Source organism: Kluyvera sp. EC_51 (assembly GCF_019584505.1).
Taxonomy (GTDB): Bacteria; Pseudomonadota; Gammaproteobacteria; order Enterobacterales; family Enterobacteriaceae; genus Kluyvera; species Kluyvera sichuanensis.
Genome location: NZ_VDAG01000016.1, coordinates 375 through 55690, shown reverse-complemented (window position 1 = coordinate 55690; position 55316 = coordinate 375). Strand labels below are relative to the sequence as shown.

Here is a 55316-nt window from a genome sequence, read left to right as displayed (position 1 = left end):
CGCAAAGACGGTCATCCGTGGTTTAAAACCCTGCGTGGCCGCGGCTATCTGATGGTCTCCGCTTCATGATAGGAAGTTTAACCGCCCGCATCTTCGCCATTTTCTGGCTAACGCTAGCGCTGGTGCTGATGCTGGTTTTGATGCTGCCAAAGCTCGACTCCCGTCAAATGACCGAGCTGCTCGATAGCGAGCAGCGTCAGGGCCTGATGATTGAGCAGCATGTTGAAGAAGAACTGGCTAACGATCCACCCAACGATTTGATGTGGTGGCGTCGGCTGTTCCGCGCAATTGATAAGTGGGCACCGCCGGGCCAGCGTTTGTTACTGGTGACTAGCGAAGGCCGCGTGATCGGCGCAGAACGCAACGAAATGCAGATCATTCGTAACTTTATCGGCCAGTCTGATAACTCCGATCATCCGCAAAAAAAGAAGTATGGCCGCGTTGAGTTAGTCGGGCCGTTCTCCATTCGTGACGGGGAAGATAACTACCAGTTATACCTGATCCGTCCGGCAAGCAGTTCGCAGTCCGACTTTATCAACCTGCTGTTCGACCGACCTTTACTGCTGCTTATCGTCACCATGCTGGTCAGCGCCCCGCTACTCTTGTGGCTGGCGTGGAGCCTGGCCAAACCGGCGCGTAAGCTGAAAAATGCTGCGGATGAAGTGGCTCAGGGCAACCTGCGTCAGCATCCTGAGCTGGAGGCCGGGCCGCAGGAGTTTCTCGCCGCCGGTGCCAGTTTTAACCAGATGGTGATGGCGCTTGAGCGGATGATGACGTCGCAACAGCGGCTGCTCTCCGACATCTCTCACGAACTGCGTACGCCGTTAACGCGTCTGCAGCTTGGCACGGCGCTGCTGCGCCGTCGCAGCGGCGAGAGTAAAGAGCTGGAACGCATTGAAACCGAGGCACAGCGTCTGGACAGCATGATCAACGACATGCTGGTGATGTCGCGCAATCAGCAGAAAAGCGCACTGGTCAGCGAAACCCTGAAGGCCAATCAACTGTGGGGCGACGTGCTGGACAACGCCGCGTTTGAAGCAGAACAGATGGGCAAGTCGTTCAGCGTCGATTATCCGCCGGGACCGTGGCCGCTTTACGGTAACCCGAACGCGCTGGAAAGCGCGCTGGAGAACATCGTGCGCAACGCCCTGCGCTACTCGCACACCAAAATCGCCGTGAGCTTCTCAGTGGACAAAGATGGCGTCACCGTTCACGTGGACGACGACGGTCCAGGCGTTAGCCCGGAAGACCGCGAGCAGATTTTCCGTCCATTCTATCGTACCGATGAAGCACGAGACCGTGAATCAGGCGGGACGGGGCTGGGGCTGGCGATTGTAGAAAGCGCCATGCAGCAGCACCGCGGTTGGGTGAAAGCCGACGACAGCCCACTCGGCGGGTTGCGGCTCACGCTGTGGCTACCGCTTTATAAGCGAACCTAAAAACCACCGGCCTGCGAATGCAGGCCGATTTTTTGTATCGTCTAACCCCACAGTCTTCTGCTGTTATCTTCAATCTTGCCGCTCAGGCGACGCTTCTGCATGGTTCTGCTCCAGCTCACCGACAGCCCCGCCGCGCTCAGCAGGCGGTGATACTGGTCGTCATCAAACGGCATATGCCAGGCAATCGCGGCGGCGTCATGCACCGAAACATCGCTTAGACGTGACACCAGCTCCAGCGGAGCATCAGTAGAGACCTTACCCGGCGCAATCACCCGATATAGCCAGCCGACCTTGCCGCTGTTTTGCAACAACGATGCCATATCACTGATGGCAAAGTGGAAATTGAGCTTAAAGCACGGGGAACGCGGCTGGGTAACCTGGATCAACGTCTCACCCCAGCGGTAAATATCACCGATAAAAACGTTATGCTCGGTCATGCCTTCCGTCGACAGGTTTTCACCAAACGCCGGGGCGCAAAACAGGGATGCCTGCTCGGGGAAATCACGAATCAGGTCGGCGTAATGTTCACGGGGAAACTGACACAGCGCGCGGTCGGGGCCGCCGTGGATTTTTTTCTCGGCCTGTTCGTCACCTAACAGTCCCAGCTCGGTGAGTTCCAGTTCGCCATCCATCTGGACCTTCGCGATGGCGCTCGGGCGACTGCCGTCATAGTCGCGGATTTTGCCAATAAACACATCAACCGGAAAATGCATCTGCTGCTCCTTAGGCGGATACAAAAAAAGCGAGTCATCAGACTCGCTTCTACAGACCGGCAATGCAAATTATTTTTTAGCGGCGAAACGCGCTGCTGCTTCGTCCCAGTTCACCACGTTCCAGAACTCTTTGATGTAGTCCGGGCGGCGGTTCTGGAATTTCAGGTAGTAAGCGTGTTCCCAAACGTCCAGGCCCACAATTGGGAAACCGGAAGCGCCGGAAACGGCTTCACCCATCAGCGGGGAGTCCTGGTTTGCGGTAGAAACCACAGCCAGTTTGTCGCCTTTCAGCACCAGCCACGCCCAGCCGGAGCCGAAACGCGTTGCTGCTGCTTTTTCAAATTCAGCTTTGAAGTTATCAACGGAACCGAAATCACGCTCGATAGCCGCTTTCAGGTCACCCTGCAGGGTGGTGCCTTTTTTCAGGCCTTTCCAGAAGAAGCTGTGGTTAGCGTGGCCGCCCGCGTTGTTACGCAGAACGGTTTTCTTGTCAGCCGGCAGCTGGTCCAGTTTCGCGATCAGCTCTTCAGCGGACAGCGCAGCGAATTCCGGCAGGCTTTCCAGCGCTGCGTTAGCGTTGTTGACGTAGGCCTGGTGGTGTTTGCTGTGATGGATTTCCATCGTCTGTTTGTCGAAGTGCGGTTCCAGGGCATCGTACGCATAAGGCAGTGATGGCAGGGTATAGCTCATAATCATCTCCATTATTGTCGGGCGGCAAACCTGTAAACGCCGCGTAATCAGTTGGTTCATTATAGTTAATTAAATGATATTGAAAATGATTATCAATGCCGTAGTTTTTATAAGGTTATAACATTTTGTTATGTTCCTGATAACACGCGGCATTCAGGTTAATTGACGGGAATTCGGCTTTTATGCCGCCACTGCCCTGGCGTCATCCCAATTTCGCGGTTAAAGACCACCGAAAAGTAGTTACTGTCCTCGAAGCCGCAGCGCATCGCCACTTCGCCAATCAGCAGTTCGGTGTGCTGAAGCAGATATTGCGCGTGGCAAATCCGCAGTTGGCGCAGGTAGTGGTTAACGGTCATGCCAGTCTGGCTGCGGAACTGCTGGCGCAGGGTGCGCTCGCTGCAGCCCTGCTGCTCGCAGAAGGTATCAAGGACGAAAGGACGGTTCAGGCTGCCTGCGAGCACGGTCAGCAGTTTGTCGAGCAGCGCTTCGCTTTGCGTGGCCGCCTGGTTATCGGTGGCATAGCGATAGCGCTTGAGGCAGACCACCAGCTGGGCAAACAGCAGTTCAGACATCTCGTTGGCTAACGCGTCGTCTTTGCGGCTCTCCTGCTCCAGTTGAGTCATTATCTGCCGCGCCTGCGTCATGCCGGTGCTACCTATCCGCCAGTGCGGCGCCCAGTGGGAACCGTGCAGCCCGGGAATATGGGCCACCCAATCAAGGTTGAGCTTTAAGCGTTCAGGGCAGTAGATAATATTCTGTAAAACCAGATCGTTAACCGAAGCATAGGAGTGTTTGTCTTCCGCGCGGATATAAAACAGATCGCCGCGGGTGATGCGGTAAGGACGGTCGTTGAGGATGTGTAAGCCGTTGCCGCGCCAGACCAGCACCAGCTCGTTAAACTCGTGGGTATGCTCAGCAAAGACGTTTTGCGGGTAGCGGTCAGCCACCGCCACGGCTTGCGTCGGATTGGCAAAAAAATCCGCTTTTCGAAGAACTAACTGGCCTGGCACGCTGGCACCTCACGACTAACAACTCTCTATTATTAGCCGTTTTGAGGCAAAAAACGGTGATTCCCTTCGCGTTACTGAAGCAGGGTGTCCCGCCCCTGGCGAATATCGCGCGGCGACCAGTTAAATTCACGGCGGAACAGGGTCGAAAAGTGGTTACTGTCGCCAAAACCGCAGCGATAGGCGATATCGGTAACGCTCTCATCGCTGTGGCGCAGCAGATGGCGGGCTTTAATCAGGCGCAGGCGGTTAAGATAGCGCTGCGGCGTCAGGCCGGTACAGTGCTTCAGCTGGCGGTGCAGCGTGCGCAGAGACAACGAGAATCGGTCCGCCACCCCTTCCCAGCACACCTCTTCCGCAAAGTGCTCTTCCAGCCACGCCATCAGCTGATTCAGACGAGCGTCGTTATCCATCGCCCCCTGTTCCTGGCTGCCTTTACGCAGCAGCACCAGCAGCTGCATAAACAGAATTTCACGGTTCGCCAGCGACATCATATCGGTGCTGTCATTCGCCTCTTCCATCTGCCCGACAATCGTTCTCACCTGCTGCAAGGTGTTCTGGTTTACGCGCCAATGGGAAGGATAGTGACCATCCTGCTCCTGGGGCAGCAGCTTATTAAGACCTGACAAGAACTGGAAAGCATCCGGCGCGCGGTACAGCACGTTGGTCAGACACAGGTTTTCCGTGTGCTCATAGAGGTGTCGGTCGAAGTCACGGACGAAGCAAACCGTGCCGCCGCAAATGGTATGCGGCTGACCATTGAACACGTGAATACCAGTGCCATGCTCAACGATAACAATCTCATTAAAATCATGATGATGTTCAGGAAATGCCGCCTGAGGAAGTCGAGGTTCAATCGCCACGGGCAGCTTACCTGAAGAGAAGAAATCCACGCTGTGTAGTACGGTCATCGCGACCCCCGACAAATGAGAAATGTTATCAGGATAGTAATATCGGATGAGGGATCTGACCTTGACGTTTTGACAGCAAACCGCGCAAAGCCGGTCGTTTTTTCAAGAAACAGCCGGAAAGATCGGGAAATGCGGTCAGCATCACACCCCCTCATCGGCGGAATTTGTGAACTCTCTCACGTTCACCTTTGCTTTCTTGCCAGCGCCGAATTTCGCCTGTCAGTAACGAGAAGGTTGTGGCATTGCGCTTTTTCTAGACTGTTTCGCAATGACTCATAGAAGGACTCTTGCCATGACTTTTCGCCATTGTGTGGCCGTCGATTTAGGCGCCTCCAGCGGACGCGTAATGCTGGCGCGCTTTGATGCCAAACAGCGTTCGCTTTCACTGCGCGAAATCCACCGTTTCGTGAACAGCCTGCATAAGCAGGAAGGTTTTGATACCTGGGATATCGACGCGCTGGAAGCCGAAATCCGCATCGGCCTCAACAAGGTGTGCGATGAAGGCATTTTGATAGACAGCATCGGCATCGACACCTGGGGCGTGGACTACGTCCTGCTGGATAAACACGGGCAGCGCGTTGGCCTGCCGGTGGCCTATCGCGATAGTCGAACCGACGGCGTCATGGCCATGGCAATGGAACAGTTGGGTAAAAGTGAGATCTATCGTCGCAGCGGCATTCAGTTCCTGCCGTTCAACACGCTTTATCAGCTGCGCGCGCTGGTTGAACAGCAGCCAGAACTGGTGAGCCAGGCCGCTCACGCCCTGCTGATCCCGGATTACCTCAGCTTCCGCCTGACCGGCAAGATGAACTGGGAATACACCAACGCCACCACCACGCAGTTGGTCAATATCAATAGCGATAACTGGGATGAAGACCTGCTGAACTGGACCGGTGCACCGTCGTCCTGGTTTGGTACGCCGACGCATCCCGGCAACGTGATCGGCCACTGGGTCTGCCCGCAGGGTAATGATATTCCGGTGGTTGCCGTTGCCAGCCACGACACCGCCAGCGCCGTCATCGCTTCACCGCTGGCTGACCGCGATGCCGCTTATCTCTCTTCCGGTACCTGGTCGCTGATGGGCTTTGAGAGCAAAACGCCGTACACCAGCGAGCAGGCGCAGCGCGCCAACATCACCAACGAAGGCGGCGCGGAAGGGCGCTACCGGGTGCTGAAAAATATCATGGGCCTGTGGCTGCTGCAGCGGGTGCTGAAAGAGCAGAACATCGGCAGCCTGCCAGATCTCATTGCCGGAGCGGAGAAGCTACCGGCTTGCCGCTACCTGATTAACCCGAACGATGACCGCTTCATCAACCCGGAAAACATGAGCGCCGAGATTCAGGCTGCCTGCCGCGAAGCCGCGCAGCCCGTTCCCCATGCCCCAGCCGAGCTGGCGCGCTGCATCTTCGACAGCCTGGCGCTGCTGTACGCCGACGTGCTCAACGAGCTGGCGCAGCTGCGCGGTAAACCATTCAGCCAGCTGCACATCGTTGGTGGCGGTTGCCAGAACCAGATGCTGAACCAGCTGTGCGCCGATGCTTGCGGCATCACCGTGGTCGCCGGGCCGATTGAAGCTTCAACCCTCGGCAACATCGGCATCCAATTAATGACGCTGGACGAACTCACCAACGTCGACGATTTCCGCAAGGTGGTGACCGGCAACTACGGCCTCACCACGTTTACCCCGAATTCAGACCATGAAATTGCCCGCTACGTTGCGCAGTTTCAGCAACAACGACAGACAAAGGAGCTTTGCGCATGACCACTCAACTTGAACAAGCCTGGGAACTCGCGAAACAGCGCTATTCCGCTGTGGGTATCGATGTCGAAGAGGCGTTACGCCAGCTGGACCGCTTACCCGTATCCATGCACTGCTGGCAGGGCGATGACGTCGCGGGTTTTGAAAATCCAGAAGGCAGCTTGACGGGTGGCATTCAGGCAACCGGTAACTATCCGGGCAAAGCGCGTAACGCCACCGAGCTGCGCGCCGACCTGGAGCAGGCACTGAGCCTGATCCCTGGGCCAAAACGTCTGAACCTGCACGCTATCTATCTGGAGTCTGACACCCCGGTGGCGCGCGACGAGATCAAACCTGAGCACTTCAAAAACTGGGTTGAGTGGGCGAAAAAACACAAGCTGGGCCTCGATTTTAACCCGTCCTGCTTCTCACATCCGCTGAGCGCCGACGGCTTTACGCTGTCTCACGCCGACCCGAAAATTCGCCAGTTCTGGATTGATCACTGCAAGGCCAGCCGCCGCGTTTCCGCCTACTTTGGCGAACAGCTGGGTACGCCTTCGGTGATGAACATCTGGATCCCAGACGGCATGAAAGACGTGACCGTTGACCGTTTGGCGCCGCGCCAGCGTCTGGCGGCCGCGCTGGATGAAGTCATCAGTGAAAAACTGGATCCGGCGCATCACATTGATGCCGTCGAAAGCAAGCTGTTCGGCATCGGCGCTGAGAGCTACACCGTCGGCTCTAACGAGTTCTATATGGGCTACGCCACCAGCCGCCAGACCGCACTGTGCCTGGATGCCGGTCACTTCCACCCAACCGAAGTTATCTCCGACAAAATCTCCGCCGCCATGCTGTACGTGCCGCGCCTGCTGCTGCACGTGAGCCGCCCGGTACGTTGGGACAGCGACCACGTGGTGCTGCTGGACGACGAAACCCAGGCCATCGCGAGCGAAATCATCCGCCACGACCTGTTTGACCGCGTGCACATCGGCCTCGATTTCTTCGATGCCTCCATCAACCGCATCGCAGCATGGGTTATCGGTACTCGCAACATGAAGAAAGCCCTGCTGCGCGCGCTGCTGGAACCAACCGAACAGCTGCGTCAGCTGGAAGTTGACGGTGACTACACCGCGCGTCTGGCGCTGCTAGAAGAGCAGAAGTGCCTGCCGTGGCAGGCGGTATGGGAAATGTACTGCCAGCGCAACGATACCCCGGCGGGCAGCCAGTGGCTGGAGAGCGTGCGCAGCTACGAGAAAGAGATTCTGAACCAACGTGGGTGATTGACCCTCACCCCGTCCCTCTCCCTGAAAGGGAGAGGGAGAGAACCGAACCGTTCCCTCGCCCCTTCGGGGAGAGGGCTAGGGTGAGGGGAAACACCTCACCGAGACAACAGGACAATAAGACTATGCAGACCATTACCGATTCCTGGTTCGTCCAGGGCATGATTAAAGCCACCTCTGATGCCTGGTTAAAAGGCTGGGACGAACGCAACGGCGGCAACCTGACGCTGCGTCTGGACGATGCGGATATCGCGCCTTTCACCGCCGATTTCCACGCCAAACCGCGCTATATCGCCCTGAGCCAGCCGATGCCAATGCTGGCGAACACGCCGTTTATCGTCACCGGTTCCGGTAAATTCTTCCGCAACGTCCAGCTCGACCCCGCCGCCAACCTCGGCGTAGTGAAGGTCGATAGCGACGGTGCGGGCTACCATATTTTGTGGGGGCTGACTCACGAAGCCGTACCAACCTCCGAACTGCCAGCGCATTTCCTGTCACACTGCGAACGTATCAAACTGACCGGTGGTAAAGACCGCGTCATCATGCACTGCCACGCGACTAACCTGATCGCGCTGACCTACGTACTGGAAAACGACACCGCGCTGATTACCCGCAAACTGTGGGAGGGCAGCACCGAGTGTCTGGTGGTCTTCCCGGACGGCGTCGGCATTCTGCCGTGGATGGTGCCGGGTACCGATGAAATCGGCCAGGCGACCGCCATCGAAATGCAGAAGCACTCTCTGGTGCTGTGGCCGTTCCACGGCGTCTTCGGCAGCGGCCCAACGCTCGATGAAGCCTTTGGTCTGATCGATACCGCCGAAAAATCCGCAGAAGTGCTGGTGAAGGTCTACTCGATGGGCGGCATGAAGCAGACCATCACCCAGCAAGAACTGATTGCCCTCGGCCAGCGCTTTGGCGTGACACCGATGGCCAGCGCATTAAATCTGTACAAGTAAGAGCATCGCATAACCCCTGCGGGCAACGATCCGCAGGGGAAACTCTGTTACCTGCAAACCAACTAACTCAAAACCGTGGAGTACAAGCAATGAAAATAAAAGCAAGCTTCATCCTCACCGTTGCCGCCCTGGCGTTGTCCGGTTCCGCTTTAGCTGAAGTGAAAATTGCCCTTGTGGCGAAGTCATTAGGCAATGGCTTCTTCGAAGCCGCGAACGTTGGCGCACAGGAGGCGGCCAAAGAGTTAGGCGATGTTAAAGTCATTTATACCGGCCCTACCACTACCACCGCTGAAGCGCAGATCGAAGTGCTCAACGGGTTGATCGCTCAAGGTGTCGATGCGATCGCTATTTCCGCCAACGATCCCGATGCGGTGGTGCCGGTGCTGAAAAAAGCCATGCAGCGCGGCATTAAGGTCGTGTCATGGGATTCCGGCGTTGCCGCCGGTGGCCGTCAGATTCACCTGAACCCTTCTAACAACCAACTGATTGGCGAAACCAACGTCAAGCTCGCCGCCGATGCGCTGAAAGCGCTGAACGTCGAGAAAGGCGACGTCGCCATTCTGAGCGCGACCCCCACCTCCACCAACCAGAATATCTGGATTGGCGAGATGAAAAAGGTGCTGCCGAACTATCCGTCCATCAACCTGGTGACCGTGGCCTACGGCGACGACCTGTCGGATAAGAGCTACCGCGAAGCGGTTGGGCTGCTGAAGTCTTACCCAGACCTGAAAGTGATCGTCTCCCCTTCCTCCGTCGGTATCGTCGCGGCGGCGCAGGCGGTGAAGGATCAGGGCAAAATTGGCAAGGTTTACGTCACCGGGCTGGGGTTGCCGTCTGAAATGGCCGGCGCCATTAAGTCCGGCGCGAGCAAAAGCTTCGCCATCTGGAACCCAATCGACCTGGGCTATGCCGCCACCTACCTCGCCGATGACCTGGTAAAAGGTACGGCAACCAAAACCGAAGCCAGCATGGGTAAACTGGGCAAAGTGAAGCTCGATGCTGACGGTAATGGCGCGATGTCCGAGCCGTTCGTCTACGATGCCAGCAATATTGATAAGTTCTCGAAGATTTTCTAATCCTTTGACCCTCACCCCGCCCCTCTCCCTAAATGGGAGAGGGAGAAAAGCAGGCGGCAGTGAGGGGAATGCTCCGGAGAACTATCATGACCGCATCGACTCCGCTATTGCAGCTTAAGGGGATCACCAAGGTCTTCCCCGGTGTGCGCGCGCTTGAAAACGTGCAGCTCGATCTCTGGCCCGGCAAGGTCACCGCGTTAATCGGTGAAAACGGCGCGGGCAAGTCCACACTGGTCAAAGTAATGACCGGCATCTATCAGCCCGAAGAGGGCGAGATTCTCTACAAAGCCATTCCAATAACCCTGCCCACGCCGGACTCTGCGCACCGGGTGGGGATCACCGCGATTCATCAGGAAACCGTTCTGTTCGATGAGCTCTCGGTCAGCGAAAATATTTTTGTCGGCCAATACCTCTATAAAGGCTGGCTGAAAAAGCTCGACTGGCCCGCCATGCACCAGAAAGCGCGGGAAATACTCACCCGCCTCGATGTGCAGATTGACCCACGCGCCACTTTAAAAACCCTCAGCATCGCCCAGCGCCACATGGTGGCCATTGCGCGTGCACTGTCGTTTGAGGCGCAGGTGGTGATCCTCGATGAACCCACCGCCGCCCTCTCCCAGCACGAGATTCTGGAGTTTTATCAAATCGTTGAACGCTTGAAGCTGGAAGGCAAAGCCATTCTGTTTATCTCGCACAAGTTTGATGAGATTTTTGAGCTGGCGGATCACTACACCATTTTGCGCGACGGCGTGTACGTGGGCTCCGGCGCAATCAATGAGATAACCGAAGAGCGAATGGTCGCCATGATGGTGGGCCGTGCGATCACGCAAACCTATCCGAAAGTGGCGTGCGAAAAAGGCAATGTGGTGCTGGAGGTAAAAGACCTCTGCCATCCGACCGAATTTGCCCATATCGACTTCACCCTGCGCAAAGGCGAGATCCTCGGCTTCTATGGCCTGGTCGGCGCCGGGCGAACCGAGCTAATGCAGGCGCTTTCCGGCGTATCGCATCCCTCCTCCGGCGAGATTATCCTGAACGGCAAGACGGTGCATTTTCGCCAGCCAGCCGATGCCATCAACGCCGGGATCGTCTGCGTGCCGGAAGAGCGGCAGAAACAGGGGGCAATTATTGAACTGCCGATTGCCCAGAACATCAGCCTGCCGCAGCTTAGCAAACTCAACCCACGTGGCGTGCTCAACGACGCCCGCGAATGGCAGCTGGCCGACGAGTACGCCCGTCGTCTGCAGGTGAAAGCCTTTAGCTGGCGACAGCCGGTAGAGACGCTCTCCGGCGGTAACCAGCAGAAGGTGGTGATCGGCAAATGGCTGGCGACCCACCCGGACGTGATCATTCTTGATGAGCCCACCAAAGGTATCGATATCGGCTCAAAAGCCGCGGTGCACCAGTTTATGTCCGAGCTGGTTGCTCAGGGGCTGGCGGTGATTATGGTCTCGTCAGAGCTACCGGAAGTGATGGGCATGGCTGACCGTATCATCGTGATGCATGAAGGGCTGATGGTCGCGGAATATCAGGCCGGTGAAGCCACCGCAGAGACCATCGTCAGCGCCGCCAGCGGCGCGGGGAAGGAGGCAGCATAAATGTGGCAATCCTTATTTAAACACCGCGAAGCGCTGCTCGCGGCGGTGATTATTTTGATGATCGGTGCCATCGGCAGCCGCGTGCCGTCGTTCGTTTCGCCGGGCAACCTGGTGGAGATGTTCAACGATACCGCCATCTTAATCATCCTCGCGCTGGGGCAGATGATGGTGCTGCTGACCAAAGGCATCGACCTGTCGATGGCTGCCAATCTGGCGCTCACCGGGATGATCGTGGCGCTGCTTAACTTCCACTATCCGGCCGTGCCGGTCTGGGCGCTGCTGCTGCTGGCGACGGTGCTGGGGCTGGTAATGGGGATGATTAACGGCCTGCTGGTCTGGAAGCTGGGGATCCCGGCGATTGTGGTGACGCTTGGCACCATGAGTATCTACCGCGGCATTATCTTCCTGCTCTCTGACGGCGGCTGGGTTAACTCACACCAGATGAGCCCCGATTTCCTCGGCCTGCCGCGCGCCTCGCTGCTGGGCCTGCCGGTATTGAGCTGGTTTGCCGTCGCCGCGCTGCTGCTGGTCGGCTACTTCCTGCGCTTTAGCCGCACCGGGCGCGCGCTGTACACCGCCGGAGGTAACGCCACCGCCGCCTACTACACCGGGATCAACGCCGGAAAAATGCAGTTCGTCAGCTTCTGCCTCTCTGGCGCGCTGGCCGGATTCTGCGGCTATTTGTGGATCTCGCGCTTTGCCGTGGCCTACGTCGACGTGGCGAACGGCTTTGAGCTACAGGTTGTCGCAGCCTGCGTCATCGGTGGTATCAGCACCATGGGCGGCACCGGACGCGTCGTCGGCTGCCTGTGCGGCGCACTGTTCCTCGGCATCATCAACAACGCCCTGCCGGTAATCGGCATTTCGCCGTTCTGGCAGATGGCCATTTCCGGCGCGGTCATTGTGATTGCCGTCCTGCTGAACGAACGCGGCAATAAACGCAAAGGACGGCTGATCCTGCGCGATGCCGCGCTGGCCCGACAGAAACAGGCGGTGCGCTCATGAGCAAAATAATGATGCCGGACGAGATTAAAACCGAAGTCGCCGCACCGTCGCTCTTCCAGCGGCTGCTGTGCTGGGAAGGCTTTTTGCTGGCGGTAACGCTGCTGGTGTTTGTCGGCAACGCGCTGGCTTCGCCCTACTTCCTCAACATCTGGAACCTGTCGGACGCCACCTTCAACTTCACCGAGAAGGCGATCATCGTGCTGCCGATGGCGATGCTGATTATCGCCCGGGAGATTGATCTGTCGGTGGCATCGACCATTGCCCTGAGCTCGACGCTGATGGGTTTCTGCGCCGCCGCAGGAATGGATACGCCGCTGCTGGTCTGCGTTGGGTTAGGGGTCGGTCTGCTGTGCGGGCTGTTTAACGGCCTGCTGGTGACGCGCTTTAACCTCTCGTCGATTGTTATCACCATCGGCACGATGAGCCTGTATCGCGGCATTACCTACATTCTGCTCGGTGACCAGGCACTGAATAAATACCCGGAGAGCTTCGCCTGGTTCGGCCAGGGCTACGTATGGGGCGCGCTGTCGTTTGAGTTCGCGCTGTTTATCGTGCTCGCGGCAGCATTTGCCTTCCTGCTGCACAAAACCAACTTCGGTCGCCGTACCTATGCCATCGGTAATAACCCCACCGGCGCATGGTATTCGGGGATTAACGTCAAGCGTCACAACCTGCTGCTGTTCGCACTGGTAGGGTTGATGTCTGGCCTGGCGGCGGTACTACTGACCTCGCGCCTCGGCAGTACTCGCCCAACGATTGCGATGGGCTGGGAGCTGGCGGTAGTCACCATGGCGGTGCTCGGCGGCGTCAACATTCTTGGCGGCTCCGGCAGCATGGTCGGCGTGATTATTGCGGCCTTCCTGATGGGGCTGGTCACCTTCGGGCTCAGCCTGCTTAACGTCCCCGGCATCGTGATGTCCATCATCATCGGCGCGATGCTGATTGTGGTGATTTCACTGCCGATTATCGCCCGCCGGGTGATGCAGCGACGACGCATTTAAATTTTCCCCTCACCCCACTGGATGAGGGGAACCCAGGATTTCATAAGTTAGGTATTTAAGGAGAAACACCATGAGCTTTATGTTAGCACTGCCAAAAATCAGCCTGCACGGTGCAGGCGCCATTGGGGATATGGTCAACCTGGTTGCCGGTAAGCAATGGGGCAAAGCGCTGATCGTCACCGACGGCCAACTGGTGAAAATGGGCCTGCTGGATAGCCTGTTCGCCGCGTTGGACGCACATAAAATGTCTTATCACCTGTTCGACGAGGTTTTCCCGAACCCAACGGAAGAACTGGTGCAACAAGGCTACGCGGCCTATCAGGCTAATCAGTGTGACTACATTATTGCCTTCGGCGGCGGCAGCCCGATTGATACCGCGAAAGCGATTAAAATCCTGACCGCTAACCCGGCCCCATCCACCGCATACTCCGGCGTGGGCAAAGTACTGAACGCTGGCGTGCATCTGGTGGCGATCAACACCACCGCCGGTACCGCAGCGGAGATGACCAGCAACGCGGTCATTATCGACACCGCGCGTCAGGTCAAAGAGGTGATTATCGACTCGAACATCATCCCGGATATCGCCGTGGACGACGCCAGCGTGATGCTCGATATTCCCGCTTCCGTAACCGCCGCCACCGGTATGGATGCGCTGACCCATGCGGTAGAAGCCTATGTATCCGTCGGCGCACACCCATTAACCGATGCCAACGCGCTCGAAGCCATTCGTCTTATCACCCTGTGGCTGCCGAAAGCCGTGGACGATGGTCATAACCTGGAAGCCCGCGAGCAGATGGCGTTTGGTCAGTATCTGGCAGGCATGGCGTTTAACAGCGCCGGTCTGGGACTGGTACACGCGCTGGCGCACCAACCGGGGGCCACGCACAACCTGCCGCACGGCGTGTGCAACGCCATCCTGCTGCCGATCATCGAAAACTTTAACCGCCCGAACGCCGTGGCACGCTTTGCCCGCGTGGCGCAGGCGATGGGCGTGGACACCCGCAGCATGAGCGACGAAGTGGCGAGCATGGAGGCAATCAACGCCATCCGTAAGCTGAGTGCGCGCGTGGGCATTCCTGAAGGGTTCAGCAAGCTCGGCGTGACCAAAGCCGATATCGAAGGCTGGCTGGATAAAGCGCTGGCCGACCCGTGCGCGCCATGCAACCCGCGTACCGCCAGCCGCGATGAAGTGCGTGAGCTGTACCTGGAGGCATTATGATCCGCAAAGCCTTTGTGATGCAGGTGAACGCCAACGCACACGAAGAGTACCAACGCCGCCACAGCCCAATCTGGCCGGAGCTGGAAGCGGTGCTAAAAGCACATGGCGCGCACCATTACGCGATTTATCTCGATAAAGAACGTAACCTGCTGTTCGCCACCGTGGAAATTGAGTCCGAAGAGCGCTGGAACGCGGTGGCAAACACCGACGTTTGCCAGCGTTGGTGGAAGCACATGACCGACGTGATGCCGTCCAATCCGGATAACAGCCCGGTTAGCGCCGAGTTGAAAGAAGTGTTTTACCTGGCGTAAAGTCCTACAAAATCCACATAGTAGCCCGGCCGAGCGTAGCGACGCCGGGGTTTCACACCGAGCCTCCCCGGGTTACAGAAAAAGGCCTCCGTTTACGGAGGCCTTCATTTTTTTAGAAGAAGTATTTAAAGCGAACGCGCGCACCGTAGCGATCGTCAGAACCATCGCCGTTGTAACCGTCGCCATCGCTGTTCAGGATGGAGTAGTAAGCGCCAAGATAGATATTAAAGTTCTGCATATCCATCACGTTAGCAAACTGGTAGGACGCATGAATGGTGTGGATATCGTAGGTGCCTTCATCGTTGATCCAGCAGTCTTTGTCGCAGACCACACCGGAAAAATCGTCAATCTTGTTATGCGCGTAGATATAGCCCAGCTCGAAACGCTTCCACAGCACGTTCGCCGCTGCGGTAAAGTCTTGTTCGTTGTTCGCATCCAGATAAGCCGTATTGAGGTTAACCACCACGCCATTATCCGGATCGCTCTTCAGGCCGTTCCACGTCATGGTCATACCGTAACCGGTGCGGTCAGACTGGTCGACAAACTCGCCTTTCTTATTGGTATAGCCGTACGCATTGTTGACGACGTTGCTTTCCATCGCCGCCGACACCGTAAACTCATCCGTTGGCGACCAGGCGATAATCGGGCGCAGATAGGCCACGTTCTTCTGCTGTTCCAGGCTACGACCATGGTAATCGCCATCGTTGTAGAGCGAGGTACCGTCTTCCAGCAGGGTGTTTAATTCGAAATACCAGTTATCTATCTGCTTGCTCATCAGGAAGCTGCCGCCGGAATCAGAACGACCGCGACCTTCTTTCATCATATAGATATAGCCGCTGCCGTCATCGTAGAGGTCGTTAGCGGTATTACCCGAGTGCTCAACAAACGTATCCTGATTTAATGGGAACATATCGTAGGCTTCAAAACGACCCACTTTAATTTTCCAGTCATCCTCTTTACCAAAGAAGAACGCCGCATCATCAATATTCACCGTCCCGGAAAGATCGCCCAGCGGCTGCGCGGAGAAACCGGCAAAGTAGCCGTTATTCAGCTTACGCATACCGTCAAATCCCAGCAGAATGCGTCCGTTGACGTCCCATTTCTCATTGCTCGGATCGCCGTCGTAGTTGGGGTTGGTCATGGCGAGTAAGCCGTGCTTACTTTCCGCATCCATATTAAATTCTACGTCGCCGTAAATTTTCAGATCGCCGTAGCCGGAAAGAATAAGATTAGGTTTATTGGCATTGATGTGAGTCTCTTCGGCCGAAGCCTGACCGTTCACCGGCGTATTGCCCTGTGCAGCCTTAATCTCGTTGATTTCAGCAGCCTGCTGAACGCGCAGCGTTTCAACCTGCTGTTCTGCTTTTGCTGCGCGATTCTCTGCTGCTTCCAGACGTGATTCTAACTGCGCCAGCCTTTGCTCTAACGTCATGTTCGTTGTTTTCGCAAAACCGGTATTGGCCACCAGCAATAATCCTATTGCCAGCGAGAGCGTCGATTTCTTCATTATTTGCTTTCCTTGAAATAAAGAATATCCCGAAAAATCAAAATACGATTTTTGGTGTTTTATAACGACCATGAATGTATTTTTATTATTCATTTGTCGGTAGAAATCGCCAGTTACGTACGGACACATTTCATAACAAGCACCAAAGACACTAGCTAATATATTTTAGCCGGTAAACATCTCTAATTTTAATATCGTGAGCGAGGTAACACGGTAGAGAAAGAAAAGAGAAGGGTGAGCAATATATATAATTAGGAATTATTACGGTAAATAAACAATAAAATTATAATATTAGTTTTGGGATATAAATATAAAAATACGCGCAGTAATTAATATATCACTGCGCGCCTCTACGATCAGTTCTGCTCGGCGACCAGAATCGCCAGCGTATCTGGCTCTAGCGCTTTAAAAAGATGCGGTTCGTCGGCGGGATAGCAGATGTAATCACCGGCATTCAACTCTTCCGGCGCGGCGGTCAGGCCAACCAGCGCTCGCCCCTGCGTCACAATAATATGTTCGATAGAACCCGGTGGATGCGGATGTGAAATACGGTCTGCGCCCGGCTGCGTGGTCAGCAGATAAATATCGCGACGCGCCCCCGGCGGGCAGGTAGCAAGCAGCGTAGCCTGATAGTTGGCCTGCTCGGCAATAACCTTCGTTCCCTCTCCCCGGCGGATCACCTGGGTTTTATTGGGCTGTGGCTCAAGCAGGCGCGCAAAAGGGATGTCCAGCGCGACGCAGAGCGCCCATAGGGTTTCCAGGCTAGGATTACCGTTCCCGGCCTCAAGCTGGGAAAGCGTCGATTTGGCAATACCGGCACGACGTGCGATTTCGGCCAGAGACAATCCGGTCCTCGCTCGCTCACGCACCAGGCTTTTGGCAATCACGCTGATTGGCTGTGTCATACACAACTCCATCGTTTTATATATCGAACGAAATGTTCATCTTGAACTACCACACTGATTCGTTCATTATAATGGATATATCGTTCGATATGGTAAATTTAGATGTCATTAAAAATGTTCTCCTGCCTGAAAGGCAGCACGATTAAGGCGATTTTCCTCGTCTGTCTGGCGGTCGGCGTGGTCGGCGTCTCTTATGGTTCACTGGCAATGGCGTACGGCTTTCCGCTGTGGGTGCCGCTGCTGCTCTCGGTTTCGGTCCTCGCGGGCGCGTCAGAGTTTATGTTTATCGGCATCGTCGCCAGCGGCGGTAACCCGTTAGCAGCGGCAGCGGCCGGTCTGTTAGTCAATGCCCGCCATATTCCTTTCGGCGTGACGGTGCGTGACCTGGTCGGCAAGAGCGCCGCCAGCTTTATTGGCTGCCATATCATGAATGACGAGAGCGTGGTCTTTGGCCTCTCGCAGCCTACACCCGAGCAGCGTAAGGCTGCCTTCTGGCTCTGCGGGGCTGGCGTCGCCATTTTCTGGCCGCTCGGCGCGCTGTTTGGCGCAGCAGTAGGGCGATTACTCCCAGCCCCGGAAACCATCGGGCTGGATGCTGTTTTCCCGGCCATTCTGTTGGCGCTGGTGATCCCGGCCTTTAAAAACCGTACCACGCTGATTCGTGCCTGCAGCGGCGCGGCGCTGTCGCTTGCCGCCGTACCGTTCGCGCCGGTTGGATTACCGGTTCTGCTTTCCCTGTTTGGCCTGCTGGCGAGGAAAAAATAATGGGTAACATGACGCTGTTTATCGCCGGGATCGTCATTCTTTCGCTGGGAACCTATCTGATGCGTCTCGGCGGCGCAAAGCTCGGCAATCGTCTGGCCTTTTCGGAACGCTCTCAGGCACTGCTTTCCGATGCCGCCACGGTACTGCTCTTTTCCGTCGCGCTGGCGACCACGTTCTATGAGGGTGAGCATTTCTCCGGTGCGGCGCGCGTGCTGGGGGTAGGTTTTGCCGTGTTTCTGGCCTGGCGCAAAGCGCCGCTTATCATAGTGATTATTGCCGCTGCGGTGGCGACCGCGCTGCTGCGTCTGGCGGGTATTAACTGAAACGAAAAAAGCGCCCCAGGGGCGCTCTTTCGACAGTAACTTACGCTTATTTATTCAGCTGTGCAGTCATGTGCACACGGTTACCAGTAAACGCTTCGGTAATTTTATAAGACGATGCGCCTGCAGCCTGTGCCTGAGCGGCGATTTTAGCTTCTGCACCGTCCATTGTGGAGGCCGTTGCGGTCACGGTCTGAGCAGCGAAGGTACCGAAAGAAGCGGCGAGTGCGATAACTGCAACAAAAGTTTTGATGCTTTTCATGATGTAAACCCTTTCACTTAGTTGTTTTGATAAGGCGTGTTGCCTTGATGTGATAAATAATAGCCCTCACATCGTTCAACGAAAAGCGGAAGGATTTGTTTTCATCATTCAAATTAATTGATTAATTTTTCAACTGCATATCGACCCAGTCGCAGACCTCTCCAATATCGGGCTGCACCTGCTGATCGACGCAATACACAGCCCCCAGACGCATCGGTTCGGCCCGCTCGGCCAGCAGCGCCAGTTCGGGTAGATACTCTTCTCCGGGATGACCCGGCAAGCGCTGCGCTAACCGCTGAGCATAGCGCGCCACCGCGACCTCAGGAGAGATCTGGTTCCAGACTTCGATAATCCGCTCAACCCCGGCGTCCTGCACTAATCGCTGCAGCATCTCTTTAGGCTGGAAACCAAACCAGGCATCAATCACCCAGACACAGCCCGCCGGAGACTGTCCCACAATCGACCAGATAGCCTCGTAGGCAGCACAGCCGAGCTGGCGGTTGAAGGGGCGGTCGATATCGGTAAAGCGCGCCATAAAGGGCTCTTTGATTCCGTCGATTGTCAGCAGCGGCAAGCCAAAAGTCTGCGAAAGCTGGCGGGCAATGGTGCTTTTTCCAGAGGCAGGTATGCCGTTCACCAGAATGACGGTTTTACAGTTTGGCGTAAGGTCTCTTTTCATAGCAGCGCCACAACCTCCTCTTTCGAGTTTGCTGCCCGCAGTTTGGCCATGCGCTCATCGTTATCCAGCAGCGAGATAATGGCGCGGATCCCCTCTTCAATATGCGCATTACTGTCCTGCGCGCCGAACATAATGACGATATCCGCGGCCTCGCTTTCGGCAAACCGAATCGGTTTCTCTAACAGCACCAGGCTAAAACAGTTCCGCTTCACGCCGCACTCAGGACGCGCATGCGGAATGGCAACCCCTTCGTCAAACACGTAATACGCGCCGTGGTTCAGGGTGTTTTCAATAACGGCCTGGCCGTAATCAGCCGAGATATAGCCGTTTTCAATCAGCGGCGTGGCGGCCAGCTGGATCACCTTCTGCCAGTCCGACTCAGTGACACCAACCTGAATAGCATCGGCTTCTATGAGTAGCTCTTTAATCGTCATACCCACTCCCTAAATGTTACGGCGAATAATGTTGCGTAATTCATCGATACGGATAAACAGAGCGTCAATTTCCTGTCGGTGCGTTTTGCTTTTGGCATATACCGACAATGCCCGGTTATAAATCAGCATTAATGCTTTCTGTATCTCGCCATCACTCGGGTTACCCTGTAATTCACCTTCTAATCGGGATATTTCCACCGCCAGCAGAAGCGACTGTTCATCATAATCTTCCGACGGACTATCTTGCTTTTTCCACAACGTTTTCAATGATTCAAACATAGCGAATCCCCTCCCTGATGAACAACAGGGTAACGAAATATCGAGTAATAAAGAGACGTTTATTTAAATAAAGCGATCTTTTCCATTAATACATGAGTGACGGCATTATTTGCTGGAATTAAAAACTTCCGCACGCTGTCATTCACTTTGCCTTTTTCAAAGGCGGTTTTACATTGATCAACCCACTGCACATTCATTTCTGTGCCGACGTTGACCTTGTTAATTCCCTCAGTCACCGCCAGGCGCATATCCTCATCGCTCACGCCGGTGCCGCCGTGCAACACCAGAGGCACGCCGGTTGCCGCACTAATATCCTTAAGCCGCTGGTGCTGGATTTTTGCCTTGCCGGTATACAGCCCGTGCACCGTCCCCACAGAGACCGCCAGCATATCGACTTGGGTTTCATCGACGAAGCGTTTGGCGTCCTCTACCGTGGTGAAGCAGATATCCTCTACGGCGACGGCTTTGCCGTCTTCAGAGCCACCAATGGCGCCCAGCTCCCCCTCAACCGTAATATTACGCGGGCGCGCCATTTCAACCACGATGCGCGTGTTGCCAATATTCTCCTCCAGGTTGAGATGGGAACCGTCATACATCACCGACGAGAACCCAGCGTTCATTGCCGTTTCAATGGCGCTGATATCCGAGCAGTGATCCAGATGCAGGCAGGTTGGCACATTTTCACTTTCGGCCAGCGAGCTAACGGCATCCACGAGTAAACGATAGCCTAAATATTCCGCCGTCCCGGTGGAAATTTGGATCATTAGCGGGCTGTTACTCTGCTGCGCGGCTTTGAAAAACGCGGGCAGCATTTCAATACAGTGCAAATTAAACGACCCGATGGCTTTAAAATTTCTCTGCTGGGCAATATTAAGAATATCGTTGAAGTTATACAGACTCATGAACGTTTTCCCCTTTCGGCTTAGCTGATTTACCGTTTACAAACCATGCCAGTGCGGCGACAAAGACAATAAACAACGCGACAAATAACCAGTTATTCTGGAAGGCGTGGCCTAATACCAGCCCAGAACTAATCACATCCGAATCGCTGAACGTCACGCCGGTAAAGCCGTAACTTTCAAGCATCGGCACCAGAATGGCGGGCAGGAAGGTGATAAACAGCCCGTGCACCACACCGCCAATCATCGCCCCGCGACGACCGCCCAACGCATTGCCAAATACACCCGCCGTGCCGCCCGCAAAGAAGTTAGTGAGCAGGCCGGGCAGAATCATCGCCAGACCGAACATCGGGAAGACCAGCATGCCGATGATCGAACCGACCGTTGTTGCCAGGAAGCCAACAATCACGGCATTTGGCGCATAAGGGAACAGTACCGGGCAGTCCAGCGCTGGTTTGGCATCAGGGACGATGCGCATTGCAATCCCGCGAAACGCTGGCACCAGTTCATTGAGCAGCAGGCGCACGCCGCTATAGAGAACGAAGACCCCGGCTACAAACTGGATGGACTGCATAAAGGCGTACATCAGGTAGTTAATGCCGTTAGAGAACTGGCCGATATATGCCGGGCCTGCTGCCAATGCCGGAATGAGGTACATCGGCACCATGACCACTGCCATAGCGAGATAGGTGTCCTGCAGAAACTTGAAGTTATCCGGTAATTCAAGATCTTCCGTGGAGCGAGAGCCTTTGCCGACCACTTTAGCGACCGCCGCCTGCACCAGGTAACCAATGGTGCAGAAGTGCCCCAGCGCGACGTCATCTGAGCCGGTGATCCGCCGCACCACCGGTTGCGCCAGCGCGGGCATCAGTACCGCCATTACGCCGCCGAAGATCCCGCCGGTCAAAATCAGCGGCAGCCCCGTCAGCCCGGCTTTATAGCCGATAACGGCACCAATAGTCGCCATCCACAGCAGCGCCTGGCCAGTCAGGAAGATATATTTCAGTGGCGTCAGGCGAGCGATGATGATGTTGACGGCAAAAATCACCAGCAGGGTCAGCGCCACCTCGGAACCCAGCTCGCGGTTGGCTAAACCGGCAATCGCCGCGACATCGGTAATGTAACCCTTCATGCCAAAGCCCTGAGTGAAGATGTCATTCAGGAACGTCAGCGTGGCCACAATGATGTTGATACCGGCCATCATGATTAAAAAACCGAGCAGGGTTTTAAATGTGCCCTCAGCCGTCTTGCCCGGTGATTTTTTCTGTAGGATAAGCCCCAGCATCGCAATAAAGGCGATGAGTATTGAAGCCTGGCCGAGCAAATCTTTGACGATAAACTCAACGACACTATTCATAGTCGGCTACCTGTAAATTACGTTCATTTAAAAACGCGACAATCTTTTGTTCGATCTCATCTTTGTCCGTCAGCTTATTTAAAATCACCACGCGTTTTATCTCTTCTTCGCTGGCATCGGCTGTCAGAATATCGGCAAAGGTTTTTTGCGTCAGAATCATGTCAGATTTAAATGCCCCGGCCTCCGATACCGTGGTGTGTTCAATATGCGCCGGAATTTCCAGTTTTTTTAAAACGGCCTTGGCGGTCATTTCAATAGCAAAGCTTGAGCCGAGGCCGCAGCCACATACGCAGAGAATTTTCAGCATGTAGGGTCTCCTCAAATTATATTGAGTTGTTTGGCAAGTTTATAATAATGTCCGTCGGTATCAACCAGACGTTTTTTCATACTGACTAAATCAATCGGAATAGGTTTATTGCTTGAATTAATAATAACGGCTTTATTTCTCATACCAGATTGAATACAGCGAACCACTTCATTCGCCATAATGGTACCCTGATAAATCTCCTCACAGGTCGGGTCGCCACTGCGTAAACCGTAACCAATGATGGTTTTGCGGATACGCACGCCAATACGCGGTTCGAGTTGTTTTATCATGGTATCTATTGCGCCCTGAAAGCCCGGAGAGTACTCGCGGGTGTAGCCTTCAGAGCACAGAATAACGACGCTATTCTGGCTAGCCAGTTTTTGCTTAATACGCTCTGCCAGAGCGTCCAGAGGGATCTGCGCTTCTGGAATCAGCGCAATATCGGCGTTCGATTTTATCGCCGATTGCAGCGTTAACTCGCCGCAATAACCGCCCAGAATCTCCGCCATAAAAACGCGCCCGGGAAGGGCCCTGCCGGTATTTCTTAAGCGCGATACTTCTTTGATAATTTGCTCGCAGGCGGTAGAAAAGCCAATGGTGTAGTCGCTGCCATAAACATCATTGTCGATCGTCATACCGACGCCAAAACAGTTAATATCAAATTCGCTGAGCGTATTCAGGAATTGCAGACTGCCATCACCGCCAGCCATAATCAGCACATCAATCCGTAACGACTTTATTTTCTTCGCAATGGTTTCGTACTCACTGCGCTGTAAATTTCGCGCTGTACGGCCAGACGTAATAAGTGGAATAGAGGAAATAGAAAAATCTACTAAATCGGACCAGGAGACCTCCCGATGATTTTTATCTAATAAACCCGGTATGCCACCGTTAAATAGCGTGATCTGTGCACAGGCAAGTCTCGCGACCTGGAAAATAAAATTATTTATTCCAGAGACATCTCCACCGCTAATGACAATACCGATTTTCATCTTCTGCCCTCACCTGTTTCCGTGAAAGCATTTTTCCCTGACTTCAAGACCTCTATTTGCAACGAAGATCACATAATAGCGATAATTTAAGTCAGGCCTAATATTGACACATAATAAAAAACGGTGTTTTTTGTGATTTAAATCTCATTTTTAAAATGAGATCACAACGACACTTACTAATTAAAAACTTTAATTATCAGGAAGTTATTTTATGGGCAAATACCCGTAAATAAACAAATGGTTTTCAGGGTTAGTGACGTTTTTATGAGAGAGCAAAAATGTGAACATCGACACATAATTTTGTCTTAAGAAGGGAGTGATGCGTGGGGATCTTTAGCAGAAACAAAAAAAGCGCCCCTGGGGCGCTCTTTCTACAGGTGCTTTTCGCTTATTTATTCAGCTGTGCGGTCATGTGCACACGGTTACCGGTAAACGCTTCGGTAATTTTATAAGACGATGCCCCTGCAGCCTGTGCCTGAGCGGCGATTTTAGCTTCTGCACCATCCATTGTGGAGGCTGTTGCGGTCACGGTCTGAGCAGCGAAGGTACCGAAAGAAGCGGAGAGTGCGATAACTGCGACAAAAGTTTTGATGCTTTTCATGATATAAACCCTTTCACTTGGTTGTTTAGATAAGGCGTGTTGCCTTGATGTGATAAATAGTAGGCCACATTCTCATCAACTAATAGCGGAATGATTTGCATTTATCTTTCAATTTTTTTGAGATAAAAAATGTTATTAAGTCAGGATCTAAAAGGTTTACTGGAGAGTCGAAGAAAACCGCTGTCGGCGGGCGACTGGCTCCTCCATCAGGGGGAGATGCAAAGCTATTTTTACTATTTGCATCATGGTGTTGTTCGCGCGGTTTATCACTCAGACCAGGGCGTGGAGCGGGTAAAAGAGTTCTATTTTTCGGGGGAGTGCTGCTTTTTATATCTCAACTGGTTAACGGCTACCCCTGCTGATTACAGCCTGCAGGCGCTCGCGGCGGGAGAGGTCAGTGAAGTTCCCCTCTCTTTTCTGGATGCCGCCGAAAATCAGGACTGCAAAATGCAGTTTCTCATTCAGCAACTTATCTACAAAGAAAAAAAGGAGCAGATGCTGCTGCTCAATACCCCTGAGCAACGCTATCGGTATATTCAGAGCCAGTTCCCGGGCTGGGAGTCACAGCTTACGCAACGGGATCTCGCCAGCTATATCGGGATTACGCCAGTCAGTCTTTCGCGCATTCGCCAACGTCTTAACAAAGGTTAACGCCATCGCCGATGGCGTCACTTATTGTTCCGCCATTCATTTGTGCAATGGCGTCCGTTATGACCACATTTCTTGTTTCCCAGATCCTTGCTGGCATCAGTTTTGGGCTGGATATTTCTGCCTTTCACTTTCGTCATCGAACCATGACGCTCACCCTTCTTGCTGGCTCAACCAGCCTGCTGGCGCTCCATTTTTATCTGCTGGAGCAACCTGTGGCATCCGGGTTGATGACGATTGCGGCTTGCCGCTTTACGGCAGCGATCCTGACGCAGCGCCTATGGGCAATGTGGGTATTTATGGCGGCGTCGTTAATCTGTAGCGCCTGTTTCTGGCAGGGAATGACAAACCTGTTGCCGTTGGCCGGCAGCCTGCTGATGACCTTCGCCTCTTTTCAGGATAAAACCAATAAACTGCGAGGATACACGCTAGGAGGTAGTTTATGCTGGGTGCTAAACAATGTGATTGTCGGTTCGCCGATGGCTATCATCATGGAGATGGCGTTTTCAGGCAGCATTTTGCTGGCTGCCTGGCGTCATTACTCCGTCAATAAGCGCTCTGGGTGGGTATAAATCGTCGCTCTGCCCGGCTTGCAAAAACCCACCAGCGTCAGGTTGCAACGCTCGGCAACTTCCACCGCCAACGTAGTAGCTGCAGAGACCGCAAACAAAATCTCAACGCCACACATGGCTGACTTCTGCACCATTTCATAGCTGGCGCGACTGGAAACCAGCGCAGCGCCTCGCTGCCAGCGCATGCCTTCTTGCGCACGATGGCCCAGCAGTTTATCCAGCGCCACGTGGCGGCCCACGTCTTCATGCCCGCCCGCCAGTTCACCCGATGGCATCACCCAGGCCGCCGCATGGGTGCAGCCCGTTTCACGACCAACCGGTTGCACATCGTTTAAGTGTCTGAGCGCATGGTCAAGGTGGGCCAGGTCGAAGGTCTGGCTGAAAGGTAGCGGCTGAATAGGCTTACCGATATCGTTAAGCTGTTCAACGCCGCAGACGCCGCACCCGGTACGCCCGGCAAGCGCGCGACGGCGCTCTTTGAGCCCCATAAAGCGACGGCTGGAGAGTTCGATTCTGACTTCCACGCCGTTACAGGCCGGCACCACGTCCATGCCGAAAATTTCACGCGGGTGTTCGATAATGCCCTCAGACAGAGAAAAGCCAATCGCAAAGGCTTCGAGGTCTTTCGGCGTCGCCATCATCACGACGTGGGAAATGCCGTTGTAGACCAGCGCAACGGGAACTTCTTCAGCAAGAATATCCTGTGTCGGTTGCATAATTTTTGGCCTTCTGAAGACGGAACGCTCGACCGCGCCAATTAGCTGCAACGAGGGTTCGACTTCATCTTTAACATTAAACACGGCAAGTACTCTGAACGACTTCAACAATAAGGGGCGTCTATTCCATCACAACAGGAGGGAATTGAGGCTTATTATGGATCAACTTTGTGGTGCAATAACGCACAGTGCGCATTTTTTAGCGACATTCTGCTACAAAAAGTCTGTGTAAACTATAGGTACTACCTTGTGGTTATCTTCGTTAATCACCCGCCAAAGTAACGCGATAAACTGAGTTAAATGTGATAAATCTCACGATTCAATGTTAATCCGCGCAAAATCCATTCACCTATCATTAACCGCATTGGAACAAGCCTACCGATATTGTGGTATTCTGAACCAAAGCCCTCCTGGAACTGAGGGCATCTTAGTATTCAGAATCTTCGTCTGACTACGACGGAGAACAACTACAAGCAATGACAATGTCGAAACAAGGAGCGATCCATGCAGGTCAGCAGAAGGCAGTTCTTTAAGATCTGCGCTGGCGGTATGGCAGGAACCACGGCAGCCGCACTGGGCTTTGCCCCAGGCATCGCACTCGCGGAAACACGGCAGTATAAATTGCTGCGCACCCGTGAGACCCGTAACACCTGCACTTACTGCTCTGTCGGTTGTGGGCTTTTAATGTATAGCCTCGGCGACGGCGCAAAAAACGCAAAAGCCTCAATTTTCCACATCGAAGGGGATCCGGATCACCCGGTAAACCGCGGCGCGCTGTGCCCGAAAGGCGCAGGCCTGGTGGACTTTATCCACTCTGAAAGCCGTCTGAAATACCCTGAATACCGCGCTCCTGGCTCCAATAAATGGCAACAAATCAGCTGGGATGAAGCGTTCGACCGCATCGCCAAGCTGATGAAGGCCGACCGCGACGCCAACTTTATCGAGAAAAACGAAGCAGGCACCACCGTTAACCGTTGGTTGACGACCGGTATGCTGTGCGCCTCTGCTTCCAGTAACGAAACCGGCTTCTTAACACAGAAATTCACCCGCGCGCTCGGTATGCTCGCGGTCGACAACCAAGCGCGTGTCTGACACGGACCAACGGTAGCAAGTCTTGCTCCAACATTTGGTCGCGGTGCGATGACCAACCACTGGGTTGACATGAAGAACGCCAACCTCATCGTCGTGATGGGTGGGAACGCGGCAGAAGCGCATCCGGTGGGATTCCGCTGGGCGATGGAAGCCAAGATCCATAATGGCGCGAAGCTGATTGTTATCGACCCCCGCTTTACGCGAACCGCGTCAGTGGCGGATTTCTACGCCCCAATTCGCTCCGGTACCGACATTACCTTCCTGTCGGGCGTGATGCTGTACCTGTTGAATAACGAAAAATTCAACCGCGAGTACACCGAAGCCTATACCAACGCCAGCCTTATCGTGCGTGAAGACTTTAGCTTCAACGACGGCCTGTTCAGCGGCTACGACGCCGAAGCGCGTAAGTACGATAAGACCTCCTGGAACTACGAACTGGATGAGAACGGCCACGCGAAACGCGATACCACTCTCACCCATCCGCGCTGCGTCTGGAATCTGCTGAAACAGCATATTTCCCGCTACACGCCGGAGATGGTAGAGAAGATTTGCGGTACGCCAAAAGCCGACTTCCTGAAAGTCTGCGAGTACATCGCAGAGACCAGCGCGCACGATAAAACCGCCTCGTTCCTGTATGCACTGGGCTGGACGCAGCACTCCATCGGTTCGCAGAACATCCGTACCATGGCGATGATTCAGCTGCTGCTCGGCAACATGGGTATGGCAGGCGGCGGCGTGAACGCCCTGCGCGGCCACTCCAACATCCAGGGTCTGACCGACCTCGGCCTGCTGTCGACGAGCCTGCCGGGCTACATGACGCTGCCAAACGAGAAGCAGACTGACCTGCAAACCTACCTCACCGCCAACACGCCTAAACCGCTGCTGGATGGTCAGGTGAACTACTGGGGCAACTACCCGAAATTCTTCGTCTCGATGATGAAGACCTTCTACGGCGATAAAGCGACGGCGGAAAATAGCTGGGGCTTTGACTGGCTGCCGAAGTGGGACAAAGGGTACGACGTCCTGCAGTACTTCGAGATGATGAACGAGGGTAAGGTCAACGGCTATCTGTGCCAGGGCTTTAACCCGGTGGCGTCATTCCCGAACAAAAACAAAACGGTCGCGGCGCTTTCTAAACTGAAGTTCCTCGTCACCATTGACCCACTCAACACCGAAACGGCGACCTTCTGGCAAAACCACGGCGAGTCGAACGATGTTGATCCGTCGAAAATCCAGACTGAAGTGTTCCGCCTGCCGTCCACCTGCTTCGCCGAAGAGAACGGTTCTATCGTTAACTCCGGCCGCTGGCTGCAGTGGCACTGGAAAGGCGCGGACGCCCCGGGGGATGCCGTCACCGACGGTGAGATCCTGGCCGGCATCTTCTTACGCCTGCGTAAGATGTACGCCGAAGAGGGCGGCCCAGTACCTGAACAGGTACTGAACATGAGCTGGAACTACTCAACGCCGGATGAGCCTGCGTCTGAGGAAGTGGCGATGGAGAACAACGGTAAGGCGCTGGCCGATATTATCGACCCGGCCACCGGCGCGGTTATCGTGAAGAAAGGCCAACAGCTGAGCTCGTTCGCCCAACTGCGCGATGACGGTACCACCGCCAGCGGTTGCTGGATCTTCGCCGGTAGCTGGACGCCGGACGGCAACCAGATGGCGCGTCGTGATAACGCCGACCCATCCGGCCTTGGCAACACGCTGGGCTGGGCCTGGGCATGGCCGCTGAACCGTCGCATCCTGTATAACCGTGCCTCCGCAGACCCGCAGGGTAACCCGTGGGATCCGAAGCGCCAACTCCTCAAATGGGACGGCGCGAAATGGGGCGGCGTGGATATTCCGGACTACAGCGCCGCGGCACCGGGCAGCAACGTTGGGCCGTTTATCATGCAGCCGGAAGGGATGGGTCGCCTATTTGCCCTCGATAAGATGGCTGAAGGTCCGTTCCCGGAACACTACGAGCCGTTTGAAACGCCGCTGGGCACCAACCCGCTGCACCCGAACGTCATCTCTAACCCTGCCGCTCGTATCTTTAAAGGTGATAGGGAAGCGTTGGGTAAAGCGGATAAGTTCCCGTACGTCGGTACCACCTACCGTCTGACCGAGCACTTCCACTACTGGACCAAGCATGCGCTGCTTAACGCCATCGCACAGCCGGAACAGTTCGTGGAGATTGGTGAGAAGCTCGCCGATAAGCTCGGCATCGGCCATGGCGATACCGTGAAGGTCTCCTCTAACCGCGGCTATATCAAAGCCAAGGCGGTGGTGACCAAGCGTATCCGCACGCTGAAAGTTGACGGTAAGGATATCGATACCATCGGTATTCCAATCCACTGGGGCTATGAAGGCGTGGCGAAGAAAGGGTTTATTGCGAATACCCTGACTCCGTCCGTCGGCGATGCGAACTCGCAGACGCCGGAATTCAAGTCCTTCCTGGTGAACGTGGAAAAGGTGTAACGGAGACGACCTATGGCTTATCAATCGCAGGACATCATCCGTCGTTCCGCCACTAACGGTTTCACTCCCGCGCCTCGCGCGCGGGATCACCAGGAAGAGGTGGCGAAGCTTATCGACGTGACCACCTGTATCGGCTGTAAAGCCTGTCAGGTGGCCTGTTCAGAGTGGAACGACATCCGTGACGAGATTGGCAGCAACGTCGGGGTGTATGACAACCCGGCGGATTTAACCGCCAAATCCTGGACGGTAATGCGTTTCTCGGAAGTGGAACAGAACGACAAACTAGAGTGGCTCATCCGTAAGGATGGCTGTATGCACTGCGCCGACCCGGGCTGCCTGAAGGCATGCCCGTCGGAAGGGGCTATCATTCAGTATGCCAACGGCATCGTCGACTTCCAGTCAGAGCAGTGCATTGGCTGCGGCTACTGTATTGCTGGCTGCCCGTTCAACGTGCCGCGACTCAACCCGGAAGACAACCGCGTCTACAAATGTACGCTGTGCGTTGACCGCGTGAACGTCGGGCAAGAACCGGCATGCGTGAAAACCTGCCCAACCGGCGCTATCCACTTTGGTTCCAAAGAGGATATGAAAGTGCTGGCGGGCGAGCGCGTGGCCGAACTGAAAACCCGTGGTTACGACAATGCGGGCCTGTACGATCCGGCTGGCGTTGGCGGTACGCACGTGATGTACGTGCTGCACCATGCCGATAAACCGAATCTGTACCACGGTCTGCCGGAGAACCCGGAAATCAGCGCCACCGTGAAGTTCTGGAAAGGCGTCTGGAAACCGCTGGCCGCTATCGGCTTTGCCGCTACGTTCGCCGCGAGCATCTTCCACTACGTCGGGGTCGGTCCGAACCGTGCAGAAGAGGAAGAAGACAATCTGGATGAGAAAGACGATGAGGTGCGCAAATGAAAAAACGTGACACCATCGTGCGCTACACGGCGCCGGAACGCATCAACCACTGGGTCACCGCCTTCTGCTTCATGCTGGCGGCGATAAGCGGGCTGGGATTTTTCTTCCCCTCCTTCAACTGGCTGATGCAAATCATGGGGACTCCGCAGCTGGCGCGAATTCTGCACCCGTTTGTCGGGGTCATCATGTTTGCCTCGTTTATCATCATGTTTTTCCGTTACTGGCACCACAATCTAATCAATCGGGATGATATCTTTTGGGCGAAGAATATTCGTAAGATCGTCGTCAACGAGGAAGTAGGTGACACCGGGCGTTATAACTTCGGTCAGAAATGCGTATTCTGGGCGGCGATTATCTTCCTGGTGCTGCTGCTGGTGAGCGGTGTGATTATCTGGCGTCCGTACTTTGCGCCTGCTTTCTCAATCCCGGTGATCCGATTTGCGCTAATGCTGCATTCATTTGCCGCAGTGGCGTTAATTGTGGTTATCATGGTGCATATCTACGCCGCCCTTTGGGTGAAAGGCACCATTACCGCGATGGTGGAGGGATGGGTTACCAAAACGTGGGCGAAGAAACACCACCCGCGCTGGTACCGTGAAGTCCGCCAGAAACAGGAAAAGTCATCTGAATGAGTATTCGCATAATCCCGCAAGATGAGCTGGGTTCGAGCGAGAAACGTACGGCGGAAGTCATTCCGCCGTTGTTGTTCCCCAGACTCAAGAACCTCTACAACCGCCGCGCCGAACGTCTGCGCGAGCTGGCAGAGAATAATCCGCTGGGTGATTACCTGCGCTTTGCTGCGCTCATCGCCCACGCACAGGAAGTGGTGCTGTACGACCACCCGCTGAAAATGGATCTCACTGCGCGCATCAAAGAAGCGAATGACCAAGGCAAGCCGCCGCTGGATATTCACGTTCTGCCGCGCGACAAGCACTGGCACACGCTGCTGCAATCGATGATTGCCGAGCTGAAGCCAGAGATGAGTGGCCCAGCGCTGGCGGTCATCGAGAATCTGGAGAAAGCCTCCGAGCAGGAGCTGGAGCAGATGGCGAGCGCGCTGTTTGCCTCTGACTTTGCTTCCGTGAGCAGCGATAAAGCGCCGTTTATCTGGGCTGCTCTGTCGCTTTACTGGGCGCAAATGGCCAGTCTGATTCCGGGAAAAGCCCGTGCCGAATACGGCGAACAGCGCCAGTTCTGCCCGGTTTGCGGCTCAATGCCGGTCTCCAGCATGGTGCAAATTGGTACTACTCAGGGGCTGCGCTATCTGCACTGCAACCTGTGTGAAACCGAATGGCACGTGGTGCGCGTGAAGTGCAGCAACTGCGAACAGAGCCGCGACCTGCATTACTGGTCACTGGACAACGAGCAGGCTGCCATCAAAGCCGAAAGCTGCGGTGACTGCGGCACTTACCTAAAGATTCTCTATCAGGAAAAAGACCCGAAAGTCGAAGCGGTTGCCGACGACCTTGCCTCACTGGTACTGGACGCGCGAATGGAGCAGGAAGGGTTCGCCCGCAGCTCGATTAACCCGTTCTTGTTCCCGGGGGAAGGGGAGTAAATTCCCGCGCTAAACCGGGCTGCATTTTCGGCCCGGTTTACAGCGCATAGGGTAAAATCACGCCCGGAAGTCCCGCAAAATCCTTTGTATTGCGCGTCACCAGTTCCCGACGATGAACATGTGCAGTCGCCAGAATAATGGCATCGGGCAGTTTCATACCATACTCCTGACGTAGATTCACACTCTGCTCCGCAATCTCTTCTGTCACACCAATAATTTCAAATGCGCCCAAGGCAATTCGCGTTCGCTGCTCCTGATGAAAACGCTTTGCCCCGATCATGACCTCCATCCAGGTTATCAGGCTTATCGCATGTTGCGGAGGATAGGAGTCCATCGTCCGCTTCGCCTCCATCCGTCCGCTGAAGAGATCGATTAAAATATTGGTATCAAAAAGAACGGGTCTTTTCATCGCTACCACTCTTCACGGAGCTTACGTTCATACTCAACGCCATCTTCTTCACACTCTTGCCAGATCCCAAGCGCGCCCGAGATCATAAGCTCAGCCTGGCTTTGCTTTTCCAGATATTGCTCAACGGCTTCACGCAACAGTTCCGCACGGGGAAGATTTCGCTGCTGTTTAAGGATGTCGAGGCGCTTAATCACCTCATCCGACAAATCGAGAAGTATTCTGCCCATATCCCTTTCAACCATCACGCTCATATATACCTCCAGTATATCACCAGTGCTCAACAAGTGAACAAAATACACGTGATTTAAATGAGGTTATAGGCTGCAATGGAGAAATCGTGCATTTTTGCGAGCCGCTATCCACAATCACCACCCTACCCAATTTCCCCGTTTTCATTCGCGATAAACCAGGCTATAAAGCTGTATGTTTATACAGCAAAAAGGACATCATCATGGCATTGGAAAACGGCATTGCGCAGTTAGTTGCTGAGTTTATTGCAGCGGGTCGCCCCTCTTCACGCAAGCAGAATATTGATGACCGGAGAAAGGGGTATATTGCCAGCACAGCGCTGGCAGGCGAAAAAGAGATTCGCGTCAAATCAGAAGATATTGTGCTCGAAGAGATGACATTTCGCGTCATTTCGCCGCTAAATCCAGCATCGTCACTCCCCTGCATTGTTTACTTTCATGGCGGCTGTTTTGTCAGCGGTGGGTTTATCACCCATGATAATCAGCTGCGACAATTAGCCTGGCATAGCGAGTGTCGGGTCATTGCGGTGCAGTACCGGCTGGCACCAGAGCACACTTTCCCCGCCGCCCACGATGACGCCGAGCGCGGTGCCAACCTGATCCACAAATACGCGCAGCAGTTGGGTATTGACCGCCAGCGGGTAACACTGATGGGGGACAGCGCGGGCGCGCATCTGGCGCTGGTAACCGCGCTGCGCCTGAAAGCTTCCGCCGTGTGGGCTCCCGCGAAACTCGTGCTGATTTACCCTATGCTTGACGCAACATCCAGCTTTGCAAGCTATGTCAGCAATGGCCAGGACTACATCATTACCCGCGACACGCTGCTCTCCGGCTTTGAAATGTATCTTCAGGAACACGACCCACAGCACCCGGAAGCCAGCCCGCTTTGGCGCGATGATTTTAACGGCCTGCCGCCGGTGCATATCATCACCGCCGAGTACGATCCGCTGCGGGATGAAGGAGAAGCACTTTTTGAACGGCTCACCCGGCAAGGTGTGTCATGCACCAGCCAACGCTATCTCGGCGTTATTCACGGCTTTTTCCAGCTAGGTGGCATAAGTCAAACGGCGCGGGAGGCAATGCAGGACGTGGCCCGAAGGGTGGCGGGCCACTGAATATGTTGGGCGAAAAGAGATACCCTACTCCTCTTCGTTCCCGCCCTCGACATACGAACCGAATGGTTTTGCAGGCAGCACGATATAGGTTCCCTCAAACACCACGCCAGGGGTGTCATCGCCGAACAGTTCAACCTGCATCTGCACGCGCGCTTTACGCCCTCGGGCCAGTCGGTCCAGGTCGCCGCTTAGCGAGCCGAGGTCGGCGATGGCTGTCGGTTTACCGGTGATAGGTTTTCGATAGCGGATATGGGCATCGGCCAGAATAATAGTGCCGCCCAGGTGGCGTTCACGCAGCATCAGCCAGATAAGCCCCCAGCCGGTAAGCGTCGCCAGCGAAAAGAGGCTACCGGCAAACAGCGTATGGTGTGGGTTCTGGTTGCCGGTTTCCGGCATGGTGGTAATAAATTTCTGCCCGGTATACTGCTGGATGCGCACGCCCATTTTCTCGCTGAGCGGAATATGATCGTACCAGGCCTGCTGCAGCTGCGCACACCAGTCGCCGCGGTGCAGAATATCGTCCAGCGAGGCAACAGGTTTAATCATCAGGAAGTGGCGAACGGGGGTTGTCTGCGGGGTCGTTATCTCCCCTTCGTTCTTGAATCCTAGTTTGGAAAAGAACGGCACGGCGTCTTCACGCGCGCTACAGGTGACGCGTTTCACCCCTTCCTGGCGCGCGACGGACTCCAGCGTCATCGCGATAAGCGTCCCCAGCCCTTTATCCTGAACCTCAGGATGAACCGCCATAAAGCGGATAGAAGCTTCATTATCCGCATTGATATACAGCCGCCCTACGGCGACCAGCTTTCCCAGCTCATCAACCACCATCTGATGGTGCGCCATGGCATCCCAGGCATCACGTTCGGAACCTTTGGGCTGATGCAGGGGTTTACGCAGCATTTCCCAGCGGAACTGGTAATACTGCTCTAACTCTTCTTCAGTCTGCGGTACTCTGAGATGGTACATAATGGCACTCTCTTTTGTCGCCCACGTCCTAACGGGAAGCGTGGTCATACTTGTAACCAGAACGTCACGGGGCCGTCATTGACCAGCGACACCTGCATATCCGCTGCGAATCGTCCTGTTTGCGTGTTCATGTCCTGTTGGCGACAGCGTTGTACAAAATAGTCATAGAGCGCTTCGGCACGATCCGGCGCGGCGCCTTTTGAGAAGCCCGGGCGCATACCGCGTTCGGTATCGGCCGCTAGCGTAAACTGCGACACCACCAGCACGCTACCGCCGGCCTGCTGCACGTTCAGGTTCATCTTACCGTCCGCATCGCTGAAGATACGGTAACCCAGCACGCGCTCGCACAGGCGGTTTGCCTTCTGCTCGTCATCATCCTTCTCTACGCCCAGCAGCACCAACAGCCCCAGGCCAATCTCTCCCGTCACTTCATCCGCCACGCTGACGCTAGTGCGAGTGACTCGCTGAATTAATGCAATCATGATTCTTCGGCTTCTTGTTGTTCTGTTTTCAATTTTCGGTATTCACCGAGAGTGACAGTTATTTCGGCACCTAGCAAGACGATACACCAGGTCCAGTAGACCCAGACAAACAAAATGGGGATCACCGCCAACACGCCGTAAATCAGCTGATAGGATGGAAACGCGGTGATATAGAGCGAGAACACCTTCTTACCCAGTTCATGCAGTAACGCCGCTACCAGCGCCCCAATAATCGCATCACGATTCGGCACCTGGGTGGTCGGCACCACACTATAGAGCAGCCAGAACGACAGCCAGGAAAGCAGCAACGGGAAAACCCGCAGCAGGTTATCAATCACGCCGTTCAGTTCGCTGGCCCAGCGTAGCGACAGCAAATAGGAACTAATTGCCAGACTCACCCCGGCCAACAACGGCCCCAGTGTCAGGATCATCCAGTAAACGGCAAATGAGTAAACCTTTGGGCGCGTGCGCTTGCTCCGCCAGATAGTGTTCAAGGCGCTATCGATGGAGTACATCAACAGCAGCGCGGTAATAATCAGGCCGCAGGCACCAAACGCGGTCATCCTGTTGGAGTTGGCGACAAACTGCTCGATATAGCGCTGAATAACGTCGCCGGTTGCGGGCAGGAAGTTAGCGAACACAAAATGGCGAATCTGCAGGCTAACTTCCGAAAACATGGGAAATGCTGCGAACAGGGCAAAAATCACCGCCACCAGCGGCACAATGGAAAGCAACGACACGTAGGCCAGGTTGCCCGCCAGTGTCGTCATATTATCTTCTTCGATGCGCCGCCAGAGGAATTTACTCCACGCCACCAGCGGCCGGGTATGATGAATCAGTTTTTGATGAACGGTTTTTAGCATAACGACTTCATAAAATAGTTGGGTAGGGTTTCTCTCCCGGTCACCAGCACGCTGGTGATCCCCAACTGGTTAGCGCCCTCTATATTATCGGCGTTATCGTCAAAAAAGACCGCATCGGCAGCGGAAAAACCTTCCGACTCGAGTACGCGCTGGTAAATCCGTGCTTCTGGTTTACGCATTCCCATCTCCTGGGAGAGATAAACGTGGTCGGCAGCAGCATAGATTTCCGGGTATTCATCCGGCCAGAAAGTGGTGTGCAGTGCGTTGGTATTAGACAGGACGACGACACGATGCCCCTGCTCGCGCAGCGTTTTCATTATGTCGATAACTTCAGGGCGCAGCGCCACAAAAACCGCCTGCCAGCCATGGGCAAACTGCTCGTAGCTGAGCGGTAGCTCCATATCGTGGCACATGGCTTTTGCAAACGCTTCATCCGATATTTCACCGCGCTCATGCTGATGAAATACCTCTCCCATAGTGAAACTCTGCTTTAGCCGAGCCAGCGGAACGCGGGCGAGATCGCTCCACGTACCCAGAACACGGTTGAAATCAATGTCGACAATCACATTACCTAAATCAAAGATATAGAGCATTTTTGCCTCCGTTCACGCCGTGGAAATTTCACTCTAGCGGGAAAGGAGAACTTTGACCATGAACAAACGCGCTCTATTTCAAAAAGAAAAACCCCGCCATATAGGCGGGGTTTTAGGTCACGACAAAAGAGAGAAATTAATCTTCTTTTGGACCGCGCATCGCGCGTTTACGGTCATTTTCAGTCAGGTGACGTTTACGGATACGGATAGACGTTGGGGTAACTTCTACCAGTTCGTCGTCATCGATGAACTCCAGAGCTTGTTCCAGAGTCATTTTCTGAGCTGGGACCAGCGTGGTGGCTTCATCAGTACCAGAAGCACGCATGTTGGTCAGTTTTTTACCGGTCAGGCAGTTTACAGTCAGGTCGTTAGAACGGCTGTGAATACCGATGATCTGGCCTTCGTAAACTTCTGCGCCGTGGCCCAGGAACAGCTTACCGCGGTCCTGCAGGCTGAACAGTGCGAACGCAACCGCTTTACCCTGACCGTTGGAGATCAGTACGCCGTTCTGACGCTGGCCCACTTCACCCGGACGAACGTCGTCGTAGTGGCTGAAGGTGGAGTACAGCAGACCGGTACCGGAGGTCATGGTCATGAATTCTGAACGGAAGCCGATCAGACCACGGCTTGGGATCACGTAGTCGAGACGTACGCGGCCTTTTCCGTCTGGATTCATGTTTTTCAGGTCGCCTTTACGCTCACCCAGTGCCTGCATGACAGAACCCTGGTGCTGCTCTTCGACGTCCAGCGTTACGTTTTCGAATGGCTCTTGTTTACGGCCATCGATTTCGCGGAAGATTACTTTCGGACGGGAAACCGCCATTTCGAAACCTTCACGACGCATGTTTTCAATCAGAACGGACAGGTGCAGTTCACCACGGCCAGAAACGCGGAATGCGTCTGCATCCGGAGTTTCTTCAACGCGCAGTGCCACGTTGTGTACCAGTTCTTTCTTCAGACGGTCCAGAATCTGGCGAGAGGTAACGTACTTACCTTCTTTACCACAGAATGGAGAGGTGTTGACGTTGAAGAACATGGTTACCGTCGGTTCATCAACGGACAGTGCTGGCAGCGCTTCGACGTTCTGCGGGTCGCAGATGGTGTCGGAGATGTTCAGCTCGCCCAGACCGGTGATCGCGATGATGTCGCCAGCTTCAGCCAGGTCGCTATCGATACGCTCCAGACCCAGGTGAGTCAGTACTTTACCAACTTTACCGTTACGGGTTTTGCCTTCGCTATCGATGATAGTGATCTGCTGGTTTGGCTTCACTTTACCGCGTTTGATACGGCCGATACCGATAACACCAACGTAGTTGTTGTAGTCCAACTGGGAGATTTGCATCTGCAGCGGGCCATCCAGGTCTACGTCTGGAGCTGGTACACGATCAACGATGGTCTGATACAGCGGGGTCATGTCTTCCGCCATATTTTCGTGATCCAGACCTGCGATACCGTTCAGCGCGGAAGCGTAAACGATAGGGAAGTCCAGCTGTTCGTCGGTCGCGTCGAGGTTAACGAACAGGTCGAATACCTGGTCAACAACCCAATCAGGACGCGCGCCTGGACGGTCAACTTTGTTGATAACAACAATTGGCTTCAAACCATGAGCAAATGCTTTTTTGGTCACGAAGCGCGTCTGCGGCATCGGGCCATCCATTGCATCAACTACCAGCAGCACAGAGTCAACCATGGACATGACGCGCTCAACTTCACCACCGAAGTCGGCGTGCCCTGGGGTATCAACGATGTTGATACGGTAATCATTCCATTTGATTGCGGTGTTTTTCGCGAGGATGGTAATCCCACGCTCTTTCTCCAAATCGTTGGAGTCCATCACACGTTCTTGAGTTTCAGCACGTGCATCAAACGTACCGGATTGCTGCAGCAGCTTATCGACCAGGGTAGTTTTACCATGGTCAACGTGCGCGATGATGGCGATGTTACGCAAATTTTCGATCACAACTTTGCCTCGGGCATTAGAAATAGCGCGTTATTGTACACGGATTAATCGCACTACAAAACAGGATCACAGAGATCCTCCGCAAACAAGTATTGCAGAGTTCCTTTGTGATCGCTTTCACGGAGCATAAAAAGGGCACCTAATCACAATTTGCACCAATATGGTGCTCATCGCTTCAGGATAAGCACTATAATGGTGCAAAGACGCTATCGTGGTGCAGCCCTTTTGCACTATGGTGCGCATGATAACGCCTTTTGGGGGTGATTTAAAAGTTGGCACAGATTTCGCTTTGTATATTTCAGGGCAACAACGCCACTTTAAGCAGTGATTGAAGACCTCGTTACCACGACGACAATGATAAATCCGGGAGATGTTAAGTATGTCCGCTGAACACGTTTTGACGATGCTGAATGAGCACGAAGTGAAGTTTGTCGATCTGCGCTTCACCGATACCAAAGGTAAAGAACAGCACGTCACTATTCCTGCGCATCAGGTAAATGCCGAATTCTTCGAAGAAGGCAAAATGTTTGACGGCTCCTCTATCGGTGGCTGGAAAGGCATTAACGAATCCGACATGGTTCTGATGCCAGATGCATCTACCGCTCTCATCGACCCGTTCTTTGAAGAGTCTACCCTGATCATTCGTTGTGACATCCTGGAACCAGGTACACTGCAGGGCTACGACCGTGACCCGCGCTCCATCGCTAAACGCGCTGAAGAATACCTGCGCGCTACCGGCATCGCTGACACCGTTCTGTTCGGGCCAGAGCCAGAATTCTTCCTGTTTGATGACATCCGCTTCGGCGCATCCATCTCCGGTTCTCACGTTGCTATCGATGACATCGAAGGCGCATGGAACTCCTCCACCAAATACGAAGGTGGTAACAAAGGTCACCGTCCAGGCGTTAAAGGCGGTTACTTCCCAGTTCCTCCGGTTGATTCCTCACAGGACATCCGTTCTACCATGTGTCTGATCATGGAAGAGATGGGCCTGGTTGTTGAAGCACATCACCACGAAGTTGCGACTGCTGGCCAGAACGAAATCGCAACCCGCTTCAACACCATGACCAAGAAAGCGGACGAAATTCAGATCTACAAATATGTTGTGCACAACGTTGCTCACCGCTTCGGTAAAACCGCGACCTTTATGCCAAAACCAATGTTTGGCGATAACGGTTCCGGCATGCACTGCCACATGTCCCTGTCCAAGAACGGCGTAAACCTGTTCTCCGGCGACAAATATGCTGGCCTGTCCGAGCAAGCGCTGCACTACATCGGCGGTGTTATCAAACACGCTAAAGCTATCAACGCCCTGGCTAACCCGACCACCAACTCCTACAAGCGTCTGGTCCCGGGTTACGAAGCACCGGTTATGCTGGCTTACTCTGCCCGTAACCGTTCTGCATCCATCCGTATTCCGGTTGTTGCTTCTCCGAAAGCGCGTCGTATCGAAGTGCGCTTCCCGGACCCAGCGGCTAACCCATACCTGTGCTTCGCGGCACTGCTGATGGCTGGCCTGGACGGCATCAAGAACAAAATCCACCCTGGCGAAGCCATGGACAAAAACCTGTACGACCTGCCGCCAGAAGAAGCGAAAGAGATCCCACAGGTTGCTGGCTCTCTGGAAGAAGCGCTGCAGGCTCTCGATGCAGACCGCGAGTTCCTGACCGCAGGTGGCGTGTTCACTGATGAAGCTATCGACGCTTACATCACGCTGCGCACCGAAGAAAACGACCGCGTACGTATGACTCCGCACCCGGTTGAGTTCGAGCTGTACTACAGCGTCTAATCGTATTTTGAGTTGTACTTTCCAGCTGAAGCCGCGCCATTGCCCTTAGGTTCTGGCGCACTCCCTGGAATTAAGTTGCCGTGGAAACTTTCAGCCCATCTCAGGATGGGCTTTTTTCTCCACCAACAACCTGATATCTCGCGCTTTTTACCCGTAAAAAGCTATACTGCACTAAAACAGTGCAAGCCTTTTCAGGAGACTGCTAAATGGCAACAGGCGCACTGCCCGATGCTGGGCAGATCCTTAACTCGTTAATCAACAGCATTTTACTGGTCGATGATGACCTGGCCGTTCACTATGCGAACCCTGCCGCACAGCAACTACTGGCGCAGAGCGCGCGCAAACTCTTTGGTACGCCCTTACCCGAGCTTCTGAGCTATTTCTCGCTGAACATTGGCTTGATGCAGGAGAGCCTGCAAACGGGCCAGGGGTTTACCGATAACGAAGTGACGCTGGTGATTGACGGACGCTCGCATATTCTTTCGCTGACCGCACAGCGTCTGCCAGACGGTTTCATCCTGCTGGAAATGGCGCCAATGGATAATCAACGCCGCCTCAGCCAGGAGCAGCTCCAGCACGCCCAGCAAATCGCAGCGCGCGATCTGGTACGAGGGCTCGCCCACGAGATTAAAAACCCGCTGGGTGGCTTACGCGGCGCTGCACAGCTACTCAGTAAGGCGCTGCCAGACCCGGCGCTGACCGAGTACACCAACGTCATCATTGAGCAGGCCGACCGCCTGCGGAATCTGGTCGACCGTCTGCTTGGCCCACAGCATCCCGGTACGCACATCACCGAGAGCATTCATAAAGTGGCGGAACGCGTCGTCAAATTGGTGTCGATGGAGCTGCCGGAGAACGTCACTCTGGTGCGCGATTACGATCCAAGTTTGCCGGAACTTCCGCACGATCCAGACCAGATTGAACAAGTTCTGCTGAATATTGTGCGCAACGCGCTGCAGGCGCTTGGCCCGGAAGGGGGCGAAATTGTCCTGCGCACCCGCACCGCATTTCAGTTAACGCTGCACGGCGTACGCTACCGACTGGCCGCTCGAATTGATGTTGAAGATAACGGCCCCGGTATTCCATCGCATTTGCAGGATACGCTGTTTTACCCGATGGTCAGCGGCCGCGAAGGCGGCACCGGGCTGGGTCTGTCGATAGCGCGCAGCCTTATCGATCAGCACTCCGGCAAAATTGAATTTACCAGTTGGCCAGGCCATACCGAGTTCTCGGTTTTCCTGCCAATCAAGAAATAAGGTGTGTTTATGCAACGAGGGATAGTCTGGGTCGTTGATGACGATAGCTCCATCCGTTGGGTGCTTGAACGCGCGCTCACCGGCGCGGGGTTAACCTGCACCACGTTTGAAGGCGGAAAAGAGGTGCTGGATGCGCTGGCCACCAAAACGCCTGACGTGCTGATGTCCGATATCCGCATGCCCGGAATGGACGGTCTGGCGCTGTTAACGCAAATTAAGCAGCGCCACCCGATGCTTCCGGTCATCATAATGACCGCGCACTCCGATCTGGATGCCGCCGTTAGCGCCTACCAGCAGGGAGCGTTTGACTACCTGCCAAAACCGTTTGATATCGATGAAGCGGTCGCGCTGGTCGAGCGGGCGATTAGCCACTACCAGGAGCAGCAGCAGCCGCGCAACGTACAGGTCAATGACCCAACCACCGATATCATCGGTGAAGCACCCGCTATGCAGGACGTGTTTCGCATTATCGGTCGCCTCTCACGCTCGTCTATCAGCGTGCTGATTAACGGCGAGTCCGGTACCGGTAAAGAGCTGGTTGCCCATGCGCTGCATCGCCATAGCCCTCGCGTTAAAGCACCGTTTATCGCGCTCAACATGGCGGCAATTCCAAAAGACCTGATTGAGTCTGAGCTGTTTGGCCATGAGAAAGGGGCATTTACCGGCGCGAATACCGTTCGCCAGGGTCGATTTGAGCAGGCCGACGGCGGCACGCTGTTCCTCGATGAAATTGGCGATATGCCGATGGACGTCCAGACCCGCTTGCTGCGCGTATTGGCCGACGGTCAGTTTTACCGCGTCGGCGGCTATGCCCCGGTGAAGGTTGACGTACGCATCATCGCGGCAACCCACCAGAACCTCGAACAGCGCGTTCAGGAAGGCAAATTCCGCGAGGACTTATTCCACCGCCTGAACGTAATCCGCGTCCACCTGCCGCCGCTGCGCGAGCGCCGGGAAGATATTCCACGCCTGGCACACCATTTCTTACAGGTTGCCGCGCGCGAACTGGGCGTGGAAGCCAAGCTGCTGCACCCGGAAACCGAAGCGGCGTTAACGCGCCTGGCCTGGCCGGGTAACGTGCGTCAGTTGGAAAACACCTGCCGCTGGCTCACGGTGATGGCCGCAGGACAAGAGGTGCTGATTCAGGATCTGCCGAGCGAGCTGTTTGAAGCCAGTATGCCGGACAGCACCACGGCAACGTCGCTGCCGGATAGCTGGGCAACGCTGCTGGCGCAGTGGGCTGACAGAGCGCTGCGTTCCGGTCATCAAAATCTGCTTTCTGAGGCCCAGCCGGAGATGGAGCGTACGCTGCTGACCACCGCGCTGCGCTACACGCAGGGGCACAAACAGGAAGCGGCTCGCCTGCTTGGCTGGGGTCGCAATACCCTGACGCGTAAGCTGAAAGAATTGGGAATGGAGTAAGGCCAGAGTGAAGTGTAAATATTGCTCGATTCGCGCAAGTTGCTGCAATTTTATACTTTACTGTTTCGATGAGTTCAGTATTATTCAGCCCGCAAATTCGAGGGGACGATAATGTTTGAATCATTGATTAATTTGGCTTCAAGCGGCGCCGCCGGTCATTCACCACAGACGGCCGTTGCTGCCGTGCTGTGTGCCGCGCTGGTCGGGCTGTTTAGCTAAGCCGGATGGCGCTTGCGCTTATCCGGCCTCTTAGCCCGGTAAGCGTAGCGCCGCCGGGCAATATCATCGCTAAATCACCCGCGAGAACTGCTGCATCCGCGCCTTCTGTCGCAGATAGGCATCAAAGCACATGCAGATATTACGAATTAACAGACGACCTTTCGCCGTCACCTTAATCCCCTTCTCATTCACATCCACCAGCCCATCCTGCGCCAACGGTGCCAGCAGCTTCAGGTCTTCGGCAAAATAGTCGCTAAACTTCAGCGCCCACTGTTGCTCTATTGCCGCGAAATCGAGGCTGAAGTTACAGATAAGCGCTTTGATAACATCGCGACGGATACAGTCATCACGAGTCAACGCAATGCCGCGCCACAGCGCATTACCCTGCTCGGCAACCTGCTGGTAATAGAGCTTCAGCTCTTTTTGGTTCTGCGCGTAGCAGTCACCAATCATGCTGATCGCGGATACGCCCATACCCAGCAGGTCGGTATCGCCCTGGGTGGTGTAGCCCTGGAAGTTGCGATGCAGCACACCTTCGCGCTGGGCTACGGCCAGTTCGTTATCCGGGCGGGCAAAGTGATCCATACCGATAAACTGGTAGCCTGCCTGAGTCAGCGAGCCGATGGTTTCCTGCAAGATATCCAGCTTCTGCTGCGCCGACGGCAGGTCCGCGTCTTTAATCTTGCGCTGAGCGGCAAACAACGTCGGCAAGTGCGCGTAGTTAAACACGCTCAGACGGTCAGGGTTCAGCTCGGCAACGCGCTGCAGGGTAAAGGCAAAGCTCTCTGGCGTTTGCTTCGGCAGGCCGTAGATAAGGTCGATATTGGTCGAGGTGAAACCAATTTCGCGCGCGTGGTTGAGCAGCGCAAAGATAAAGTCTTCGTCCTGCTCGCGATTCACCAGCCGCTGCACTTCTTTGTTGAAGTCCTGTACGCCCATGCTCAGGCGGTTAAAGCCCTCGGCGCGCAGGTGGTCGATAACGTCCAGCTCAATTTCGCGCGGGTCGACTTCAATAGAGATTTCCGCGTCGGCATCAAAGTGAAAATGCTCGCGCAGCAGCGTCATCAAGCGGCTGATTTGCGCCTTGTTCAGATAGGTTGGCGTACCGCCGCCCCAGTGAAGCTGGCTGACGTGACGGCCGGTAAACAGCGGCGCGCGCTGGCGAATTTCCTGCTCCAGCACATCGAGATACTGGTCAGCTTTATGCTGCTGGCGGGTAACAATTTTATTGCAGCCGCAGAAATAGCAGAGCTTGTGGCAGAACGGAATATGCACGTACAGCGACAGCGGACGTTCGGGGTAACGCGCAACGGCGTTATGAAACTCAGGTTCGCCAAAGGCGTCAGAGAATTCCAGTGCGGTGGGATACGAGGTATAGCGCGGCCCGGAATAGTTATATTTCTGGATCAGGGCCAGATCCCAGTCGATTAACTGCTCAGACATGCTCACTCCTTCCGATGGTATCGCGAACGACGACGGCGTGCCGGTGCTGCTCCGTTACGAAGCAACAGCCGGTTGCGCAGCCACTTTTGACGCCGCGACAACCGTCGTAGTTTAACGAATAACCACACCAGATAACATACAACCAAAAGGGTTATAAGCAGGACTGGCAAGCCAATGGAGTGCAAACGTTAGTTGCCGCCTCTCAGCAAGCGCATCATGTCTTCCTTGCCCTCTTCTTCCTCTTCTTCTTCGTCGTCATCGTAAGAGAGGCCGAGTTGCTGCATCAGTTCATCGATGCGATCCAGTTTAGCGTCTACCCATTTCTGCTCTTCAGCGGTCAGGGTTTCGTCATTTTCCAGACGTTCCAGCAGCGCGTCCAGGCGCTCATCTCTCTCCAGCATATCCAGCTCGGCCTGCGGTGAAAGCATAGGTTTCTCGCTCTTCGGTTTGGGCTGTTTCACGACCGGTGCGTCAGTAACGCCCAGCGCGATGGGTTTTTTACTGCCAATACGAGGATCTTTTTGCTGCTTTTGTTTATTGGAGCCGGATGCACCGTCAGAGCCAGTCGCACGGCTTCCCGCCGCGTTACCACGGTGTTTTTTATCGTTTTTACGTTCGCGAGCTTCCAGGTTCAGTTCTTCACGCGTTTTACGGCGCTGTTTACCTGGCGTTTTACTGCGCGGTGCAGAGGTTGGTTTTTTCATGATGTCTGTCTTTAAGCCGTTTTATTCAGTATAGAATTGAGCCGGAATCTAGCAGAAAGCAAACAAAGAAAAAAGGCGACAGAGTAATCTGTCGCCTTTTTTCCTGACTCACAACCCTTTACGGGTTCTACATTCCATGTTGGCTTTCAACGCGCCCTGTCTATCCGTTAGCTCTATAACAGTCCCTGTTATGGTCCCTATCCGTGTTTAACGTCTCCAGACGTTCGCCTTCCTGGCTGATTCCTTCGGTCTTCGCCTCCTGGCGCTCCTGACCGCTCATCCTGAGTCTATATTCCTTCCGGCGCCCTTGCCGATGGGTGCTACTTTACAGCGTTGGGCTAAACTAACAAGCAACGAAACGGTGAAAAATGGACAAATCAGAATATTGCCCAACATTAACTATATGATTTCAAATGATTTGAATATTATGTCGCCCCCGTTTTTTCCTAAATTTCGCATAGAGACAATGGCAAATGTCTTACAAACGAAAGGGCATCGTCTTACAGTCAATGCGCGAAGAGGAAAACCAGTCTTTTTTTGCCGATCGGGTATAATCGCCCGCATTGCCTGATTTAACGGAGAAGACCGTTTTGACTAACTGGAACTATCAACAGACGCATTTTGTGACCAGTGCGCCTGACATCCGCCACTTACCTTCCGATACCGGAATCGAAGTGGCCTTTGCTGGCCGCTCCAACGCGGGGAAATCCAGCGCCCTGAATACGCTCACCAACCAGAAAAGTCTGGCGCGTACTTCAAAAACGCCGGGCCGTACTCAGCTGATTAACCTGTTTGAAGTCGCCGATGGCAAACGCCTGGTCGACCTGCCGGGTTATGGCTATGCGCAGGTTCCGGAAGAGATGAAGATCAAATGGCAGCGTGCGCTGGGTGAATACCTGGAGAAACGTCTGTGTTTGAAAGGATTAGTGGTGCTGATGGATATTCGCCATCCGCTGAAGGACCTCGACCAGCAGATGATCGAGTGGGCCGTCGCCAGCGAAATCCCGGTACTGGTACTGCTGACGAAAGCGGACAAGCTGGCGAGCGGCGCGCGTAAGGCGCAGCTGAACCAGGTTCGTGAAGCAGCGTTGGCTTTTAATGGCGACGTGCAGGTTGAAGCTTTTTCTTCACTGAAAAAGCAGGGTGTCGATAAGCTGCGTCAGAAGCTGGATAGCTGGTTTAACGATATTCCGCCGCAGGAAGACGTTGAGGCTACAGAAGAGTAATCCCCCCGCATTTATCCCGGATAGCGGCGCGTAGCGCCCTGTTCCGGGCTCGCTCTATCCCACTGATTTAACGCAATACCTTTCGATTTTATCGCGCCGAAAACTTTTCTTTCGCCCAATAAAAAACGCCCCAGTCATTACTGACTGGGGCGGCTAAAATATTCAGCCAAATCCGATTACGTGAAGTAAAAGGTCTGAAAGATAGAACATCTTACCTCTGTACCCTACGAGATTAACTCTACTCTTTTTTACCCCGTTCAGAAAGCATTTTTTGTAGTTTTTTTTCATTTGTTACATAACGAATTCTAATGTTCATCACAAAACTAGATAAGTTATGTTGCTTACTTACAAAAAAGAGCGTTATTCATCGGATACTTAATGAGCTTGATCCCAGTTTTCACCACTGCCCACTTCCACCAACAACGGCACATCCAGCGTCGTGCTGTTTTCCATTAACTCATGCACTTTCTTCGATACCGCCTCGAGGTCATCTTTATGCACCTCAAAGACCAGTTCATCGTGTACCTGCATGATCATGCGAACGCGTGGCTTCTCGCTTTCTAACCACTCATCCACCGCAATCATTGCGCGTTTGATGATATCGGCAGCGGTTCCCTGCATCGGGGCGTTAATCGCCGCACGCTCAGCACCCGCACGGCGAGCGCCGTTGCTGGATTTGATGTCCGGCAGATAGAGGCGACGACCGTCGAACGTGGCAACATAGCCCTGCTCTTTAGCCTGCTGACGGGTGCGTTCCATATAGTCCAGCACGCCAGGGTAACGCTCGAAGTAGAGATCCATATATTTCTGGGCTTCTTTGCGCGGAATATTAAGCTGGCGAGCCAGGCCAAAGGCGCTCATACCGTAAATCAGGCCGAAGTTAATCGCCTTAGCGCTGCGACGCTGTTCACTACTCACGCTCTCCAGCGGCAGACCGAATACCTCAGCTGCGGTGGCACGGTGGATATCCTTACCTTCGGCAAACGCGTTCAGCAGGCCTTCGTCGCGGGACAGGTGCGCCATAATGCGCAGCTCAATTTGCGAGTAGTCGGCAGAGACGATGAGGTAATCTTCCGGCGCAATAAACGCCTGACGAATACGACGCCCTTCCTCGTTACGCACTGGAATGTTCTGCAAGTTCGGATCGGTCGAAGAGAGTCGCCCGGTTGCGGTTACCGCCTGGTGATAGGAGGTATGAACGCGGCCGGTTTTCGGGTTGATCATCAACGGCAGCTTATCGGTGTAGGTCGATTTCAGCTTCGCCAGACCACGGTACTCCAGAATCACCTTCGGCAGCGGGTAGTCGAGCGCCAGCTCTTCCAGCACCTCTTCCGACGTAGACGGCGCACCGCCCGGCGTTTTCTTCAGCGGCTTGATGCCCTGTTTTTCAAACAGGATGGTCTGCAGCTGCTTCGGCGAGGAGAGGTTAAATTCTTCCCCGGCAATCTCGTAGGCTTTCTGCTCCAGCTCGATCAGGCGCTTGGCAATCTCCTGCGAATGCGCGTGCAGCACGGCAGGATCAATCTTCACGCCATTGCGTTCAACACGTGACAGCACCGGCACCAGCGGCATTTCAATCTCGTTAAAGATGCGCAGCGGCCCTTCGTGCTTCTGCAGCTTCGGCCACATCTTCAGGTGCAGCTGGAGCGTCACGTCGGCATCTTCCGCCGCATAGCGACCGGCTTCTTCCAGCGCAATCTGGTTGAAGGTCAGCTGATTTTTACCTTTACCGGCAATCTCTTCGAACGTGATGGTTTTGTGTTTTAACCAGCGGTCGGAGAGGCTGTCCATATCATGGCGACCGGCAACGCTATCCAGCGTGTAGGACTCCAGCATGGTGTCATAGGCGATACCGCGCAGTTCAATACCGTAGTTGGCAAGAATACCGCGGTCATATTTCAGGTTCTGACCCACCTTCAGCAGCGTTTCATCCTCCAGCAGCGGCTTGAGGAGTTCTAAAGCGCGCTCGCGGGAGATCTGGTCAGGGGAATCGAGATAGTCATGAGCGACAGGAACATAGGCAGCAATGCCGGGTTCAGTCGCAAACGACAGGCCCACCATATTGGCAGAGATGTTATCAAGGCTGTCGGTTTCAGTATCGAAAGCAAACAGAGGCGCTTTCTTCAGCTTCTCAATCCAGCTGACCAGCGTAGCTTCATCGAGGATGGTGACATAGTTTTCGGACGACAGCGTGGCTGCGGTCTCTTCGACTTCAGCCTCAACGTCTACGTCAGCGGCTTTGCTGGCCGGTTTAGCGGCAGGTTTCGTCCCTTTAGCCTGCATCCAGGTGCCGGACTCAACGTCAGTTATCCAGCGCTTAAATTCGTATTTCTTGAACAGCGTTAGCAGCTCATCGGCCGCAGGCTCCGCAACAATGAGCTGCTCGCAGCTCAGTTCCAGCTCTACGTCCGTTTTAATGGTCGCCAGCTTATAGGAGAGGTAGGCCAGATCTTTGTTCTGCTCAAGCTTCGCCGCCATGGTCTTGGCGCCACGGAAGGTCAGCCCGGCGATTTTTTCCGGTTCACCGTAGAGCGTATCGAGGCCACCTAGCCCTTGCAGCAACGCCTGCGCGGTCTTTTCACCCACGCCCGGCACGCCCGGAATGTTATCCGAGGAGTCGCCCATCAGCGCGAGGAAGTCAATAATCAGCTCCGGCGGCACGCCGTATTTGGTCACCACTTCGTCCGGGCCGAGAATGGTATTGGTCATGGTATTGATAAGCGTAATGCCCGGGGTGACAAGCTGTGCCATATCTTTATCCCCGGTGCTGATAAGCACCGGGCGGCCCGCTTTTTCCGCTTCACGCGCCAGCGTACCGATCACGTCATCCGCTTCTACGCCGGAGACGGCTAACAGCGGCAGGCCCATCGCTTTCACCATGATATGCAGCGGTTCAATCTGCGCACGCAGATCGTCCGGCATTGGCGGGCGATGTGATTTGTAGTCTTCAAACAATTCGTCACGGAAGGTTTTTCCCTTCGCATCAAACACCACGGCAGCATGGGTTGGCTGATACTGGAGGATCAGGCTGCGCAGCATGTTCAGCACGCCGTACATCGCGCCCGTCGGCTCTCCCGCACGGTTCGTCAGCGGTGGGAATGCGTGATATGCCCGATAGAGATAAGAAGATCCATCAACGAGGATGAGAGGGTTTTCAGGGATCTGAACCATAATTTCCGTGCCTGTTTATCAGATTATGGGTAAAGGATGCCACAGACGGCATGAAAACATGAGTTTTTCGCCAAAATAACGAGAAAAGATTTGCAGATCCTCGCGATCGCACGCAAAACAAATTGTGGATAAGTTTGTGAATAGTTTTATTTTACTAATAACAAATGATATGTAATCGATGGTTAACAACAAAATAATTCAATATTTTCAATTAATTATATGTAGATCGTGGTTAATAACCGTGATCTGGTGGTAATTCACACAGTGTGGATAGACATAGCGACAATTTTTCTCTTCAGGTAAGAACCGTCATTTAACACGTTTTCTGGTAAAATCAGCGCCTTGTGCCTTTTTGTATGGGCACGTTAAATAACTAACTATCTGAATAAACAAACTATGTCGAGATTACTCGCTGCGATAACGCTGCCCATCAGTATCGCACTCACCATATTATTGACCATATTGTGCTCCATACCGATTATTCTCGCCGGCATGATTAAACTGATTTTGCCGGTGCCGGCAATCTGGCGCTCCGTCTCGGTATTCTGCAACTTTATGATGTTCTGCTGGTGTGAAGGGCTGGCGGCGCTGCTGCATCTCAATCCCTGGCTCAAGTGGGATATCGAAGGGCTAGAAACACTCAATAAGAAGAACTGGTATCTGCTCATTTGTAACCACCACAGCTGGGCAGACATCGTGGTGCTGTGCGTGATTTTCCGCAAGCATATCCCGATGAATAAGTATTTCCTGAAGCAGCAGCTGGCCTGGGTTCCGTTCATGGGGCTGGCATGCTGGGCGCTGGATATGCCATTTATGCGTCGCTATTCCCGCAGCTATTTGATTCGTCACCCGGAACGTCGCGGTAAAGATGTGGAAACGACGCGCCGCTCGTGCGAGAAATTCCGCGCGCATCCCACCACCATCGTCAACTTTGTCGAAGGCTCGCGCTTTACCCCTGAAAAGCGCCTGCAAACCCGTTCGCCTTATCAAAACTTGCTGCCGCCAAAAGCCGCCGGTATTGCCATGGCGCTGAACGTGTTAGGTACCCAGTTTGATAAGCTGCTCGACGTGACGCTCTGCTACCCGGAAAACGATAAAACGCCGTTCTACGATATGCTCAGCGGTAAACTGACGCGCATTGTGGTCCGCGTGAATCTGCGTCCCATTGACCCAGAAATGCACGGCGATTACGTGGGGGATAAGAACTTTAAGCGACGCTTCCAGCTATGGCTGAATGCGCTGTGGGAAGAGAAAGACCATCAGATTACAGACATCAAAACAGAATACAAAAACGCCGGTCATTGACCGGCGTTTTCTTTATTATTTCTTCTCAACAAGCTGTTTTACGGTATCAGCATACTGAGCGACAAAGACATCCATGTTGCTGGTGTCCATGCCCTGCGGGTTCAGCTGGTATTTACCGTTAACAAACATCGCAGGAACACCCTGCAGCTGCAGATCGGCTGCCGCTTTTTCCTGCTGCGCGACCAGAGATTTCACCACGAAGCTGTTCCAGGCGGCATCATAATCTTCGCCCTTCACGCCAGCGTCGGTGAAGACTTTGCGGATATCCGCAACGGTCTGCACGGTCTGGGTTTTCTGTACCGCTTCAAACATCGGTGCAGTGATCTGATCTTCTACGCCCAGCGCCATCGCTACCGCCCACGCCTGAGTCAGGTCTTTGCCCAACGGGCCCAGGAACTCAACGTGGTACTTGGTCATTTTGGTGCCTTCCGGCAGCTTTTTCTTCACGTTGTCGGAAACGTGCAGAACTTCCTCAAACTGATAGCAATGCGGGCAGTAGAAGGAGAAGAACTCCAGCACCTGCGGCTCACCTGCAACCGGCTTATCGATCGTAACGTATTGTTTGCCGTCGGTAATCTGAGCAGCGGATGCGCTGAATGCCAGAATCATACCTGCCAGCGCAAGCCAAACCTTTTTCATAACTCACTCTCTCCTGACTGTGTCGAATTAATACATTGGCGTTAACTGAAGAGGGGGTTCTTGCAGAACCTTCACCTGCTCAATAAAAGTCGCGATCTGCTGATGCCAGAAATCTTCCCCGGTTAACCAGGGAAAATTTTTCGGAAATGCAGGGTCATCCCAACGCCTGATAATCCAGGCAAGATAATAAACCAACCGCATTGCACGTAAAGGCTCAATCAGCGCCAATTCGTCTGAATTAAAGCTGCTGAATTCTTCGTAAGCCTCAACGATAGTTTCAAGCTGCATACGTCTCTCAGCAGGAGAGCCGTTAAGCAACATCCAGAGGTCCTGAACGGCGGGGCCGTTGCGCGCATCGTCAAGATCGACAAACAGCGGACCATCGCGCCAGAGGATATTTCCCGCATGGCAGTCGCCGTGTAAGCGTAAAGCATCGAAACGCCCATGCCATAGCCCCATGACCGCATCAATCAGGTCATCGGTCGCTTTCAGGAAACGGTCTTTTAAACCGGCGGGAATCAGCGCCGAATGCTCAAAAAGGGCACGTGGCTCAATCAGATACTCTTTTACGCCGATAGAAGGACGCGCAGCAAAGCGTGATTTGCGGCCAGTCTGGTGCATGCGTCCGAGATAGCGCCCAACCCACTCCATCTGATCCAGGTTATCTGATTCAAATTGGCGACCACCCATGCTCGGGAAGACGGCAAAATAGAACCCCTCGTGCGTGAGCAGAGTCTGGTCATTAAATAGGATAGGTGCGGCAACCGGAACCTCATCCTCGACTAGCTCCAGTGCAAACTGGTGCTCTTCAAGAATCTGCGCCGCCGACCAGCGTTCCGGACGATAGAATTTAACCACCATGCGGCGACGATCTTCATCCTGAAACTGATAGACCCGATTCTCGTAGCTGTTAAGAGGGGTGAGTCCAGAATCAACCCGGATACCTTGATCGAATAGGGCATCGATGATGGTATCCGGGTGGAGAGTCTGGAAAGTGAAAGCCTTGTCGTTCATCCTGACATCCGATAACGATACGAATGATTCAGGATATCATTTCGCGGTGCCTTGAGTGGCTCTGCTTACAACCTTTTACTCTTTTATTACGCCGCGAGCGCGCAGCAGCGCGGTTTTGAAGTCTTCTTCATAATCTTTCTGAATGCCAGGAATAACCGCGTCTTTGGCGGAGTCGCGCATTTTCAGATGGTAGATCAGAATATCATCCGTTAAATCGGCCAATTCGCCGTCATAGCCTGACTCCTTCGCCAGTTTCTGCAAAAATTGCATTAAATTCAGCTCCGGCTCTTTCTGCCAGGCTGGCTGGAGGAGTTCAATAACTTCATTCAGACGTTTACATTTCATGGTCGTGCTCCTTACGCTTGATAGAGACACGTTAGCAGGGTAAACCCCACAATAAAAGAGGCGATAGCGGTGAAAGCAGAGTGCCAGATAACCGGTGTGGTGTTAGCAGGCGGCAAAGCCTCAAGAATGGGTGGGCAGGACAAAGGATTAATGCTGCTTAACGGTAAACCGCTGTGGCAACACGTAGTGGACTGTCTTCTTCCGCAGGTAAACGAGGTTGTCATTAGCGCGAATCGTAATCTGGATATCTACAGACAGAGCGGCTTTCCGGTAATTGCCGATACGCTGTCGGGATTCCCTGGGCCGCTTGCCGGACTGTTATCGGTTATGCAGCAGACATCCGGCGAGTGGTTTCTGTTTTGCCCCTGCGATACGCCGTTTATCCCCGACAATCTTGTCGAACGCCTGGTAGATCAGCGCCAGAATGCCCCAGTGGTGTGGGTCCATGATGGCGATCGCGACCACCCTGCCGTCGCCCTTGCTCACCGCAGTCTGGCCCCACAGATTGTCGATTATCTTGCCAGTGGCGAACGTCGCGTAATGGTGTTTATGCGCCAGGTTGGCGGCCATTCCGTCAATTTTAGCGACACAAAAGAGGCATTTCGCAACATGAATACCCCGGAAGATCTCACGCTCAATCAGGAAAGAATATGATCCCATTGTTAGCGATTTCCGCCTGGAGCGGTACGGGAAAAACGACGCTGCTGAAAAAACTCATCCCCGAACTTTGTGCAAAGGGTATTCGTCCAGGGCTTATCAAACATACGCATCACAATATGGATGTAGATAAGCCAGGAAAGGATAGCTACGAACTTCGCAAGGCGGGGGCGGCACAGACGCTGGTTGCCAGCCGGCAACGCTGGGCGCTGATGACGGAAACGCCGGAAGAAGAGGAGTTAGACCTGGCGTTTCTGGTTAGTCGGATGGACGCTTCAAAGCTGGATCTGGTGCTGGTTGAAGGGTTTAAGCATGAAGCCGTCGCGAAGATCCTGCTATTTCGTCAGGATGCCGGGCACCCGGTGAACGAGTTGACGATCGATGAACATACGATTGCAGTGGCCAGCGATATTACGCTGAATGTCGATGTGCCGGTGCTGGATTTGAATAATTTGCCGGAGATAGTGGCGTTTATTGTGGCATGGTTAGAAACAGAAGAGTAATTGGTAGCCTGGGCGAACGCAGTGACCCCGGGATGTTCACCGTTCTTTCACTTTCCCGCAGACGCAAAAAAGCCCATCCGTCAGGATGGGCTTCTTCACTAATTGATGCCTGGCAGTTCCCTACTCTCGCATGGGGAGACCCCACACTACCATCGGCGCTACGGCGTTTCACTTCTGAGTTCGGCATGGGGTCAGGTGGGACCACCGCGCTACAGCCGTATAACGCTTGCTTACTATGACCGGAAAAGCCGTAGTATTATCCGGATAGACTAGGAAAGTGTTACCTATGTTCCCGGTCTGAAGTGTTACCTATGTATCCGGTCGTACAGCAGTGACCCCGGGGATTTTCACCGTACTTTTACTTTCGTATAGACGTAAAAAAGCCCATCCTGACGGATGGGCTTTTTTACTTTAATTGATGTCTGGCAGTTCCCTACTCTCGCATGGGGAGACCCCACACTACCATCGGCGCTACGGCGTTTCACTTCTGAGTTCGGCATGGGGTCAGGTGGGACCACCGCGCTACAGCCGCCAGACAAATTCTTTACTAAGTGCCAAACTTTAACCCGAAAAACTGGTGCTGATACCCAGAGTCGAACTGGGGACCTCACCCTTACCAAGGGTGCGCTCTACCAACTGAGCCATATCAGCACACTAAATTTGATGCCTGGCAGTTCCCTACTCTCGCATGGGGAGACCCCACACTACCATCGGCGCTACGGCGTTTCACTTCTGAGTTCGGCATGGGGTCAGGTGGGACCACCGCGCTACA

57 protein-coding genes, 1 tRNA gene and 3 rRNA genes (1 of these 61 only partly in view) are annotated in these 55316 nt (G+C 54.2%); 28 read left to right on the top strand and 33 right to left on the bottom strand.

Annotation, left to right across the window (positions count from 1 at the left end; translation table 11 throughout):
* Nucleotides 1-69: the 3' end of an envelope stress response regulator transcription factor CpxR gene (gene cpxR / locus FHC49_RS05275; protein WP_185668816.1), read on the top strand. Its footprint begins 630 nt before the window's first position; 69 of the gene's 699 nt are visible here — the last part of the coding sequence; its start codon lies off the left edge, out of view; the stop codon is at nt 67-69.
* Nucleotides 66-1439, top strand: coding sequence for an envelope stress sensor histidine kinase CpxA (gene cpxA / locus FHC49_RS05270; RefSeq protein ID WP_185668817.1), 1374 nt, complete (start codon nt 66-68; stop codon nt 1437-1439). The genes cpxR and cpxA overlap by 4 nt, the downstream gene beginning before the upstream one ends.
* 41 nt (nt 1440-1480) lie before the next feature.
* Here cpxA and yiiM read toward each other — a convergent pair whose 3' ends face one another.
* The 4 genes from yiiM to rhaS (FHC49_RS05250) all read right to left on the bottom strand — a co-directional run bounded on the left by yiiM (nt 1481) and on the right by rhaS (FHC49_RS05250) (nt 4760).
* Nucleotides 1481-2215 carry a 6-hydroxyaminopurine reductase gene (gene yiiM / locus FHC49_RS05265; protein ID WP_220439074.1) on the bottom strand — a complete coding sequence of 245 codons (735 nt, stop codon included), beginning with the start codon at nt 2213-2215 and terminating at the stop codon, nt 1481-1483.
* 6 nt (nt 2216-2221) lie between these two features.
* A complete protein-coding gene (gene sodA, locus FHC49_RS05260) occupies nt 2222-2842 on the bottom strand; it encodes a superoxide dismutase [Mn] (RefSeq protein WP_035892347.1) in 621 nt (206 codons plus the stop codon).
* A 158-nt stretch (nt 2843-3000) separates the two neighbouring features.
* Nucleotides 3001-3852: an HTH-type transcriptional activator RhaR gene (gene rhaR, locus FHC49_RS05255; RefSeq protein WP_185668819.1), complete on the bottom strand. Its 852-nt coding sequence runs from the start codon at nt 3850-3852 to the stop codon at nt 3001-3003.
* A gap of 71 nt (nt 3853-3923) precedes the next feature.
* Nucleotides 3924-4760 carry an HTH-type transcriptional activator RhaS gene (gene rhaS, locus FHC49_RS05250; protein ID WP_185668820.1) on the bottom strand — a complete coding sequence of 279 codons (837 nt, stop codon included), beginning with the start codon at nt 4758-4760 and terminating at the stop codon, nt 3924-3926.
* Between the two features lie 292 nt (nt 4761-5052).
* On the opposite strand from rhaS (FHC49_RS05250), the gene rhaB reads away from it, so the two are divergent.
* From rhaB to rhaM, 9 genes are all read left to right on the top strand, one after another.
* On the top strand, nt 5053-6522 hold the full coding sequence (rhaB, locus tag FHC49_RS05245) for a rhamnulokinase (protein ID WP_220439072.1): 1470 nt from the start codon (nt 5053-5055) through the stop codon (nt 6520-6522).
* Nucleotides 6519-7778 (top strand): L-rhamnose isomerase, encoded by a 1260-nt coding sequence (gene rhaA, locus FHC49_RS05240; protein ID WP_185668822.1) that lies wholly within the window; start codon nt 6519-6521, stop codon nt 7776-7778. Before rhaB ends, rhaA begins: the two co-directional genes overlap by 4 nt.
* A 125-nt stretch (nt 7779-7903) precedes the next feature.
* Nucleotides 7904-8734 carry a rhamnulose-1-phosphate aldolase gene (gene rhaD / locus FHC49_RS05235; RefSeq protein ID WP_220439070.1) on the top strand — a complete coding sequence of 277 codons (831 nt, stop codon included), beginning with the start codon at nt 7904-7906 and terminating at the stop codon, nt 8732-8734.
* 89 nt (nt 8735-8823) lie between these two features.
* Nucleotides 8824-9810 (top strand): rhamnose ABC transporter substrate-binding protein, encoded by a 987-nt coding sequence (gene rhaS, locus FHC49_RS05230; protein ID WP_035892339.1) that lies wholly within the window; start codon nt 8824-8826, stop codon nt 9808-9810.
* An 86-nt stretch (nt 9811-9896) separates the two neighbouring features.
* A complete protein-coding gene (locus tag FHC49_RS05225; RefSeq protein ID WP_220439068.1) occupies nt 9897-11408 on the top strand; it encodes a sugar ABC transporter ATP-binding protein in 1512 nt (503 codons plus the stop codon).
* On the top strand, nt 11409-12413 hold the full coding sequence (locus FHC49_RS05220) for an ABC transporter permease (RefSeq protein WP_220439066.1): 1005 nt from the start codon (nt 11409-11411) through the stop codon (nt 12411-12413).
* Complete coding sequence (locus tag FHC49_RS05215) at nt 12410-13414, top strand: ABC transporter permease (protein WP_220439065.1); 1005 nt, start codon at nt 12410-12412, stop codon at nt 13412-13414. The genes FHC49_RS05220 and FHC49_RS05215 overlap by 4 nt, the downstream gene beginning before the upstream one ends.
* Nucleotides 13415-13484: 70 nt before the next feature.
* Complete coding sequence (gene fucO / locus FHC49_RS05210; protein ID WP_185668827.1) at nt 13485-14633, top strand: lactaldehyde reductase; 1149 nt, start codon at nt 13485-13487, stop codon at nt 14631-14633.
* Nucleotides 14630-14944 carry an L-rhamnose mutarotase gene (rhaM, locus tag FHC49_RS05205; protein ID WP_185668828.1) on the top strand — a complete coding sequence of 105 codons (315 nt, stop codon included), beginning with the start codon at nt 14630-14632 and terminating at the stop codon, nt 14942-14944. The genes fucO and rhaM overlap by 4 nt, the downstream gene beginning before the upstream one ends.
* Before the next feature lie 112 nt (nt 14945-15056).
* Here rhaM and FHC49_RS05200 read toward each other — a convergent pair whose 3' ends face one another.
* Both FHC49_RS05200 and FHC49_RS05195 read right to left on the bottom strand, forming a co-directional pair.
* Entirely contained in the window at nt 15057-16451 is a 1395-nt protein-coding gene (locus FHC49_RS05200; RefSeq protein WP_185668829.1) for a carbohydrate porin, read from the bottom strand.
* 356 nt (nt 16452-16807) lie between these two features.
* A complete protein-coding gene (locus FHC49_RS05195) occupies nt 16808-17356 on the bottom strand; it encodes a helix-turn-helix domain-containing protein (RefSeq protein ID WP_185668830.1) in 549 nt (182 codons plus the stop codon).
* A gap of 114 nt (nt 17357-17470) precedes the next feature.
* Here FHC49_RS05195 and FHC49_RS05190 point away from each other — a divergent pair, with 114 nt between their 5' ends.
* Together FHC49_RS05190 and FHC49_RS05185 are read left to right on the top strand one after the other, a co-directional pair.
* Nucleotides 17471-18121 carry an AzlC family ABC transporter permease gene (locus FHC49_RS05190; RefSeq protein ID WP_220439109.1) on the top strand — a complete coding sequence of 217 codons (651 nt, stop codon included), beginning with the start codon at nt 17471-17473 and terminating at the stop codon, nt 18119-18121.
* Nucleotides 18121-18444 carry an AzlD domain-containing protein gene (locus FHC49_RS05185; protein WP_185668831.1) on the top strand — a complete coding sequence of 108 codons (324 nt, stop codon included), beginning with the start codon at nt 18121-18123 and terminating at the stop codon, nt 18442-18444. Before FHC49_RS05190 ends, FHC49_RS05185 begins: the two co-directional genes overlap by 1 nt.
* 46 nt (nt 18445-18490) lie before the next feature.
* On the opposite strand, the gene FHC49_RS05180 is transcribed toward FHC49_RS05185, so the two are convergent.
* The 9 genes from FHC49_RS05180 to FHC49_RS05140 form a co-directional block, all read right to left on the bottom strand.
* Nucleotides 18491-18703 (bottom strand): YdgH/BhsA/McbA-like domain containing protein, encoded by a 213-nt coding sequence (locus FHC49_RS05180; RefSeq protein ID WP_185668832.1) that lies wholly within the window; start codon nt 18701-18703, stop codon nt 18491-18493.
* 121 nt (nt 18704-18824) lie between these two features.
* The gene (locus FHC49_RS05175; RefSeq protein WP_185668833.1) at nt 18825-19382 is read right to left on the bottom strand and encodes an AAA family ATPase; all 558 of its coding nucleotides are present in this window, start codon (nt 19380-19382) and stop codon (nt 18825-18827) included.
* The gene (locus FHC49_RS05170) at nt 19379-19816 is read right to left on the bottom strand and encodes a PTS sugar transporter subunit IIA (protein ID WP_185668834.1); all 438 of its coding nucleotides are present in this window, start codon (nt 19814-19816) and stop codon (nt 19379-19381) included. Before FHC49_RS05170 ends, FHC49_RS05175 begins: the two co-directional genes overlap by 4 nt.
* Before the next feature lie 9 nt (nt 19817-19825).
* Nucleotides 19826-20095 (bottom strand): hypothetical protein, encoded by a 270-nt coding sequence (locus FHC49_RS05165; RefSeq protein WP_185668835.1) that lies wholly within the window; start codon nt 20093-20095, stop codon nt 19826-19828.
* Nucleotides 20096-20154: 59 nt separating this feature from the next.
* Nucleotides 20155-20997 (bottom strand): class II fructose-bisphosphate aldolase, encoded by an 843-nt coding sequence (locus FHC49_RS05160; protein WP_185668836.1) that lies wholly within the window; start codon nt 20995-20997, stop codon nt 20155-20157.
* The gene (locus FHC49_RS05155; RefSeq protein ID WP_185668837.1) at nt 20984-22351 is read right to left on the bottom strand and encodes a PTS sugar transporter subunit IIC; all 1368 of its coding nucleotides are present in this window, start codon (nt 22349-22351) and stop codon (nt 20984-20986) included. The genes FHC49_RS05160 and FHC49_RS05155 overlap by 14 nt, the downstream gene beginning before the upstream one ends.
* Entirely contained in the window at nt 22344-22658 is a 315-nt protein-coding gene (locus tag FHC49_RS05150) for a PTS sugar transporter subunit IIB (RefSeq protein WP_185668838.1), read from the bottom strand. The genes FHC49_RS05155 and FHC49_RS05150 overlap by 8 nt, the downstream gene beginning before the upstream one ends.
* A gap of 11 nt (nt 22659-22669) precedes the next feature.
* A complete protein-coding gene (locus FHC49_RS05145) occupies nt 22670-23650 on the bottom strand; it encodes a 6-phosphofructokinase (protein WP_185668839.1) in 981 nt (326 codons plus the stop codon).
* Between the two features lie 388 nt (nt 23651-24038).
* Nucleotides 24039-24251: a YdgH/BhsA/McbA-like domain containing protein gene (locus tag FHC49_RS05140; RefSeq protein WP_185668840.1), complete on the bottom strand. Its 213-nt coding sequence runs from the start codon at nt 24249-24251 to the stop codon at nt 24039-24041.
* Between the two features lie 129 nt (nt 24252-24380).
* Between FHC49_RS05140 and FHC49_RS05135 the strand changes: the two genes are divergently transcribed.
* Both FHC49_RS05135 and FHC49_RS05130 read left to right on the top strand, forming a co-directional pair.
* The gene (locus tag FHC49_RS05135; RefSeq protein WP_220439054.1) at nt 24381-24902 is read left to right on the top strand and encodes a Crp/Fnr family transcriptional regulator; all 522 of its coding nucleotides are present in this window, start codon (nt 24381-24383) and stop codon (nt 24900-24902) included.
* 59 nt (nt 24903-24961) lie between these two features.
* A complete protein-coding gene (locus FHC49_RS05130; RefSeq protein WP_185668842.1) occupies nt 24962-25471 on the top strand; it encodes a YgjV family protein in 510 nt (169 codons plus the stop codon).
* Here the strand turns inward: FHC49_RS05130 and fdhD are convergent.
* Complete coding sequence (gene fdhD, locus FHC49_RS05125) at nt 25438-26187, bottom strand: formate dehydrogenase accessory sulfurtransferase FdhD (protein WP_220439053.1); 750 nt, start codon at nt 26185-26187, stop codon at nt 25438-25440. The two genes, FHC49_RS05130 and fdhD, sit on opposite strands and share 34 nt — an antisense overlap.
* 504 nt (nt 26188-26691) lie before the next feature.
* On the opposite strand from fdhD, the gene fdnG reads away from it, so the two are divergent.
* The 4 genes from fdnG to fdhE are packed head-to-tail and all read left to right on the top strand — an operon-like array spanning nt 26692 to nt 32215.
* On the top strand, nt 26692-29742 hold the full coding sequence (gene fdnG, locus FHC49_RS05120) for a formate dehydrogenase-N subunit alpha (RefSeq protein WP_220439051.1): 3051 nt from the start codon (nt 26692-26694) through the stop codon (nt 29740-29742).
* A gap of 12 nt (nt 29743-29754) precedes the next feature.
* Nucleotides 29755-30657, top strand: coding sequence for a formate dehydrogenase subunit beta (fdxH, locus tag FHC49_RS05115; RefSeq protein ID WP_035892321.1), 903 nt, complete (start codon nt 29755-29757; stop codon nt 30655-30657).
* Nucleotides 30654-31289: a formate dehydrogenase cytochrome b556 subunit gene (fdoI, locus tag FHC49_RS05110; protein ID WP_220439049.1), complete on the top strand. Its 636-nt coding sequence runs from the start codon at nt 30654-30656 to the stop codon at nt 31287-31289. Before fdxH ends, fdoI begins: the two co-directional genes overlap by 4 nt.
* Nucleotides 31286-32215: a formate dehydrogenase accessory protein FdhE gene (fdhE, locus tag FHC49_RS05105; protein ID WP_185668846.1), complete on the top strand. Its 930-nt coding sequence runs from the start codon at nt 31286-31288 to the stop codon at nt 32213-32215. Before fdoI ends, fdhE begins: the two co-directional genes overlap by 4 nt.
* 37 nt (nt 32216-32252) lie before the next feature.
* Here fdhE and FHC49_RS05100 read toward each other — a convergent pair whose 3' ends face one another.
* Nucleotides 32253-32624, bottom strand: a complete 372-nt coding sequence (locus tag FHC49_RS05100) for a type II toxin-antitoxin system VapC family toxin (protein WP_185668847.1) — start codon at nt 32622-32624, stop codon at nt 32253-32255.
* Nucleotides 32625-32626: 2 nt separating this feature from the next.
* Entirely contained in the window at nt 32627-32869 is a 243-nt protein-coding gene (locus FHC49_RS05095) for a CopG family transcriptional regulator (protein ID WP_220439108.1), read from the bottom strand.
* 206 nt (nt 32870-33075) lie between these two features.
* Between FHC49_RS05095 and FHC49_RS05090 the strand changes: the two genes are divergently transcribed.
* On the top strand, nt 33076-33987 hold the full coding sequence (locus FHC49_RS05090; protein WP_220439047.1) for an alpha/beta hydrolase: 912 nt from the start codon (nt 33076-33078) through the stop codon (nt 33985-33987).
* A gap of 24 nt (nt 33988-34011) precedes the next feature.
* On the opposite strand, the gene fabY is transcribed toward FHC49_RS05090, so the two are convergent.
* From fabY to typA, 5 genes are all read right to left on the bottom strand, one after another.
* A complete protein-coding gene (gene fabY, locus FHC49_RS05085; protein WP_185668850.1) occupies nt 34012-34953 on the bottom strand; it encodes a fatty acid biosynthesis protein FabY in 942 nt (313 codons plus the stop codon).
* 44 nt (nt 34954-34997) lie between these two features.
* Nucleotides 34998-35435: a D-aminoacyl-tRNA deacylase gene (gene dtd, locus FHC49_RS05080; RefSeq protein ID WP_220439045.1), complete on the bottom strand. Its 438-nt coding sequence runs from the start codon at nt 35433-35435 to the stop codon at nt 34998-35000.
* The gene (locus FHC49_RS05075) at nt 35432-36298 is read right to left on the bottom strand and encodes a virulence factor BrkB family protein (RefSeq protein ID WP_220439035.1); all 867 of its coding nucleotides are present in this window, start codon (nt 36296-36298) and stop codon (nt 35432-35434) included. The genes dtd and FHC49_RS05075 overlap by 4 nt, the downstream gene beginning before the upstream one ends.
* Nucleotides 36292-36891: a glucose-1-phosphatase gene (gene yihX / locus FHC49_RS05070; RefSeq protein ID WP_185668853.1), complete on the bottom strand. Its 600-nt coding sequence runs from the start codon at nt 36889-36891 to the stop codon at nt 36292-36294. The genes FHC49_RS05075 and yihX overlap by 7 nt, the downstream gene beginning before the upstream one ends.
* Before the next feature lie 136 nt (nt 36892-37027).
* Nucleotides 37028-38851 carry a ribosome-dependent GTPase TypA gene (gene typA, locus FHC49_RS05065; RefSeq protein WP_035892308.1) on the bottom strand — a complete coding sequence of 608 codons (1824 nt, stop codon included), beginning with the start codon at nt 38849-38851 and terminating at the stop codon, nt 37028-37030.
* Between the two features lie 379 nt (nt 38852-39230).
* Here typA and glnA point away from each other — a divergent pair, with 379 nt between their 5' ends.
* The 4 genes from glnA to FHC49_RS05045 all read left to right on the top strand — a co-directional run bounded on the left by glnA (nt 39231) and on the right by FHC49_RS05045 (nt 43537).
* Nucleotides 39231-40640, top strand: a complete 1410-nt coding sequence (glnA, locus tag FHC49_RS05060) for a glutamate--ammonia ligase (RefSeq protein ID WP_035892307.1) — start codon at nt 39231-39233, stop codon at nt 40638-40640.
* Between the two features lie 206 nt (nt 40641-40846).
* On the top strand, nt 40847-41896 hold the full coding sequence (glnL, locus tag FHC49_RS05055) for a nitrogen regulation protein NR(II) (RefSeq protein ID WP_035892306.1): 1050 nt from the start codon (nt 40847-40849) through the stop codon (nt 41894-41896).
* 9 nt (nt 41897-41905) lie between these two features.
* The gene (glnG, locus tag FHC49_RS05050) at nt 41906-43318 is read left to right on the top strand and encodes a nitrogen regulation protein NR(I) (RefSeq protein WP_035892305.1); all 1413 of its coding nucleotides are present in this window, start codon (nt 41906-41908) and stop codon (nt 43316-43318) included.
* Nucleotides 43319-43429: 111 nt separating this feature from the next.
* Nucleotides 43430-43537, top strand: a complete 108-nt coding sequence (locus FHC49_RS05045; protein WP_147281518.1) for a YshB family small membrane protein — start codon at nt 43430-43432, stop codon at nt 43535-43537.
* A gap of 69 nt (nt 43538-43606) precedes the next feature.
* Here the strand turns inward: FHC49_RS05045 and hemN are convergent, their stop codons facing one another.
* Together hemN and yihI are read right to left on the bottom strand one after the other, a co-directional pair.
* Nucleotides 43607-44980 (bottom strand): oxygen-independent coproporphyrinogen III oxidase, encoded by a 1374-nt coding sequence (gene hemN / locus FHC49_RS05040; protein WP_220439033.1) that lies wholly within the window; start codon nt 44978-44980, stop codon nt 43607-43609.
* 188 nt (nt 44981-45168) lie between these two features.
* Nucleotides 45169-45684, bottom strand: a complete 516-nt coding sequence (gene yihI, locus FHC49_RS05035; RefSeq protein ID WP_220439031.1) for a Der GTPase-activating protein YihI — start codon at nt 45682-45684, stop codon at nt 45169-45171.
* A 590-nt stretch (nt 45685-46274) separates the two neighbouring features.
* Between yihI and yihA the strand changes: the two genes are divergently transcribed.
* On the top strand, nt 46275-46910 hold the full coding sequence (yihA, locus tag FHC49_RS05030) for a ribosome biogenesis GTP-binding protein YihA/YsxC (protein WP_220439029.1): 636 nt from the start codon (nt 46275-46277) through the stop codon (nt 46908-46910).
* A 375-nt stretch (nt 46911-47285) separates the two neighbouring features.
* Here the strand turns inward: yihA and polA are convergent, their stop codons facing one another.
* Nucleotides 47286-50081 (bottom strand): DNA polymerase I, encoded by a 2796-nt coding sequence (gene polA / locus FHC49_RS05025; protein ID WP_220439027.1) that lies wholly within the window; start codon nt 50079-50081, stop codon nt 47286-47288.
* 396 nt (nt 50082-50477) lie between these two features.
* Between polA and FHC49_RS05020 the strand changes: the two genes are divergently transcribed.
* Nucleotides 50478-51386 carry an acyltransferase gene (locus FHC49_RS05020; RefSeq protein ID WP_220439025.1) on the top strand — a complete coding sequence of 303 codons (909 nt, stop codon included), beginning with the start codon at nt 50478-50480 and terminating at the stop codon, nt 51384-51386.
* A gap of 15 nt (nt 51387-51401) precedes the next feature.
* On the opposite strand, the gene dsbA is transcribed toward FHC49_RS05020, so the two are convergent.
* The 3 genes from dsbA to FHC49_RS05005 form a co-directional block, all read right to left on the bottom strand.
* On the bottom strand, nt 51402-52025 hold the full coding sequence (gene dsbA, locus FHC49_RS05015; RefSeq protein WP_035892299.1) for a thiol:disulfide interchange protein DsbA: 624 nt from the start codon (nt 52023-52025) through the stop codon (nt 51402-51404).
* Nucleotides 52026-52052: 27 nt separating this feature from the next.
* Entirely contained in the window at nt 52053-53039 is a 987-nt protein-coding gene (locus tag FHC49_RS05010; protein ID WP_220439023.1) for a serine/threonine protein kinase, read from the bottom strand.
* Between the two features lie 75 nt (nt 53040-53114).
* Complete coding sequence (locus tag FHC49_RS05005) at nt 53115-53384, bottom strand: YihD family protein (RefSeq protein ID WP_052284157.1); 270 nt, start codon at nt 53382-53384, stop codon at nt 53115-53117.
* Between the two features lie 126 nt (nt 53385-53510).
* Between FHC49_RS05005 and mobA the strand changes: the two genes are divergently transcribed.
* Complete coding sequence (gene mobA, locus FHC49_RS05000) at nt 53511-54038, top strand: molybdenum cofactor guanylyltransferase MobA (RefSeq protein WP_370631753.1); 528 nt, start codon at nt 53511-53513, stop codon at nt 54036-54038.
* On the top strand, nt 54035-54544 hold the full coding sequence (gene mobB, locus FHC49_RS04995; protein ID WP_220439020.1) for a molybdopterin-guanine dinucleotide biosynthesis protein MobB: 510 nt from the start codon (nt 54035-54037) through the stop codon (nt 54542-54544). The genes mobA and mobB overlap by 4 nt, the downstream gene beginning before the upstream one ends.
* Nucleotides 54545-54651: 107 nt before the next feature.
* On the opposite strand, the gene rrf (FHC49_RS04990) is transcribed toward mobB, so the two are convergent.
* The 4 genes from rrf (FHC49_RS04990) to rrf (FHC49_RS04975) all read right to left on the bottom strand — a co-directional run bounded on the left by rrf (FHC49_RS04990) (nt 54652) and on the right by rrf (FHC49_RS04975) (nt 55314).
* Nucleotides 54652-54767 (bottom strand): 5S ribosomal RNA (rrf, locus tag FHC49_RS04990).
* A gap of 197 nt (nt 54768-54964) precedes the next feature.
* Nucleotides 54965-55080: ribosomal RNA gene (rrf, locus tag FHC49_RS04985) — 5S ribosomal RNA — on the bottom strand.
* Between the two features lie 39 nt (nt 55081-55119).
* Nucleotides 55120-55195 (bottom strand) — tRNA-Thr (locus FHC49_RS04980).
* Between the two features lie 25 nt (nt 55196-55220).
* Nucleotides 55221-55314 (bottom strand): 5S ribosomal RNA (gene rrf, locus FHC49_RS04975).
* Nucleotides 55315-55316 lie beyond the last annotated feature (2 nt).

Excerpts from the sequence above, each read along its gene's own strand:
- cpxA (WP_185668817.1), top strand. The coding sequence starts at position 66 with ATGATAGGAAGTTTAACCGCCCGCATCTTCGCCATTTTCTGGCTAACG.
- FHC49_RS05200 (WP_185668829.1), bottom strand. The coding sequence starts at position 16,451 with ATGAAGAAATCGACGCTCTCGCTGGCAATAGGATTATTGCTGGTGGCC.
- yihI (WP_220439031.1), bottom strand. The coding sequence starts at position 45,684 with ATGAAAAAACCAACCTCTGCACCGCGCAGTAAAACGCCAGGTAAACAG.
- FHC49_RS05010 (WP_220439023.1), bottom strand. The coding sequence starts at position 53,039 with ATGAACGACAAGGCTTTCACTTTCCAGACTCTCCACCCGGATACCATC.
- FHC49_RS05155 (WP_185668837.1), bottom strand. The coding sequence starts at position 22,351 with ATGAATAGTGTCGTTGAGTTTATCGTCAAAGATTTGCTCGGCCAGGCT.
- rhaA (WP_185668822.1), top strand. The coding sequence starts at position 6,519 with ATGACCACTCAACTTGAACAAGCCTGGGAACTCGCGAAACAGCGCTAT.
- yihX (WP_185668853.1), bottom strand. The coding sequence starts at position 36,891 with ATGCTCTATATCTTTGATTTAGGTAATGTGATTGTCGACATTGATTTC.
- FHC49_RS05100 (WP_185668847.1), bottom strand. The coding sequence starts at position 32,624 with ATGAAAAGACCCGTTCTTTTTGATACCAATATTTTAATCGATCTCTTC.
- rhaS (WP_185668820.1), bottom strand. The coding sequence starts at position 4,760 with ATGACCGTACTACACAGCGTGGATTTCTTCTCTTCAGGTAAGCTGCCC.
- FHC49_RS05215 (WP_220439065.1), top strand. The coding sequence starts at position 12,410 with ATGAGCAAAATAATGATGCCGGACGAGATTAAAACCGAAGTCGCCGCA.
- FHC49_RS05160 (WP_185668836.1), bottom strand. The coding sequence starts at position 20,997 with ATGAGTCTGTATAACTTCAACGATATTCTTAATATTGCCCAGCAGAGA.
- polA (WP_220439027.1), bottom strand. The coding sequence starts at position 50,081 with ATGGTTCAGATCCCTGAAAACCCTCTCATCCTCGTTGATGGATCTTCT.
- fdoI (WP_220439049.1), top strand. The coding sequence starts at position 30,654 with ATGAAAAAACGTGACACCATCGTGCGCTACACGGCGCCGGAACGCATC.
- fdxH (WP_035892321.1), top strand. The coding sequence starts at position 29,755 with ATGGCTTATCAATCGCAGGACATCATCCGTCGTTCCGCCACTAACGGT.
- sodA (WP_035892347.1), bottom strand. The coding sequence starts at position 2,842 with ATGAGCTATACCCTGCCATCACTGCCTTATGCGTACGATGCCCTGGAA.
- FHC49_RS05220 (WP_220439066.1), top strand. The coding sequence starts at position 11,409 with ATGTGGCAATCCTTATTTAAACACCGCGAAGCGCTGCTCGCGGCGGTG.
- fdhD (WP_220439053.1), bottom strand. The coding sequence starts at position 26,187 with ATGCAACCGACACAGGATATTCTTGCTGAAGAAGTTCCCGTTGCGCTG.
- FHC49_RS05225 (WP_220439068.1), top strand. The coding sequence starts at position 9,897 with ATGACCGCATCGACTCCGCTATTGCAGCTTAAGGGGATCACCAAGGTC.
- FHC49_RS05140 (WP_185668840.1), bottom strand. The coding sequence starts at position 24,251 with ATGAAAAGCATCAAAACTTTTGTCGCAGTTATCGCACTCTCCGCTTCT.
- mobA (WP_370631753.1), top strand. The coding sequence starts at position 53,511 with ATGGGTGGGCAGGACAAAGGATTAATGCTGCTTAACGGTAAACCGCTG.
- rhaD (WP_220439070.1), top strand. The coding sequence starts at position 7,904 with ATGCAGACCATTACCGATTCCTGGTTCGTCCAGGGCATGATTAAAGCC.
- FHC49_RS05005 (WP_052284157.1), bottom strand. The coding sequence starts at position 53,384 with ATGAAATGTAAACGTCTGAATGAAGTTATTGAACTCCTCCAGCCAGCC.
- FHC49_RS05170 (WP_185668834.1), bottom strand. The coding sequence starts at position 19,816 with ATGACGATTAAAGAGCTACTCATAGAAGCCGATGCTATTCAGGTTGGT.
- dsbA (WP_035892299.1), bottom strand. The coding sequence starts at position 52,025 with ATGAAAAAGGTTTGGCTTGCGCTGGCAGGTATGATTCTGGCATTCAGC.
- FHC49_RS05090 (WP_220439047.1), top strand. The coding sequence starts at position 33,076 with ATGGCATTGGAAAACGGCATTGCGCAGTTAGTTGCTGAGTTTATTGCA.
- glnA (WP_035892307.1), top strand. The coding sequence starts at position 39,231 with ATGTCCGCTGAACACGTTTTGACGATGCTGAATGAGCACGAAGTGAAG.
- FHC49_RS05180 (WP_185668832.1), bottom strand. The coding sequence starts at position 18,703 with ATGAAAAGCATCAAAACTTTTGTTGCAGTTATCGCACTCGCCGCTTCT.
- glnG (WP_035892305.1), top strand. The coding sequence starts at position 41,906 with ATGCAACGAGGGATAGTCTGGGTCGTTGATGACGATAGCTCCATCCGT.
- FHC49_RS05135 (WP_220439054.1), top strand. The coding sequence starts at position 24,381 with ATGTTATTAAGTCAGGATCTAAAAGGTTTACTGGAGAGTCGAAGAAAA.
- fabY (WP_185668850.1), bottom strand. The coding sequence starts at position 34,953 with ATGTACCATCTCAGAGTACCGCAGACTGAAGAAGAGTTAGAGCAGTAT.
- FHC49_RS05020 (WP_220439025.1), top strand. The coding sequence starts at position 50,478 with ATGTCGAGATTACTCGCTGCGATAACGCTGCCCATCAGTATCGCACTC.
- FHC49_RS05175 (WP_185668833.1), bottom strand. The coding sequence starts at position 19,382 with ATGAAAAGAGACCTTACGCCAAACTGTAAAACCGTCATTCTGGTGAAC.
- FHC49_RS05150 (WP_185668838.1), bottom strand. The coding sequence starts at position 22,658 with ATGCTGAAAATTCTCTGCGTATGTGGCTGCGGCCTCGGCTCAAGCTTT.
- FHC49_RS05195 (WP_185668830.1), bottom strand. The coding sequence starts at position 17,356 with ATGACACAGCCAATCAGCGTGATTGCCAAAAGCCTGGTGCGTGAGCGA.
- FHC49_RS05185 (WP_185668831.1), top strand. The coding sequence starts at position 18,121 with ATGGGTAACATGACGCTGTTTATCGCCGGGATCGTCATTCTTTCGCTG.
- rhaB (WP_220439072.1), top strand. The coding sequence starts at position 5,053 with ATGACTTTTCGCCATTGTGTGGCCGTCGATTTAGGCGCCTCCAGCGGA.
- mobB (WP_220439020.1), top strand. The coding sequence starts at position 54,035 with ATGATCCCATTGTTAGCGATTTCCGCCTGGAGCGGTACGGGAAAAACG.
- dtd (WP_220439045.1), bottom strand. The coding sequence starts at position 35,435 with ATGATTGCATTAATTCAGCGAGTCACTCGCACTAGCGTCAGCGTGGCG.
- rhaM (WP_185668828.1), top strand. The coding sequence starts at position 14,630 with ATGATCCGCAAAGCCTTTGTGATGCAGGTGAACGCCAACGCACACGAA.
- FHC49_RS05145 (WP_185668839.1), bottom strand. The coding sequence starts at position 23,650 with ATGAAAATCGGTATTGTCATTAGCGGTGGAGATGTCTCTGGAATAAAT.
- FHC49_RS05045 (WP_147281518.1), top strand. The coding sequence starts at position 43,430 with ATGTTTGAATCATTGATTAATTTGGCTTCAAGCGGCGCCGCCGGTCAT.
- rhaS (WP_035892339.1), top strand. The coding sequence starts at position 8,824 with ATGAAAATAAAAGCAAGCTTCATCCTCACCGTTGCCGCCCTGGCGTTG.
- FHC49_RS05075 (WP_220439035.1), bottom strand. The coding sequence starts at position 36,298 with ATGCTAAAAACCGTTCATCAAAAACTGATTCATCATACCCGGCCGCTG.
- fdhE (WP_185668846.1), top strand. The coding sequence starts at position 31,286 with ATGAGTATTCGCATAATCCCGCAAGATGAGCTGGGTTCGAGCGAGAAA.
- FHC49_RS05190 (WP_220439109.1), top strand. The coding sequence starts at position 17,471 with ATGTTCTCCTGCCTGAAAGGCAGCACGATTAAGGCGATTTTCCTCGTC.
- FHC49_RS05130 (WP_185668842.1), top strand. The coding sequence starts at position 24,962 with ATGACCACATTTCTTGTTTCCCAGATCCTTGCTGGCATCAGTTTTGGG.
- FHC49_RS05165 (WP_185668835.1), bottom strand. The coding sequence starts at position 20,095 with ATGTTTGAATCATTGAAAACGTTGTGGAAAAAGCAAGATAGTCCGTCG.
- hemN (WP_220439033.1), bottom strand. The coding sequence starts at position 44,980 with ATGTCTGAGCAGTTAATCGACTGGGATCTGGCCCTGATCCAGAAATAT.
- fucO (WP_185668827.1), top strand. The coding sequence starts at position 13,485 with ATGAGCTTTATGTTAGCACTGCCAAAAATCAGCCTGCACGGTGCAGGC.
- glnL (WP_035892306.1), top strand. The coding sequence starts at position 40,847 with ATGGCAACAGGCGCACTGCCCGATGCTGGGCAGATCCTTAACTCGTTA.